The sequence below is a fragment of the Sphingobium cupriresistens genome (genome assembly GCF_004152865.1).
GTDB lineage: Bacteria > Pseudomonadota > Alphaproteobacteria > Sphingomonadales > Sphingomonadaceae > Sphingobium > Sphingobium cupriresistens.
The window spans coordinates 1-56,571 of the sequence record NZ_SEOO01000009.1; the positions used below are offsets into that span (position 1 = coordinate 1).

Genomic DNA, 56,571 nt, shown 5'->3' on the forward strand with positions numbered 1-56,571 from the left:
CCATCAACCCACTCCCTATGATGGAGCGAACTGTCCTCTTCTATGATTTCCATCGTCAATACCGAATGCCACGTTCCCAAAACGTTCTCCGACTTGGCCAAAATCGCAGCTTGGGGCCGACTGGGCCTCATAGGCTGCGATCGGCTTGTTGCTGTGCCAGATGTCGAACCGCGCGCCCGCCTCCGCGATGCGGATGGTGCGCGCGACATCGCTGCCGACGATCGCCGACCGCGCCATGTTAAGCAGGGTTTCGGCGCGCACATTGGCTTCGGCGATGCTGTTGTCCGGCTTCACCACCAGCGTCGCCACCGGCAGCGCCGTCATCTGTTCGCCCAGCGAAGGCCCGTCCTGCAGCATCCGAAGCGGCGGGACGGACGTCAATGTCACCGTCATGCCGCCTTGCGCAAGTCCGCAGCGTCCAGTCCGCTGGCGATGAGCGGCTCATAAAATCGGGCCAGCATGTCGAGCACGACCGCGGCGTCCGGCTGCTGGTTGACGGCGTTGCGGAACTCGGCCGATCCGGTCAATCCCTTTGTGTACCAGCCGATATGCTTGCGCGCCATATTGACGCCGGTATAGGTGTCATAATGTTCGAGCATAGCATGATAATGCCCTATGATCGCTTGATATTGTTCGGCAAGCGACGGGTCGGGAACGCGCGTCCCGTCGCTCAGCCAGGCCATGACCTGGCTGATGAGCCAGGGCCGGCCATAGGCGCCGCGCCCGATCATCACGCCATCCGCGCCGCTCTGTTCCAGCGCCGTGTCGGCATCCTCGACCGAACAGATGTCGCCATTGACGATCACCGGCAGCTTTACAGCCTCCTTGACCGAGCGGACGAAGGCCCAGTCAGCCGACCCCTTGTACATCTGGCAACGGGTGCGACCGTGGACGGTGATGAGCTGCGCGCCCAGATCCTCGGCGATACGGGCGAGTTCCGGCGCGTTCAGGCTGGCATGGTCCCAGCCCATCCGCATCTTGACCGTCACTGGCACGTCGACCGCTTCGACCGTCGCCTTGATGAGCGAGGCGGCAAGCGGCAGGTCGCGCATCAGCGCGCTGCCCGCGTCGCCATTCACGACCTTTTTCACCGGGCACCCCATGTTGATGTCGATAATGGCGGCGCCACGATCGGCATTGAGTTTGGCGGCGTCGGCCATTTCGGTCGGCGAGCAGCCGGCAAGCTGCATCGACACCGGGTCTTCCAGCGGATGCCAGGCAGCCTTTTGCAGCGACTGGCGCGTTTCGCGGATCATCGCCGCCGACGCGATCATCTCCGTCACGTTGAGGCCGCAACCATAGCGGCGGACCAGCGTGCGGAACGGCATGTCGGTCACGCCCGTCATGGGGGCGAGGACGACCGGCATGTCGATGGTGATCGGGCCGATGGAGATGGGGGAAAGCCTGCGCATGGTCTTACTTTTGATACTGCCTAAAAAACAGGCAGCCCTTAGCCGAAATTGCAGCGCGCGGCAAGGCGCGCCCCTTTCAGTCCGTCCCGCGACCCGCTATGCGACGCTGCATGACATCCAATAATAAGATCGTCGCGCTGATCGTCGCCGCGGGCCAGGGCAACCGGGCGGGAGGCGACACGCCCAAGCAATTCCGCCTGATCGCGGGCAAGGCCGTGCTGGCCCATGCCTATGATGCGCTGGCGGTCCATGGCGGGTTCGACGCGATCCATATCGTGCTGGGCGACGGCCAGGAAGGCATTGCGCGCGCCATATTAGGCGAACGAGCCGCATCGTTCGTGATCGGCGCGGACAGCCGGCGCGGATCGGTACGCGCGGGGCTGGAGGCCCTCGCGGCGCAGGGCGGTGCGGACGCCGTGCTGATCCATGACGCCGCCCGCCCCTTCGTGCCCGGCGCGGTCATCGACCGGCTGCTGGCGGCGCTGGACGGCGGCACCGGGGCCATCCCCACCCTGCCGGTCGCTGACACGCTGATACGCGACGCGAGCGGGACCATGGGCGATGGGGTGGACCGGGGCGGGCTGCATCGCGTGCAGACGCCCCAAGCCTTCCGCTTCGACGCCATCATGGCGGCGCATCGGGCGTGGGACATCGCGCGGGAGGCGACCGACGATGCACAGATTTTGAAAGGCTGGGGCCATGACGTCATATTGGTGCAAGGCGATGAAAGGCTTGAGAAATTGACCTATCCCCAGGATTTCGCCCGCGCCGACGCGCAACTGGCGACGCCGCGTTCGACGCGCGTCGGCATGGGCTATGACGTCCATCGCCTTGCGCCCGACGAAGAGCTTTGGCTGGGGGGCATATTGGTGCCGCACGATCGCGGATTGGCCGGGCATAGCGATGCCGATGTGGCGCTCCACGCGATCGTCGACGCGATGCTGGGGGCGCTGGCCGAGGGCGATATCGGCAGCCACTTTCCGCCGTCCGACCCGCAATGGCGCGGCGCGTCGTCGGACCGCTTCCTGGCCTATGCGCGCGATCGGGTGACGGCGCGGGACGGGCGGATCGAGCATATCGACCTGACCATCATCTGCGAAGCGCCCAAGATCGGCCCGCATCGCGACGCCATGCGCGCGCGGATCGCCGCGATATTGGCGGTGCCGGTCGACCGGGTCAGCGTGAAGGCGACGACGACCGAGCGGCTGGGCTTTGCCGGGCGGCGCGAAGGCATTGCCGCACAAGCGGTTGCCACCCTGTCCCTCCCCGCGCTATCCTGATCCCATGCCAGACACGATCCTGCCGGCCCAGTTGGTCGAACTTGCCGAAAAGGTCATCATCGCCAACCGTCGGGCCGGGCGCACGATCGCCGTGGCGGAAAGCTGCACTGGCGGGCTGGTGTCGGCCGCGCTGACGGAGATCGTCGGCTCCTCCGAAGTGTTCGAAGCCGGATTTATCACCTATTCCAATGACATGAAGGCGGAACTTCTGAAAGTTTCGCATGATGTGCTGGACACGTTCGGCGCGGTGTCGATCGCGACCGCCTGGGCGATGGCGCAGGGCGCGCTCAAGAAGAGCCACGCCCATGTCGCGGTCGCCATCACTGGTATCGCCGGACCAGGCGGCGGCAGCGAGCAGAAGCCGGTCGGCACCGTGGTCTTCGCCCGCGCCGAACGCGGCGCCGCGGCCGACAAGGTTGTCGCCGACATGCGCCATTTCGAGAATGATGGCCGGGGCGGCGTGCGACTTCAGGCGGCGCTATGCGCGCTGGAACTGCTGCTGCCCGATTCGCCCGCATAAAGTTGCGCAGCGCGGGTTTCGAACGCGCCGATCATCTTGCGCAGCGCCTTGTCGAAAAACTGGCCGGCCAGCATTTCGAACAGCCGGTTCTTGAATTCGAACTCGACCTCGAAATCGACCAGCACCCCGCCCTGCCCGTCGTCGCGGAAACGCCATTCATTGTGGAGATGTTTTAGCGGCCCGTCGAGATAATCGACCCGGACATGATCGGGCCGATGTTTGACGACGCGGGAGGTGAAGCTCTCCTTCACCCCCTTGAAGCCGACGATCATGTCGGCCACCATCTCCGTATCACTGTCGGACCGAACGCGGATCGCGCTGATCCAGGGCAGGAATTGCGGATAGGCGGCGACGTCCGACACCAGGTCGAACATCTGCGTCGGCGTATAGGGAAGGTGCCGCGTTTCTTCATGCTTGGGCATCTGGACGTCAGGCCTTCACCGCCGCCTTGGCCAGTTTGGCCTCCCGCGCGGCGCGCATTTCCGCGAAATCCTTGCCCGCATGATAGCTCGACCGGGTCAGCGGCGACGATGCGACCTGGAGGAAGCCCTTGGCCCGCGCGATGCCCGCATAGGCGGTGAACGCCGCCGGGGTGACGAAGTCGATCACCTTGGCATGTTTGGGCGTGGGTTGCAGATATTGGCCCATGGTCAGGAAATCGATGTCGGCCGACCGCATGTCGTCCATCACTTGATGCACCTCCAGCCGCTCCTCGCCCAGGCCCAGCATGATGCCGGACTTGGTGAAGATCGAAGGGTCGAGCTTCTTGACCGACTCCAACAGGCGCAGCGACGCATAATAACGCGCACCGGGGCGGATGGTGGGGTACAGGCGGGGCACGGTTTCCAGATTGTGATTATAGACGTCCGGCCGGGCGGCGACGATCATTGCGACGGCGCGCTCATGCTTGTTGCGGAAGTCGGGCGTCAGAATTTCGATAGTCGTGTCGGGCGTCGTGCGGCGCAGCGCCTCGATCACCTTGACGAATTGCGATGCGCCGCCGTCGGGCAGGTCGTCGCGGTCGACCGCGGTGATGACGATATGTTCCAGCCCCATTTCGGCGCAGGCGTCCGCCAGATTCTGCGGTTCGTTGACATCAACCTTCCGCGGCATCCCGGTCTTGACGTTGCAAAAGGCGCAGGCGCGGGTGCAGACATCGCCCAGGATCATCACCGTGGCGTGCTTCTTGGTCCAACATTCCCCGATATTGGGGCAGGCCGCTTCCTCGCACACGGTATTGAGGCCCTTGTCGCGCATCAGCTTGCGCGTTTCATGATAGGCCGGGCTGGTCGGCGCCTTGACGCGAATCCAGTCGGGCTTGCGGGCGCGTTCCGGGCTGGCGGGCTGACCGGGCATGGGGATCGGGCTGATGTCGTTCATGCGCCCCAGATAGCGATGCAAGGCCGCTCTTGCCAGTCCCCTATTTGTGCGGCACATCCCCGTCCATGACTGATTTTACCGACATGCTCGATGGCTATCGCCGTTTCCGCGACACCGGCTGGAACCAGCAGCGCGCGCGATGGGACGAATTGAACGAGGGCCAAGCGCCCAGGGTGATGGTGATCGCCTGTTCTGACAGCCGGGTCGACCCGGCGCAGATTTTCGACACCAGCCCCGGCGAGATTTTCGTGGTGCGCAACGTCGCCGCGCTGGTGCCGCCATTCGAAACGGCGCCGGGCCATCATGGCGTGTCCGCCGCGCTGGAATTCGCTGTCCAGGTGCTGAAAGTCGGCGAGATCGTCGTCATGGGCCATGGCAAATGCGGGGGGTGCAAGGCAGCCCTCAGCCAGGATCTGAAGGACGCGCCGCCGGGCGAAGGCGGCTTCATCCATAATTGGATCGAATTGCTGGACGACGCCCGCGACGTCGTGATCGGCCAATATGGCGAGCAGCGTGACCGGGACGTCGAACGGGCGATGGAGCAGGAAGCGGTGAAGGTCAGCCTGGCCAACCTGCGCACCTTCCCCTGCGTCCGATCGAAGGAGCGCAAGGGCGAATTGAAGCTGGTCGGCAGCTTTTTCGCCATCGCCGACGGCGTGCTGAATATCTTGGACGAGGATAGCGGCGCCTTCTCGCCCGCATGAAGGGAGCAGGCGGCATGGCTTTTTTACAGGAAGGCCGGGGCAATATCGCCCTGCTGATCGATGCGGACAATGCGTCGGCGGCCCATTTCGATTCGGTCATGACCGTTCTGGCGGAGTTGGGCACGGTCAATATCCGCCGCGCTTACGGCAATTGGAGCAAGACGACGCTCAAGACCTGGGCCGCCCTGTCGGTCGCGCACGCGATCGAGCCGCAACAGCAGTTCGACCTGACCAAGGGCAAGAACGCCACCGACATGAAGATGACGATCGACGCCATGGACCTCATGGCGTCGGGCCGGGTCGATGGGTTCGGCCTGATGTCCAGCGACAGCGATTTTACGCCGCTGGCCACCCGCATCCGACAGCAGGGCATTCCGGTCTATGGCTTTGGGTCGGCGAACGCGCCCGAAGGCTTCCGCCGCGCCTGCACAAGGTTCCTGAATGTCGCGGCGCTGAAGCCCGCCGAAGTGCCGGTGGTGGCCAAGGCTGCGGTCAAGGCCGTAGCCCCGGCCAAGGCTGCGCAGACCAAGACGACCACGCAGCAGGCGACGTCCGCCAAGGCCGCCGTTGCGCCCGCCGCGCCTGCGCCCGCCATCCCGGCCCCCAGCAAGGCGGTGGATGCCGAGGTCATTCGCCTGCTGATCGACGCCTATGACGAAGCGAAGCGCGACGAGCGCGGCTTCGTGGCGCTGGGGCCGGTCGGCCAGCGGGTGGGCAACCGCTCCAGCTTCGACGTGCGCAACTATGGTTTCAAGCGCCTGTCCGACCTGGTCGCGGCCATCCCCAATTTCATCACCGAAGTCCGTGAAGGCGGGCAGACCTGGATCAAGCGGGTCAAGTGATGCCGCAAGTGGCGCGTCACCTGATGATCCATGGCCGGGTCCAGGGCGTCTGGTATCGCGCCTGGACGGTCGAAACGGCGCGCGGGCTGGGGCTGGCAGGCTGGGTCCGCAACCGCACGGACGGCTGCGTCGAGGCGCTGGTGGAGGGCGAGGCGGCGGCGGTGGCGCGGTTTGTCGCACTGGCGCAGGATGGGCCAACGGCGGCGAAGGTGGCGCGGATTGATGTCGTCGAGGTGGGCGTTGAGGGGCTGAGCGGGTTCGAGAAGCGGGGGACGGTTTGAGGGGGACGGGTGGTGATTGGAGACCAGAAGCGGACCTTGTCCCCGCTCGCGGGAGGGGCATGTCTTGTTTCCACCCTGTTCGTCATTCCAGCGAAAGCGGGAAGCCATCTCCCCCGCTCGCAACAAGCTGGAAAGGCGGAAGATGGGTCCCCGCATTCGCGGGGATGACGGCATCGAAATAGTACTTCCGCAATCCACCCCTCCCCCTTGCCCTCCCCGTGCGGATAAGCCAGCGTTGGTTTGTCGTGCGCGGCACAGGGGGAATGGCCATGCGGGTTGGCATAGCAGGGATCATCGGCGCGGTCGTGCTGGCATCCGGCGCCATGGGTGCGCGGGCGGACTGGCGCTGGCCCAGCTTTCCGGCAGGAGTAAGCGCCCCTGCCCTGCCCGCCGGCATTGGCATGAGCGCGGCGAAGGTGGCGCTGGGCCGCCGCCTCTTCTACGATCGCGCGCTGTCGCATGACGGCAGCATGGCCTGCGCCGATTGCCACCAACAGGCGCGCGGCTTTACCGATGGCCTGCCCACCCATGTCGGCGTGACCGGCGACATGGGCGTGCGCAATGTACCGGGGCTGGCCAATGTCGCCTGGCGCAGCGGCCTGACCTGGACAGATGCGGGCATCACCACGCTGGAGGCGCAGGCGATGGTGCCGATGACCGGGACCAAGCCGATGGAAATGGGCATGGCCGGTCGCGATGGCGACCTGGCCGCGCGGCTGGACGCCGATCCCTGCTATCGCCGGATGTTCGCGCAGGCCTTTCCCGGCGTGAAGGGCGGCACGGATTTCGCCAGGGTGACGGCGGCGCTGGGCGCGTTCCAGCGCACCATGATCTCGTTCGGCAGCGCCTATGATCGCGGCGCCCTGCCCCCGCTGGCCGCAAAGGGCGCAGCGCAGTTCAAGGCGTCAGGCTGCGCTTCCTGCCATAGCGGCCCGGACCTGACTGATGGCAAGGTCCATTATGTCGGCACCGCGGCGCCGCGCGAATCGGACGATCCAGCCTATGGCGGCAAACCACCGCCGCCCGGCTTCGAGCCGCCGCCCGAACAGTTCCGCACCCCGTCGCTGCGCAATGTCGCGGTCACCGGGCCATGGTTGCACGATGGCAAGGCCGACAGCATCGACGGCGCGATTCGCCGCCATGCCGCCGCGCATCTGACCGGAATCGACATGCCCGCGATGCTGGCGTTTCTCGATGCGCTGACCGATCGGGATTTTCTGAAGGATCCGGCGCTGGGGCCACCGCCTGCTGGTTGCCCGGTTCCCGCCTAATTCGCCTTAGCGCAACTTGCTCCTACCTGCGCGAGAGCAGGCCGAGATTAGGTGCATGAAAACAAAAAAGGGCCGGTCCGAAGACCAGCCCGTAAAGTTTTAGGAGAGGATGCCTGAAAGGCCCGCTCTCTATGAAATGTTAGCGCCACCAATCGCAAGTGCGAACGGCGGCGCCCCGGTTGCAAATATTGCAATCATATGACCGTCGCGACCCCTGGCGGCATATGTTCAACGCGTCAGCTTCTTGTACGCCAGCGCGGTTGGCCGATCGGCGGCGTCGCCCAGGCGCCGCCGCTTGTCTTCTTCATAAGCTTCGAAATTGCCTTCGAACCATTCGACATGGCTGTTGCCTTCGAAGGCCAGGATGTGCGTGGCCAGACGGTCGAGGAAGAAGCGGTCATGGCTGATGACCACGGCGCAACCGGCGAAATTCTCGATCGCTTCTTCCAGCGCGCCCAGCGTTTCGACGTCCAGATCGTTGGTCGGCTCGTCGAGCAGCAGCACGTTGCCGCCCTTTTTCAGCATTTTGGCGATGTGGACGCGATTGCGTTCACCGCCCGACAGCTTGCCTACATTCTTCTGCTGGTCCTGCCCCTTGAAGTTGAAGGCGCCGACATAGGCCCGCGTTGACATGTCGTGGCCGTTGACCTTCACATAATCGAGACCGTCGGACACTTCTTCCCAGACATTCTTCGACCCGTCGAGATGATCGCGGCTCTGGTCGACAAAGCCCAAACGCACAGTCGAACCGATGTCGATTTCACCGGAATCAGGAGTTTCCTGGCCCGTTATCAGCTTGAAAAGGGTCGATTTGCCAGCGCCGTTCGGACCGATCACGCCGACGATGCCACCCGGCGGCAGCAGGAAGGACAGATCCTCGAACAGCAGCTTGTCGCCGAATGCCTTGCTGATATTCTTGAACTCGATCACCTTGCCGCCCAGACGCTCCGGCACCTGGATGACGATCTGCGCTTTGCCAGGCGAACGGTTATTCTGGCCGGCAACCAGTTCCTCGAACTTCTTGATACGCGCCTTGGACTTGGTCTGGCGGCCCTTGGTCCCCTGACGAATCCATTCCAGTTCGTCGTTGATCGCCTTCTGGCGGCCCGTGGCTTCCCGGTCCTCCTGCTCCAGACGCTTGGCCTTCTTCTCCAGATAGGTGGAATAATTGCCTTCGTAAGGGAAATATTTTCCGCGATCGAGTTCCAGAATCCAGCCCACGACATTGTCGAGGAAATAGCGGTCATGGGTAATCATCAGGACGGAACCGGCATATTCCTTCAGGTGATTTTCCAGCCAGGTCACGCTTTCGGCGTCTAGATGGTTGGTCGGTTCGTCGAGCAGCAATATGTCAGGCTTCTGGATCAGCAGGCGGGTGAGCGCGATGCGGCGTTTTTCACCGCCCGACAGACTTTCGACCGACCAGTCCGACGGCGGGCAGCGCAGCGCTTCCATCGCCAGTTCAAGCTGGCTGTCGAGCGACCAGCCGTCGACCGCGTCGATCTGCTCCTGCAATGTGCCCATTTCCTCCATCAGGGCGTCGAAATCGACGTCCTCCGGCGGATCGCCCATGATGGTGCTGATTTCATTGAAACGATCCAGCTTGTCCGCCGTCTCGCGCGCGCCGTCCTTCACGTTTTCGAGCACCGTCTTTTTCGGGTCGAGCTGCGGCTCCTGCGGCAGATAGCCGACGCTGATATTTTCGCCCGGCCAGGCTTCGCCGGAAAAGTCGGTGTCGATACCAGCCATGATCTTGATGAGCGTGGATTTACCCGCGCCGTTCGGGCCGACGATGCCGATCTTGGACCCGCGGTAGAATTGCAGGTTGATATTGCTCAACACCGGCTTGGCCGCGCCGGGGAAGGTCTTCGTCATGCTCTTCATGACATAGGCATATTGCGAGGAGGCGGACATGTTCGGGCAGCTCCAACGGTAGGATAAGAGGATTTGGCGCGGAGTTAGCGGAGGCGGGACGCATTGGCAAATGGGTGATGGCCCGCTACGCTTCCACCCATGCAGAAAATCCGATCGGGCACGCTCGCCGCCCTCCTCCTTGGCAGCATCTTCACCCCCGCCCTGTCCCACGCCGCCCCGGCGGACAGCGCCGCGATTCGCGATGCGGCGCTGAAGGACGATGTCGCCTTCGCCTTTGCCGAAGGGCTGACGACCGAAGTCGGTCCCCGCCCCGCCGGCACGCCACAGGAAGCGCGCGCGCGCGATTGGGCAGTGGCGAAATTGAAGGCGCTGGGCTTTTCCAACGTACGGGCCGAAGCCTATACCATGCCCGTCTGGGTGCGCGGCCATGATGAGGCGCGCATCCTCTTCCCCTTTCCGCAAAATCTGGTGCTGGCCGCGCTGGGCAACAGCGGATCGACCACGGACGAGGGGATAGAAGGTGAAGTCGTCTATTTCCCCACCATCGCCGATCTGGAAGCTGCGCCCGCCGCCAGGGTGAAGGGCAAGATCGCCTTCGTCAGCCACGGAATGGAAGCGACGCAGGACGGCTCCTCCTACGGCTATTTCGGCGCAGCGCGGCGGCAGGGACCAAGCATCGCATCGAAAAAGGGCGCGATCGCCATACTGATCCGGTCGATCGGCACCGATCATCATCGTGTGCCGCATACCGGCGTGCAGATGTGGGCCGACGGCGTGACGCCGATCCCGGCCGCCGCGCTGACCGTGCCGGACGCCGAACAACTCGCCCGCGTGATCGCGCGCGGCCAGCCGGTGAAGGTGCATCTGACGCTGACGTCCAAAATGTTGAAGGACCAGCCATCGGGCAATGTCATCGCCGAAATCCCCGGCAGCGATCCGGCAGCCGGGGTCGTCGTGGCCGCTTGTCACCTCGACAGTTGGGACCAGGGAACCGGCGCGATAGATGACGCCACCGGATGCGGCATCGCGGCGGCATCCGCCTTGCAGGTGGCAAAGGCGGGCCAGCCCCGGCGAACCATCCGCGTCCTGATGGCGGGCGCCGAAGAAGTCGGCGGCGATGGCGCCCGCGCCTATTTCAAGGCGCACGGGACCGAAAAACACGCCCTCGCCATCGAATCGGATTTCGGCGCGGACCGGGTGTGGCGCGTGGATTTCAAATTGCCGCAAGGACATGAAGCGCTGGCCAGGCGGATAGCCGCCGCACTCGCGCCGCTGGGCGTGGGGGCCAGCGGGCAGGAGGCGGGCGGCGGGGCCGATATCGCACCGCTGGTAAAGGCTGGGGTGCCGGTTATCGACCTGCAACAGGACGGTACGCGCTATTTCGACCTGCACCACACGCCCGACGATACGCTGGACAAGGTCGATCCGGTTCAGTTGCAGCAGAATGTCGCAGCCTGGGCGCTGACGCTGGAGGCCATCGCCAATGCAACAGAATCCATGGGCGTTAACTGAACTTTTATAGTAGACAACGCTCTGTCGCGTGATTCCTTCGTTTCACCGGCGCAGAAAAGCATTGATTTGTGCATCGCACACGTTAATGCGGGTCGCTCGCGTAGGGTCACATGTAAAGTGCCTGACGCGGCAAAATGCTATGGGAGCCGTACACAATGAAGAAGATCGCTGCTGTTTTCGCTTCGGCCAGCCTGATGGCCCTCGCCGCTTGCGGTGAGAAGCCGGCCAACGAGACCGCGAACGCTTCGAACGCCGTCGTCGAAAACGTTGTTGAGAACGCGATGAACGCTTCGGACAACGCCATGAACGCCGCGAATGTGGCTGAAAACGCCGCTAACGCTGTGAACGCTGCGAACGCGATGTAATCTTCGCATTTGCGAGATTCTCGAAGGGCGGGCCTTAATGGTCCGCCCTTTTTGTTTGTGCCGATGCGATCTGGAACGAGCGCCTGACGGAACATCCATGGCTCTCCGCCGCTTTTATGGCCGACGACAAGGGAGAGATCGACATGGGCAAGGGCATATTGTTGTGGCTGCTGGGCGTGCCAATTCCCATCATTCTGCTTTTGTGGCTTTTCTTCCACTGACGGGGCGATGGCGATTGACGGGACGCGCATTCCCCCGCTAAGGCCGCCGCTCGTCGGGGAGTAGCGCAGTCTGGTAGCGCGCCTGCTTTGGGAGCAGGATGTCGCAGGTTCGAATCCTGTCTCCCCGACCACTCACTTAAAATATGCGCAGGACCATGATCCACGCGGGCAGCGCCGCCAGCGCCAGAAAGGCGCCAAGAGGCACGCGCGCGGTGCGGCTTTTCGCCCGTCCGCTGACCAGCATCACCGCCAGCCCCAGCATCGATGCGATCAGCAGGATGAAAGGCAGCGCCTGCCAGCCGAACCAGGCGCCCAGCGCGCCCAGCAGCTTGGCGTCGCCCAGCCCCAGCCCATCACGCCCCCGCAACGCGCGATAGCCCAGCGATATGGCCAGTAATGCGCCATAGCCGATCACCGCGCCAATGATACGGTCAATCAGGATGACGTCGGTGGCCCACAGACCGATGGTGAGGCCAAGGAACGCCAGGGGCAGCGTCAGCGCGTCAGGCAACCAGAAGTGCCGCCAGTCGAGGATCGCCAGCGTCAGCAGCGTCCAGCCGAGCAGCGCCCAGCCGATCCCGCCTATGTCCGGCATCCCGCCGATCGCCAGCGCGCCGATGATCGCGCATCCCGCCTCCACCCGCCCATGCAGCGGATCGATGCGGGCGCCACAGGTGCGACAGCGGCCGCGCTGGACCATCGCGCTGAACAGAGGGATCAGGTCGCGCGCCGCCAGCGTCCGGCTGCAGCCGTCGCAGGCCGATCGCCCGCGCGCCACGCCGCGCCCCTGCGGCCAGCGCAGGATCAGCGTGGCGAGGAAACTGCCCAGGATCGCGCCGACCAGCGCGCCGGCCAGCGCCGTGACCGGCTGAATCACAGGGTCCCTTCGACCTTGAGCAGCTGAGCGTTGCCCACGCCCGCGAAACCGGCCTGGCCCAAAGTCGCGGACAGCGCCGGGTCGGCGGTTTCGATCCGCATTTCGGCCGTATAGCGGCCCGATCGCCAGATGCGCAGGCTGATCTTCTCCATGCCCGACTGGCTGACCAGCGGCAGCAGCAGCGCGTCGCCATCACAAACGACGACGCCCGACAGCCCCTGCGTCAGATTGAGGCCGGGGAATTGCCCCGCCATGCGCGCGCGCACGCGCCCTTTGGCATGGCCGCAGCGATCGCCCGCATAATAGGCGCTGACATCCTCCAGCATCAGGCTGCCGACCGGCAGCGGCGCGAAAGTGCGGCCGAGCGGCACCGCGCCGGTGACGTCATCCACGCCGATCCGGCCGAAGCCGACCGTCAAGGCGCCCTGGACATCATCCGCCAGCCCCTTTGTCCGGCCAATGTCGAATCGCGCCCGACCCGCAAGCAGGGAAACCGGCGACAGTCCGGCACGCACGCTGCCGAGCGGCATATTGCCCAGCATCAACTGGTCGATCCGCCCGCTCCATACCGTGCCGCGCACTTCCCGTGCGGCGACGCCCAGCCGCTCCAGCCCGGCCAGGCCCAGCGCGACCCGCATCGGCAGGAACAGCAGCAGGCCCAACGCCAGCATTATCAGCAGGATGATCCGCATCCGGCGAGACAGGGACAGGCCCATCATTGTCCGTCTCCCCGCACCAGCACGGCCTGCACCGAGACGCTGCCCGCGGTGGGCGATGGCCGCGCGGTCATCGTTTCCACCCGGACCCCCTGCGCCTCCATCGCGGCGAGCCAGGAAAAGAGCGCGACTGGACGCACCGATGCTATGGCGATGTCGATCCGGTCGCCGCCCTGCGCCTGCGCCCGTTCCAGCGTCAGCCCGGCCTCGCCCGCGCTCTGGCCGACAAACTGATCGACCGGGGTGACCGGCCCCGTGGCGGCGGCGTTGCGTGGCAACGCCTTGAGTTGCTTCACCGCAGCGCGCACCGCCGCGTTGCGATCGGTCGCTTCATTGAGCGTATCGCGCGCGCTGCGTTGCGCCCGGTCCAGCGGCATGGCGATGCCAAACCACAGGATCACGACCGCCAACAGCGCGAACATGACGCCCAGCATCCATTGTTCGCGGGGCGATCGTTCCGACCAATATGCGCCTAATCCTTCCATCATGACCGCACCGTGATATCTGCCAGCGTCCGCCCGCCCGGTTCCTGGGACGGGGTCGCCGTGATCGTGAAACCGGCCGCCTGCAACGCCAGCAGCACGATGTTGATGTCGTCTGCCTTGGCCGCGGCCAGGGTCGCGCGGACCATGCCGTCGGGATCGCGCGATAGGCTGGTCAGGGCGACGCCCGGCGCATCCTGCATGGCCGCCAGCAATCCGGCCACTGGCGCGGTGAAGGCGCGTCCGCCCGCGCCCCGCGCGGCGAGCTTGCCCTCCATTTCCGTCAGCGCCTGCACCGCGTCGGTGGCACCGGGCGTCACCTGCTGCGCCAGCGCCAGGCTTTCGCGGTCCAGCCGGCTCGCTTCCATATGCTGCTTGGCGATGCCGATCAGGGCGATGGCGAGGCTCACGAACAGGATCAGCCCGCTCCACAGCGCGATGCGGCCGATCATGCGACGGTCCAGCGCGCGGCGGACGCGCTTGGCGAAATCACCCTGCCGCAGATCGAGCGGCGGCGCGTCCAGAGCGGCGATCGCCCGCCCTTCGATCAACCCCGGCGACACGTCGATGATCGGCGCGTCGGCGATCAGTGCCGGCAACGCCATATCGCCGGTGAGCGCCATGTCGATGCCGCGCAATACCGCCTCGCCCGCGATCAGGCCGCGGGTGAAACCGCTCTCCGGCTCCGGCAGCAGCAAAGGGGCCGGCACGATGATGTCCGGGTCCAGCCCATGATGTTGCGCCCAAAGCAGCCAGTGCTGCATATCGGCGCGGCTCGCCACCGCGACGATATGCGGGCGGGCGGGGTCTTCATTGACGTCGGTCGCAGCGAACAACTGGTCGGACGGGACAAGCCCACCGGCGAGTGCCGCCAGCCGTGCCGCCGCGCGCCCCTGCCGCACCGGCAGGTCGGGATAGTCCGTCCAATACAACGTCACCAGCGCGGCTGGCGGCGCCAGCATGACCCGCGCCTGATCGGGCAGCGCGGCGATGCCGCAGGCTGCCAGCCAGTTCGCGCCCACGCCTGACTGGACCAGCGCGCCGTCCACCACCCGCATCCAGTGCGGCTCCGCCTCGGCCGCTTCGGCCAGGAAGACGATCAGAGCGTCGCGGCTGTTCATGCCCCCGCCCCCCAGCTGCGCCGCACCACGACGGCGGGGCTTTCCCGCGCGTCGATCAGCGCCCGCTCCACCACCTGCGTTCCCCCGACATCCACCGACACGTCCACTCCGAAAAATCCCGTCGTCAATTTCACCTGTTCCTGCACCTCGGTCATCGGCGACAGCCCGGCGAGCGAGGGCAAGGCCCAGAATTGCACCGTGCTGCCGTAGCCGTCCGCTGGCCGCTGCGCCAGCAGTTGCCGCGCCTGGCCGACGCTCAATTGTCCCGGTATCAGCATGGCGAACAACGGGGCCTGGTCGGGCAGCAGCGTATTGATGTTGATCGGCGACAGGGTGGTGACAGGCAAGGCGCAAATCCAGGGCCGGGCCAGATCATAGATTGCCGGGCTGATGCCGGCGACTGCGCGCAATTCGCTGGCATCCACCATCATGCGGTTGGCTGCGCGATAGGGCCGCTCCATCCGCGCATAGCTCTCATCCTCCGCGCCGCCGGGCTGGGGAGCGCTGTCGGTGTCGATCCAGTCGGCCAGGGAAGCCGCGGCACCCTGCGCCTGCCGCGCATCCACGCCCAGCGCCTGCAACAGGCCCTGAAACTGGCTGACGCCGATCGGGCGGACTTTCAGGTTCGCCTCATTCTCGCCATTGACGACGCTGTTGAGGTTGAAGCAATTGCCCGCATCCGTCACCCGCGCTGTGGCGATGCCGCCGGGCACCGGGATGTTTTGCGGCGTGCCCATCCATCCGCCCGCCAGCGTGATCTTCGCCGGGTTGGAAGCGGTCAGGTCGGCGATGCGCAGCCGCGCTATCTCGGTCGCGGCATCGGCATAGGCGCGCCCCTGATCGACCGCGCCGCCATTGCCGGTCATCCGCGTCGCGAGCGCGACCCGCTCCAGCGCGGTCGCCGCGACCACGGCCATGACCGCCACCAGCAGCAGCACGGTCAGCAACGCGGCGCCCCGTTCATTTGGGCGGGGGTCAGGCACCGGGTGCGACCTCCAGCTTTTCGACCGGACCGGGCGCGACCTGAAAGCGCAGCATGACCGGCGGTTCGCCTGTGCGCGTCACCGTCATTTCGACCGCGCGGGGCAACAGGTCGGGCTGGGTCGGGGTCCAATCTTCCCGCCACTTGCCCTCCGCATCGCGGAAACGCAGCAATACCGCCTCGACATGCTCCAGCAACGCGGCCGGATCATCGCCCGCCGCGCCGTCGAGCTGGGCGTAAGTGCGTCGTTCCAGCCGCCCCTGCCGCACCCAATATTCGACCTTCTGCAAGGATGGCCGGGGCAACTCGCCCAGATTGTCCCAGCCGCCGCGCACGAACTGCATCACCGGCTGGCTCTCGCCCTCGTCATGCGCCCAGAAGGCGGGGGCCAGCGTCCCCGCCTCCGTCCGGGTGATGCGCGGCACCGCCTGGCCCAGGTCGCCCGCCAGCGCCCCGCCCGCCCGCTGCACCGCCGCGCTATCATCCAGCCGCGCCTTGATCTGCGCCTGCGCCGATACGCTGTTGCCCAACAGCAGCACGCCCGCCCCCGCCAGCAGGGCAAAAATCATCAGGGCGACGAGCAGCTCGATCAGCGTGAAGCCGTGTTCGGCGGAACGCCCGGAAGGCGTGAAGCCCTGTTCGGCGGAACGCCCCGGAAACGTGAAGCCGTCCTCACGCTCGAACGGAGGTTGGAAGCGCGCCATCACTCGACCGTCCGCACGAAGCTAAGCACCACCGGCGATGCGCCCGGCTGGCCATCGATGGTCAGGTCTACCTGCAACAGCCGCGCGTCGTCGGTCGGCTTGACGGTCCGGCTCCAGTGCCAGCGCCGCCCGCCATTGTCGACGTCGCCAGCCTCCTCGCCCACCGAAGGCGGAATCGGATCGGTCTGCACGTCGACCATCAGGTTGCGCGCGACGATCTGGCCCAGCGCCTTGCTGTCGAGATCGGCGGCGGTGCGCAGCGTCACGCCCTGCAACCGCACCAGCGCCAGCGCGGCTAGGCTGAACACCGCCAGCGCGACCAGCATTTCGAGGAGCGTAAAGCCCTCGTCATTATGTCTTCCATCACCCACCGACCAGAACCTTCCCCGCCATGTCGACCATCACCGACACCCGCTCGCCTTCGCGCGCCAGGGTGACAGTCAAAGGATCGGTCGGCAGGCCGGTGCCGTCGAAGGCGATCTGCTGGCGGCCATCCTTGCCGACCAGGGCGCGGGTGCCGCCTTTCCAGTTGGCGGTGACGAAGGGCTTGTCCTCAATGCCCACCCATTGCCCCGCCTCGCGGCGCTGGAAACCATAGCCGGATGCCGACACCCACAGGCCCATCGGACGCGCAGTGACGACCGCTTCGTCGCGCGCGGCGGCAACGCGCGCGGCAAAGCGGTCGGCATCCTCGATCACGCGCCCGCGCGGATCGGGGATGGCGAGCACGACGGCCGCCGAAATGAAGCCGATGATCGTCAGCACGACCATCAGCTCCAGCAGGGTGAAACCGCTCTCTTCAGAGTTCGCTGGAATAGATGTCCGCATTTTCGCTCTCGCCGCCCGGCTGGCCATCCGCGCCCAGCGAGCTGATGTCGAACGCGCCCTTGCGGCCCGGCACGGTGTAGACATAGGCGCGGCCCCACGGATCGTCGGGCAGCTTCTTGATATAGCCGCCGCGGCGATAGCGCTGCGGCTGCGCCAGCGAGGCGGGGGGGGTGAGCAAGGCTTGCAACCCGTCCGATCCCGCCGGGTAGGTCAGGTTATCGAGCCGATATTGCTCCAGCGCCTGTTCGATGGTGGCGATGTCGGCCTTCGCCTTTTCGACGCGAGCCGTATCGGTCGCAGGGATGACATTGATCGCCACGATCGTCGCCAGAAGGCCGATGATGACGATGACGACCATCAGTTCGACCAGCGTGAAGCCGGCTTCACCGGACGTCTCGTCTCCGTTCGCCCTGAGCTTGTCGAAGGGCTTTTCTTTTGTCTTGAAGCCAGAGAGGGCTTCGACAAGCTCAGCCCGAACGGATTTTAGATTGAACATATTCAACTCCTTCAAGCCCCGGTGAGGCTTTGCAGCTGCAGGATCGGCAGCAGGATGGACAGGATGATGACGGCGACGATGCCCCCCATCAGTATGATGATAATCGGCTCCAGCATAGCAAGCGCGGTTGATGTGAAGGCGTCGAATTCGCGTTCCAGATAATCGGCGGCCCGCTCCAGCATGGTGTCGAGCCGCCCGGCGCTCTCGCCGCTCGCCGCCAGATAGACCAGCAGCGGGGGAAACACACCCGCCCGGCGCAGCGCCGCGGACAGGCTGCCGCCGCCGCGGATCGCCTCGACAATCTCGTCCGACGCCTTGCGCAGCACGCGATTATGGACCGTGTTGGCGGTCAGCGTCAGCCCCTCCATCAGCGGCAGTCGGCTGGCGACCATGGTGGACAGCGTCCGCGCCATGCGCGCGGCGTGCAGATCGCGGATCAGCTTGCCCAACACGGGCAATCCCAGCATCATAGCGTCGAAGCGATAGCGAAAGCCGTCATTCTTCATCGCGCGCCAGAAACCGACGCCCGCCAGCAGCACGAGGATGAGCAACAGCCACCAATAAGCGGCCAGGAAAGCGGAAATGGCCATCACGATCCGGGTCAGCAGCGGCAATTCCTGCCCCACCGTATCGAACTGTTCGACCACCTTGGGCACAACGAAGATCATCAGCGCAGCGACCACGAACACGGCGAAGATGGCCAGCACGCTGGGGTAGGCAATGGCGGTCAGCACCTTGGACCGCATCACCGCCTGCCGCTCCATCAGGTCCGACAGCCGCTCCATGATGGTGGGCAGGCTGCCGGAACTTTCACCCGCGGAGATCATCGCGCGATACAGCGGCGGGAAGCTTTTCGGCTCCGCGCCTACCGCATCGGCCAGCCGCCGCCCTTCCATCACCCCGCCATGGACCTTGCCCACGATGGCGCGGACATGGTCCTGCTCGCTCTGACGACCGATGGTGCGCAGCGATTCCTCCAGCGGGCTGACCTGCGTCAGCGTCGCCAACTGGCGCGTGAACAGCGTCAGTTCCTTGGGGCTGAGGCGCGGGCTGCGCAGCGACAGGTTCGCCCGCTTGCGCGCCGTTTCCACTGCGCCCGGCTCGATCCGCACGATGAACATCTTGCGCGCGTCCAGCTTGGCGCGCGCATCCTCGATCGTTCCGGCCTTGATGCTGCCGCTGCGCTCCCGGCCCGCCGGGTCGATCGCGCTATAGTCGAAATCAGCCATCGGCGATGGTTTCCGCCTCGATCGCGTCGCGACGCGACACGCGGATCGCTTCCTCCGCCGTGGTCTGGCCGTCGCGCACCAGCGCGCGCGCCGCCGACCCCAGATTGGGGGCGTTAAGGAAGGCATGGCGCGCGATCAGCGATTCATCGCCCCCGTCGTTGATCAGACGCCGGATGGTGTCGTCCACCCGGATCGCCTCGAACACGCCGATCCGGCCCTTATAACCGCTGCCGCCGCACTCGTCGCAGCCCTTCGCCCGATAGATGATCGTGCCGGGGTCGAAACCCAGTAGCGCGCTGGCCGATTTATCCGCCTGCACCGGCTCGCGGCAATGCTGGCACAGCCGCCGCACTAGCCGCTGGGCGATGACCGCGCGCAAGGTGGAGGCGAGCAGGAACGGCTCGACCCGCATGTCGCGCATCCGGGTGATTGCGCCCACCGCGTCATTGGTATGGACGGTCGACAGGACGAGGTGCCCCGTCAGCGACGCCTGCACGGCGATTTCCGCCGTTTCCCGGTCGCGGATTTCGCCGACCATGACGACGTCGGGATCTTGCCGCAGGATCGCGCGCAGGCCCGCCGCGAAGGTCAGGCCGACCTTGGCGTTCACCTGGGTCTGGCCCACGCCCTCCATCGCATATTCGACCGGGTCTTCGACGGTCAGGATATTGCGCGATCCGTCGTTGAGTTGGCGCAAGCCGGCATAAAGCGTCGTCGTCTTGCCCGACCCGGTCGGCCCGGTGACCAGGATGATGCCGTTGGGTTCGCTCAATCCTTCGCGGAAGATGCGGTCCGGCACGCCGTTCATGCCCAGCAGGTCGAGCGTGATCCCGGCATTTTCCTTGTCCAGGATACGCAGCACGACCCGCTCGCCTGCCCGGCTGGGCAGGGTGGAGACGCGCACGTCGAGCAGCTTGCCGCCCAGCGTCAGGCCGATACGCCCGTCCTGCGGCACGCGCCGCTCGGCAATGTCGAGCCGCGCCATCACCTTGATCCGGCTGACCACCACCGGCGCGACATGGGGCGGCATCCGCAGCGTCTCACGCAACACGCCGTCCACGCGCATCCGCACGATCAGGCCGGTTTCATAAGGCTCGATATGGATGTCCGACACGCCCTGCCGCGCCGCTTCGGCGATGATACCGTTAATCAGGCGGATGGCGGGCGCATCATCGGCGCTGTCAAGCAGGTCGTCGGCGGTCGGGATGTCGGCGGCCAATATGTCCAGCTCGTCGGCGCCCACTTCCAGCGATCCGGCCATGGCCGCCGCGCTGCCTTCCATCGCATAATGGTTGGACAAATGCCGGTCGAACTCGGCCGGTTCGACGAAGATGACGTCGAAGCTGCGCGCCAGATGCCGCCGCACTTCGAGCAATATGCGCGGATCGCTGCCTTCGCGCACCGCGATGGTCAGCCGCTCACCCTCGATCGGCAGCATGACCACGCCATGCTTGCGCGCGAAGACATAAGGTATGTCGATGGGGCGCGGCGGCTGCGCGAGCGGGCTGATATCGGTGTGCGTCTGTTCGCTCACTTGCGCCCTCCGCTTGCCGGTATTTCGACCGGTCGCACCACGCCGCTCGACTGGCGGACGGTGGGTTCGATGACCTGCGCGCCCGCCACCGGCTCCACAACCGCATCACCCGGCTGCGCGGCTGCGACCGGCGGGGTCGCGCCCATATAGTCGCGCACCAGTTCGTCGATCGTTGGTTCGACGTCGGGATTGCGCTGCAACTGCATGTTGCGGACATAACCGTAACGCTGCTGCGTCAGCCGCTGCGCATCCTCCTTCGACCGCAGGATGGTCGGCCGGATGAAGACCATCAAATTGGTCTTGGTCCGGCTCTTGCTGCGCGACTTGAACAATTCGCCCAACCCCGGAATATCGGACAGCAGCGGGATGCGCTCGATCGTTTTGCGTTCATTATCGTCCAGCAGGCCGCCCAGCGCCAGTATCTCGCCATCGTCTACCGTCACGGTCGTTTCGATCTCGCGCTTGTTGATGATGAGGTCGCTGCTGGAGTTGCTGACCGGCCCGGCCACGCTCGACACTTCCTGCTTCAGGAACAGCTTGATCGCGCCGCCGGTGTTGATCTGCGGCTTCACCTCCAGCTTGATGCCGACATCCTGACGCTGGACGGTGCGGAACTGATTGTCGAAATTCTGGCTCAGCGCCTCGCCGGTGGTAACGGGCACCTGCTGCCCGACCAGGATAGACGCCTTCTGGTTGTCCAGCGTCATCACGGACGGTGTGGAAAGCAGGTTGCTTTCGGTGTCGGACTTCACCGCATTGATGATCGCGCCGAAAATGCCGTTCTTGCCGATGCTGCCGCCCAGCCCCGCAATCGCGCCGGTTGCGCTGGTCAGGCTGCTGATCGCCGCTTCCTGCAAGCTGCTGGCCAAGTCGCCGCTATTTTGCACCTCCGTCGTAGTGCGCGTGCCATCAGCCGCCACCACGGTCGTCGTCGTCGTGCCCAGTTGCGTCGCCCCATAAGCGCCTGCCAGCGTTAGCAAATTGGGCGAAGCGTTGGAATAGTTGCTCGCGGCAAAGCCGGTCGACGTGCTGCCGAGCAGAAATTGCACGCCCAGCTTCTTGGCCGCCGCATCGCTGATCTCCACGATGATCGCCTCCACCAGCACCTGTTCGCGACGGGTGTCGACCTGGCGGATGGTTTCGCCCAACATTCGTTGCACGTCGCTGTTGGCGGCCACGATGATCGCGTTTGCGCCTTCGTAACGGGTGACGATCGCCGGGCCGCGGGTGGAGATGCCGCCGCCGCTGGACGATGACGACGAGGATGCCGCCGCGACCGGCGCCGCCGCCTGAGATGCGGGGGCCGCGCTGCTGGCCGCTGGGGTAGAGGCCGTGACCGGCTGGCTGGTCGACTGGCCGACCAGTTGCTGCAACACCGGCAGCAATTTTTCCGCATCGGCATGTTCCAGCCAATACACGCGGATTTCGGTGCCGCTGGCCGCCTGCTGGTCCAGCTGGCGCGCCATGGCGGCGAGCCTTGTGACGGTATTGGCGTCGCCCCGGATGGCCACGGCATTGCTGCTGTCGATCGGCACCACGGTCGCGGCCGATGGCGCGGCATTCTCGCCTCCGCCCGTCGCCACCAGCGCCTGGAGCGAGGTCGCGATTTCGCGCGCGCCGGCATTTTTCAGCATCACCATCTGCGTCGCGGACGTGTCGCGGTCGATGCGGGCGATCACCTGGCGGATGCGCGATATATTATCGGCATAGTCGGCCACCACCACGCTGTTGCCCGCGCGGTTGGCGGTGACGGAGCCTTCCTTGCTGACCAGCGGGCGCAGGGTCTCCAGCGCGCTCGCCGCGTCGATGGAGCGCAGGCGGAACACCTCCGTCACGAAGCTGTTGCGGTTGGCTCCGCGGCCCACGGCGCTGGGCTGGCCCGCCGCGCCATCGGCCGGCTGGATGCGATAGGCGCCGCCGGGCGCCGGCACCGCGACCAGTCCATTGGCGCGCAGGGTGGACAGAACGATCTCGAAATATTCGGATCGCGACAGCGGCCGGTCGGTCACGACCGACACCTTCCCCTGCACCTTGTTGTCGATGATGAAGGTGCGCCCGGTCACCCGCGCTGCATCCTGAATGAAGGCGCGGATGTCGGCGTCGCGGACGTTGAGCGTCTGTTGCGCCATCGACGGCGTTGCGATCGGTGCGGCCAGAGCGAGCGCCGTAGCGGCAGAGAGGAGGAATTTGCGGGTCATTGGCCTTGCACTATGATGTTGACCGATGCCACGGCGGCGCCGCGCTCCACGGTGAGGGAAAGGCGCGCGCCGGGCGCGATCTGGTTCTGGAGAGCCTGAAGGTCGCCGGCCGATCCGATCGGCTGACCGTTGATCTGGCTGATGATGTCGCCGGGGCGAAAGCCTGCGCCCGCGAAGGTCGGCCCCTTGGCCATGACGGCGACGCCGGTGACGCGGCCATTCTGCATTCGCGGGGCAAAGCCGATGTCGCGCTTCAGACCTTCCACGGTCGGGCCTGCGCCGGGCGCGGCGGGTGGCGGCGGGGCGGCGCTCTGCCAGCCTGCGCCCTGCGTCGGGGCGGGCGCTGCTTCGGGTGCGGGGGTCGATTGATCGATGAAAATCTGTTCTGCCGCGCCCCCCCGGTCGATCGTCACATGGTCGAACGTCACGGCCTTCAGGACCACGCCCGGCATGATTTCGTCGCCAATGGCGAAGCTGTTCTGTACGCCGTCGGGTGCGGCGATGATGGCCGATCCAAGTCCCGACCCCTCATTAACCCGCACGCCATAGAGAGTCAGCGCGAGCGAGGTGACGACACCATCGCCCGCCTGTTGCGGGGCGCCAGTGCGGAAAAAGGGATCGAAGCTGGCGAACAGCGCCTGTCGCGCGCTGGGGGAGAGGATTTGCGCCTGCCGCCCTTCCCAGGGGCCAAAGCTGCCGACCGGCACGACGATCGCCCAGACCAGTCGCACCAGTTGCAACGCCAGCAGGACGAGCAACGCCCGTTCGAACAGCGCAAGCCAGTCGAACCCTCGCGCCGACCCTGCCCCGCTCCAAGCGAAGCGACGCGCCCCTTTTATGCTATCGCCAAATGGCACCCGCATGACGTCGAATAACCCCCATCACTGTGCCAGCCTGCTAGGCAAATGTCTTTACTGTCAGATGACAATCATGTGACGCTAATATGACATATCCCATCTGATGCCATGCCTCTTGCTTTTCCTCCATTGAAAGTTAGCTACGGCGCCGTCTGCCGATAGATGCATCTTTATCAGGATATGCCATGCCGGACCTGACCGCCACGCCCCCTGCCCCCACGGCCGCCGACGCCGATCCCGCCTGGATCGCCGCCCATCCGCGCATCCAGCGGGTCCCCAATCGCGCATTGACGCTGTTCATCCAGCGTCGTTTCCTGAACGCGGAAGAATGCGTTGCATTGATTGAGCGGATCGACGCCAAACGCCGCCCGTCCACCATCGCGGACGCCAATGGCGACGGCTATTTCCGCACTAGCGAAACCTGCGATCTGGACCATGGCGATCCCTTCGTCGCTGCGATCAATGCGCGACTGGACGCCTTTGCCGGGATAGCGACGCTCCATGGCGAACCGATCCAGGGCCAACGCTATGATGTGGGCCAGGAATTCAAGGCGCATACCGACTATTTCGATCCCAAGGGTTCCGATTATGCGACATATTGTTCTGTGGCGGGCAATCGCACCTGGACGCTGATGATCTATCTGAACGAACCGGCGGCCGGCGGGGCGACCCGCTTCACGCAGATCGGCAAGACCGTCCAGCCTGAAACCGGCAAGTTGCTCGCCTGGAACAACCGCGATCTATCGGGCGCGCCGAACCCCGCCAGCCTCCACCATGGCATGAAGGTGCGGTCGGGGGTTAAGCATGTCATTACGAAATGGTATCGGGAACGCCCCTGGGGCTAAACCCAGTCAGGTCCAGAAGCGACGCGCATCGACAAGGGCCTCGTGCGCCTGCGCTGCTGCGGTCAGCAGGTCGCCCTTCTCAACCTTGCCCGCTGCGACATCGACCGGCAGTCCGTAGCGGACCAGGATCGCGGGCGTCGTGGCCAAATCATTGAGCGTTCCCAGCATATCCTGCATGGCTTCCAGCTTGCCCAGAAACGCCTTTTTCCGTCGGATGCGCTTTCTTTTGCCGCCGAACAGTCCAGCAAAGAATTCAGCGCCATAGCGCAGCTTCTTCGCATCTTTGCGCACCGCATGACGCGCCTCGTCGTTCAACTGCGCCAGATGCTTGCCGCCCTTGGCGATCCGCTTGCGAAGCTTGCGCAAGCGAGTCACGGCGAAAGGGACCGCCGACCGATCCGCTTTCATTTTGAGACCCGCGCCCAGCGCCGTCCACTCCACAAGATCGATCAACAGCGTCCGCACCCGCGCGGACTCCAGCCATTGCAGGACACGCTGATGCGCTGTCGCCTGCGCCGCCTCCAACCGCGCGCGCGCCGAATCGTCGACGACCCGCGGTATCAGCACATCCAGGTCGCGCGCTTCGCCCAACACAGCCGCCAGCCAGCGCAACTCCCCCTGGAAGCGGGAGGCGTCCGCCGCCCGCAAGACCGGCTTGAACAATTTCAGCGCCGATCGCAGACGCCGGATCGCGACTCGCGCCTGGTGCAGCGCCTCCGGCGTGTAGTGGTCCAGCAGCAACGCTTCGTTCAGCCGATAGTGACGCAGGCAGGATGCGGCGATCCGCAGGAAAGTTTGGCGCACGCTCATGGACGGATCAAGCGCCACCTTTTCCGCCTTGATCGCCGCCGGCAGCGCCTCGGTCAGGCGATAGCCGCGCTCGGCCTTGCTCAATACGCCCGGTCGCAGAGCGATGTCCGCGTCGATCCGCCGCGCCAGCGCGAACAGCGCCGCCGGGTCGCCCGCCTTCAATTCCAGTTCGATCTCGCAAATCGCCTGTTCCCGCCCGGCCGCCAGCACCGCACCGCGATCCAGCACCAGTTCGATCGTCGCGCCATCCCGCGTCACGGTCCAGGTCCGGCGCTGCACATCGACGGTGAACAACCGATCCACTTCCGCCACCGCCGCTCCCAGCAGCGCAGCGACCGGGGTGCGGTCGTCCAGCACCGGCGCGTCGCCCCGCACCGGCGTTTCCCACTCGTCGCGCGCGAACAGCCCCGCGCCATCGCGGCCATCTGCCTTGACCGTCTGGACCCGCCGCCGCCCCGACTGGCGGATGCGCAGGCTCATGCCCCCCTTGCCAAGCTGATGGTCGGGCGTGTCGAAATAGATGGCGTGCAGCGCTGCCGTCTGGCTCTCCGCCGGCAGCGACGGCCATCGCGCGAACATCTCCGCCGCTTCGAGCGACAGGTCCAGCTTCAGTTCGACTTCCGGTTGCAAGTCCATCTCCTGCCAACGGCCATCCCGCCGAGCGCCTTAGCATGAATGGCCTTAACCATGGAAATGGCGAAGGCGTCTTTAAACTGTCATTTTATCGACGCCTATCTGTCATAGAAGCGGCATCAGCCTGTCATCTGTCGCGCCTAACTGCCCGTTCTGAGGGCGACAGGGGGCGTTGTCCGATTCGAAATTCCCCTGCGCTCCGCACTTCAACAATCCCGGCAACAGGCCGGAGCGGAGACGACATGGCCAAGATTAACCGTATCCAAACGATCCTGATGGCGAGCTGCGCCTGTGTGGGCCTGAGCGCCTGCGGCGCGGACGACATCGCTTCGCCGGGCGAAGGCACCATCGTCATTCCGGCGCCCACGCCGACCCCCACGCCGACTCCGACGCCTACGCCGACCCCCACGCCGACCGCCGTGACCCCGGCCGCTGAATGTCCGACAATCACCGGCGCCAACCAACTGACCAACCTCGGCACCATTTCGGATGGCACCAATACGTGGCGCAATTGCGGCTTCCCTGCCCGCTTCACCAGCTCGACCGCGATCGCCAAGACGACCGGCGTGATCTATTCGCTGCCCGGCCGCGTCGACGTTGGCACGGACAAGGGCGCCGCCAGCACCGGCACCGACGTCACGCTGACGATCGATCCAGGCGTGGTCGTCTTCGCCGGCACCGGCAGCGCTTTCCTGGCCGTCAACCGCGGCAACAAGATCAACGCGGTCGGCACCGCCGCCCAGCCGGTCATCTTCACCAGCCGTGAAAATGTCCTGGGCACCAACACCGACCAGTCGTCGGGCCAGTGGGGCGGTATCGTGCTGCTCGGCCGGGCCAAGATCACGGATTGCCAGGCGCCAGCTGCCGCAGCAGGCACCACCGCCTGCGAACGCGATACCGAAGGCACCAGCAACGCCCTGTACGGCGGCGCCACCGACACCGATAGTTCGGGTCGCCTTAGCTATGTCCAGATTCGTTATTCGGGCTTTGTCCTCGCCGACGGCAAGGAATTGCAGGGCCTGACCCCCGCTGGCGTCGGCACCGGCACCGTGATCGACCATATCCAGGTCCACAACAGCTCGGACGATGGCATCGAAGCCTTCGGCGGCAGCGCCAACATGAAATATCTGGTGCTGACCGGTAACGAAGACGATAATCTGGATACCGACGTTGGCTTCCGCGGCACCGCCCAGTTCGTGATCTCCGCTCAGCGCGAAGGCAACAATATCGGCGACACCTTCCTCGAAACCGACTCGAACGGTTCGGCCACCAACAGCAACGCCAGCGAGGACGCCTTGCCCCGCCAGTATCTGAAGGTCGCCAACTTCACGCATATCCAGCGTTCGAACACCGGCGACGATGGTGCATCGATGCTGCTGCGCGGCGGCGCCGACCTGGCGCTGGTCAACGGCATCATCGTCAGCCCCAACCAGAGCTGCCTGCGCATCAACGGCGCTGCGGCCGTCCGCGACGCCGACACGGCGCTCGAAGACGCCGGCAAGCCGCGCTACCTGTCGGTGGTGATGCAGTGCAACAGCACGCCTTATAAGGGCACCGGCACCGGCGTCGACGCCGCGCTGGTCCAGTCGATCTTCGAAGCCGGTGCGAACAGCACGATCAGCTACACGCCGTCGCTGACCAGCCTGTTCATCAACGGCGCGACCGAAACCGCCCGCACCGCGATCGACCCCAAGACCATCGACGCCGCCTTCACCACCACCAACTATATCGGTGCGGTCAAGGACAGCAGCGACACCTGGTATGCCGGCTGGACCTGCAATTCGGTGACCGCCAGCTTCGGCAGCACCGGCGCAAACTGCACCGCCATTCCGACGACCTGATCGGACCCACGACCTCAACAGGGGCGGGGGAGCGTGCAACCGCGCTTCCCCGCCTTCTTTGCACTGAATTTTCCCAAGGGGGATATATAGCATGTCGAAGCCGCTCAGCCTGGCGCGCCTGCTCCTGATTTCCACCGCGCTGGTCGCTCCCATGGCGATGGCGCAGACCGATGCCGGCCAAGCCGGCGCACCGACCACCGGCGACGCCGGCCTGTCGAGCACGCCCAGCGCCGCCGACGAAGCCGATGCGCAATCGGGCAATGTCGACGTATCGGTTCCTGGTTCCGACATCATCGTGACCGGCCGCCGCAACAGCAATATTTCGCAGTCCGCGCCGCAGGTGGTGAACGTCCTGTCCGCGGCCGACATCAAGCGCACGGGCGAAGGCGACATCGCCGGCTCGCTCCAGCGCGTGACCGGCCTGTCGGTCGCATCGGGTGGTTATGTCTATGTTCGCGGCCTGGGCGATCGCTATTCGCTCGCCCTGCTCAACGGTTCGCCGCTCCCCAGCCCCGAACCCTTGAAGCGCGTGGTCCCGCTCGACCTGTTCCCCACCAGCGTCATTGCATCGACGCTGGTGCAGAAAAGCTTTTCGGCCAATTTCCCCGGTGAATTTGGCGGCGGCGTCATCAACCTGACGACCAAGGCGATCCCGACCGAATCCTATCTGGAATTCGGCGTCGGCAGCTCGGCCAACACCGAAACGTCGGGCCAGCTGGGCTACACCTATTATGGCAGCAAGTCCGACTGGACCGGCTTCGACGACAGTTCGCGCGACGTGCCGCCGCTGCTCAAAAACGCTTTTGGCGGCGGTGTGCCGTTCGCCAATATCGACCGCGTCGATCAGCAGGCGATCGCGATGCAGTTCCTCAATAGCAAGACCTCGGTCGTGCAGCGGACGAACAGCCTGCCATTCAACTTCTCCGGCACGCTCAACGGCGGCACCGCGTTCGACATCGGCGATGCGCGCGTGGGCGTCATCGCCACGGCGGGCTATAGCAATAAATGGCGCACCCGCGACAATTTGCAGCAGGCGTCGCTGACCGTGTCGGAAGGCGCGGGTAAAAGCGCCAACCAGGTCGTCACCGACAATCAGGTGACGGTCAACGGCCTGCTGGGCTTTGGCGCCGAATGGGGCGACCAGAAGGTGCGCTGGACCAACCTCTACATTCGCGACACGTTGAAGCGCGCCTCGCTCGCAATCGGCCAGAATGACGGCCAGATCCAGGGCGCCGACTATCTGACGCAGCAGACCGCTTGGTATGAGCGGCAGTTGATCGACACGCAATTCACCGGCGAGTTCAAGTTCAGCGATGCGCTCAGCCTCGACCTGCGCGGCTCCTACGCCAATTCGCAGCGCGAAGCGCCCTATGAGCGCGAATTCGTCTATGTCCGCTCCAACCGCGATCTCGACATCGATCCGGTCGGCGACCGCTTCATCAACGCGCTCAACCGCCAGCGCGGCGACGCATCGGTGACGTTCAGCGATCTCAACGAAAATCTGTGGTTCGGCGGCGCGGACCTCAGCTACAAGATCGCGCCCAAATTCGTGATCACCGGCGGTTACGCCTATACCGACACGAAGCGCACCTCGTCGCGCTACGAACTGCATTTCGACGCGGTCAATCTGCCGATCCCAGTGCAGCAGTTGCGCCCCGACTATCTGCTGTCGGATGCGACGATCCAGCTATACGATCTGGGCCTGCTCGACTTCTCCGGCAATTATCCGGTCTATGACGCCGCGATGCGCGTCCATGCCGGCTATGGCCAGGTGAAGGCGGAACTTTTCCCCGGCTTCAGCATCGACGCCGGCGTCCGTTATGAAAGCGGCCGCCAGTCGGTGACAGGCGTGGACGTCTATGCAACCGGCGTGACCCCGTTCAACCAGATCAAGAACGACTATTGGCTGCCTGCCGTCACGCTGACCTTCGATGCGGGCGGTGGCCTGCAATTCCGCGCGTCCGGCTCCAAGACGCTGGCCCGTCCGCAGTTCCGCGAACTGATCGCCCAGCCGTTCATCGACACCGATTCCAACCGCTTCTATCGCGGCAACCCCTTCCTGCAGGACAGCGAACTGTGGAATGCTGAAATCCGCGCGGAATGGTATATGGGGCGTGACGAGCGGCTGACCGCATCGGGCTTCTACAAGAAGATCAAGAACCCGATCGAAACCTACACCACCATCAGCGACACCTATGCGGTGACGACCAGCTTCGCCAACGCGCCGGAAGCGACGCTCTACGGCGGCGAAGTGGAAGCGCAGAAATATATCCCGCTCGACGGGATGGACTCGGCCTTCTTCCAGAGCCGCCGGATCGCGCTGATCGCCAACTATACCTATACGCAGTCGAAACTGAAGGTCAGCGATGGCGACACCACCATCCCCTACACCTACACGACTGGCGATCTGCCCGCCGCGTCCGACTATTTCATCGACGGCGCGCCGTTGACGGGCCAGTCGGACCATCTGGTCAACCTCCAGATCGGTCTGGAGGACACCGACAAATTGTCGCAGCAGACTCTGTTGCTGACCTATGCCAGCGATCGCGTCACCAGCCGCGGTCCCAACCTGCAGCCGGACATCAAGGAACGGCCGGGCATCCAGCTCGACTTCGTGGCGCGGCAGGGCGTGAAGCTGCCCGGCGGCATCAACAGCGAATTCAAGTTCGAGGCCCGCAACATTCTGGGCCGCAAGTTCCAGGAGTTTCAGGAACAGGACGGCAACCGCGTCTATTATAACCGCTACAAGATCGGCACGACGCTCGCCGCCTCGCTCACCGTGGCTTTCTGATCGGACGATCCATCGCATGAAAAAGGCCGGCCGGGGGAACCCGGTCGGCCTTTTTCATGTCCGGCAAAGCGAAGGGGCGCCGCCCTGTCGGACGACGCCCCCGCTCCCTGCACCTTATGCTATGCGTTCAGCGCATGGCGTAGCTGGGGTTGAGGCGGGTAAGTGCGCGCATTGCGACCGTGCGCGAGGATTCTTCCGCGCCATTGGCCAGCAGCAGCGTCGTTTCCGGCGCGAAGCGGGCGGAGCGATAGGCTTCACGCGCCTGCGCCAGGCGGCCGACGCCGGCATAGGCATTGCCCAGGTTGATAAGCCGGGCCGGGTCATTCTCGCCATAGACCTGCATCGGCTCCAGCTTGCGCAGCGCCGCGTCATAGCGTCCCGCCGCCAGCGCACTGGCGGCCAGCCGGCCTTCGGGACCGGCGACGACCACCAAATCCTGCCCTTCGGCCGCCGCCTGCGCCATGTTCGGCGTCATCACCGCCAGCGCCAGACCCATGATTGCAGCGACCTTCTTCATCTCTCATGCCTCCAGAAAAAACTTCTCACTATAGCCAGAATTATTTCATTTAGATGACATAAGGACAAGGGTGCATCGGACCAGCAAAAACGATTTTGTTTTATGTTATTTCAGCATGTTATGATTTTTACGCGATACTGTCATAAAAGCGTAATCGAAAAAGATCGCAGATGGAAGGCGATTCGAATCATCCATGCCGCGCAATGGATCGCCACCAACAGACGCGCTTTGTCCCTCGCCGCGACATCATCTGCAGCGGCGCACGACCAACGGCACGCAAAAGCCGGCCGCATGTCTCTGACGATAAGGAATAGGTCCGGGAGGTTCTGTTGCCCGGCCCTCCCGGAGGCCGCTGAATTCCCTTCTGTTGCCCGGTGGGTTCAACCGCGCTATTTTAGGATAATATCAGGCCGTGAGGCCCTCAATTACGCTGCAATGGCGAGTGCTTCGTTATCGTTGGCACTTGTGAGTTTTGCACAGTTTAACGGCTTACACGGGCCGGGTGAAAATATCGCCTTTGAACACACGTCGATCCTAGTTCGGCCCCGTCAGGAAACCCAAAAGCTGTAAGCGATCGGGCCTTCTGGTGGAACCGCCGGGTACTGCCCCCGGGTCCGCTGCGTCTATTATACGACACAATTTATCACCATAGCCGGGCGAACCCGGCACCATCCATATGGCCCCAAACGGATGGTTTTTCAAGCCATGCACTTGCGGGATTCGCAGGGGGCGATACAGCGGCCCCATGTGCATCATGGCCATGGCCTGGGCGGCGCATCGGCGCTGGCGCCTCATCCTGATCGGCAATCGCGACGAATATCACGCGCGAGCCGCCGCCCCGCTTGATCGCTGGGACCACCGCGCCGGGCTGATCGCCGGACGCGACCTGCAATCGGGCGGCACCTGGGTTGGCGTGTCGGAGGCTGGCCGGGCGGCGATCGTCACCAATTTGCGCGGCTATGGCGGGCCACAGCCACACCTCGCCTCGCGCGGCGCGCTCGTGACGGACCTGCTGGCGGGCGACGGCCCCTATGCCGATGTCGCACAGGCGGCGCTCGACGATTTCAACCCGTTCAACCTGATCCTGGTCGAACCCGATCGCGCATATTTCCTCACCAACCGCCCACAGCCGCTGCGCACGCGACTCACGCCGGGCCTTTACGGCCTGTCCAACGGCGCGCTCGACGCGCCCTGGCCCAAGACGCTTGCGCTCAAGGCCGCCCTGCTCGCCTGGTTGACCGACAGCGCAGACGCGCCCGATCGCCTGTTCGACGCGCTTCGCCGGGAAAGCCTGCCCGACGTCGGCATCGCCCCCGCCATCCCGTCCGACGCCCCGGACGAAGCCGCCGCCTCGCCGATCTTCATCCGCAATCCGCTCTACGGCACGCGCTGCAGCACCGTGATCGCCATCGACCGCGACGGCCAGGGTCAGATCATGGAACGCCGCTTCGACCGCGACGGCGGCGATGCGGGTGACACCCGGCTCCACTTCCAATGGTAGGGCGCATCCCTACCTCCCCACTTCCCCCCGCGCGCATCCCGCGCTAAGGCTCTGCCCATGATCCTCGTCATCGACAATTATGACAGCTTCACCTGGAACCTGGTCCATTATCTGATGGAACTGGGGGCTGAGGTTCAAGTCGTCCGCAACGACGCCATTTCTGCAGGTCAGGCCCTGTCCAGCGGCGCGAAGGCGTTCCTGCTCTCGCCCGGCCCCTGCACCCCCAATGAGGCGGGCGTCAGCCTGGACCTCGTCGCCGCGTGCGCCGACGCCGGCGCGCCTTTGCTGGGCGTGTGCCTGGGCCACCAATCGATCGGGCAGCATTTCGGCGGGAAGGTTGTGCGCGGCGGGCTGATGCACGGCAAGACGTCGCCTGTCACCCATGACGGCACCGGGCTGTTTGCAGGCCTGCCCTCGCCCTTCACCGCCACACGCTATCATTCGCTGATCGTGGAGGATATTCCGGACAGCCTGGTGGTGAACGCGACCAGCGAGGACGGATCGGTCATGGGCTTCCGCCATGCGACCCTGCCGATCCATTCGGTGCAATTCCATCCCGAAAGCATCGCCACCGAACATGGCCATGACATGCTGGCCAATTTCATGACGATTGCGGGCATCCCGGTGCGGGAGCGTGAAACGGCCTGATCGGGCCCTTTCGCCCGATCGCTTTTCGAATATTGCGGCAATAGGAAAGTAAATTTCCACGCCGGTAGGAAAAGTGCGCCAACAAGCGCCAGCGCCCCCTCGACTCTCCCGCCCGCCGCCGACTAAGGCAGGGTCTATGACCCGCCTGCCCGATCCTTCCGCGCCGCTCGGCTTCGACGCCGCAGCCCAGGCCTTCGACCTGCTGTTCGACGCCGATCTGCCCGAAGCGGACATCGCCGCCTTTCTCGTCACCATGGCGCGCCGCGGCGAAACCGCGGTGGAGATCGCCGCCGCCGCCCGCGCCATGCGCGCGCGCATGAAGACGGTCAGCGCGCCCGATGGCGCGATCGACGTCTGCGGCACCGGGGGCGACGGGCATCATACGCTCAATGTCTCCACAGCTGTCTCGCTCGTTGTCGCAGCATCGGGCGTGCCGGTCGCCAAACATGGCAATCGCGCCGCCTCTTCCAAGGCCGGCGCGGCCGACACGCTGGAGGCGCTGGGCCTGAACCTGGACCGGGCCGCCGCCACCGCCGAAGCGACGCTGGCCGACCTCGGCATCTGCTTCCTCTTCGCCCAGAATTACCATCCCGCGCTCAAACGGCTCGGCCCGATCCGCAAGGCGATCGGCGAACGCACCATCTTCAATCTGATGGGACCGCTCGCCAATCCGGCGAAGGTCCGTCGCCAACTCGTCGGCATCGCCCGCCCGGCCTATGTCCCCATCTATGCGCAGGCGCTCGCCGACCTGGGCGTCGACCACGCCATGATCATTTCGGGCGACGAAGGACTGGACGAACTCTCGCTCGCCGGGGGCAACGACATGGCGGAGGTGAAGGGCCATGACATCGTCGCCATGCACCGGCTGACCGCCGCCGACCTCGGCCTCTCCACTCAGCCGGTCGAGGCGATCCGCGGCGGCGACGCCGCCCATAACGCCGCGGCGCTGCGCGCCCTGCTGCAAGGCGAACCGGGCGCCTATCGCGACGCCGTGCTGCTGAACGCCGCCGCCGCCCTTGTCGTCGCCGACGCCGTCCCCAATCTGCGCGAAGGGGTGGAAGAAGCCGCCGAAACCATCGACCGCGGCCTTGCCAACGCGCTCCTCAATTGCTGGATTGCCTATACATGACCAACAAGCTGATCGAAATCTGCGATTTCAAGCGCGAGGATGTAGCGCGCCGCCGGGCCGCGACCACCGTGTCGGCGCTTCATGCCCGCGCGAGCGAACAGACGCCGCCGCGCGGTTTCCGCCAGGCGCTGGACGCTGCCGCGCGATCGGGCTTCGGCCTGATCGCGGAGATCAAGAAGGCCAGCCCGTCCAAAGGGCTGATCCGCGCCGACTTCGATCCGCCCGCCCATGCGCGGGCCTATGCGGCCGGTGGCGCCGCCTGCCTCTCCGTCCTGACCGACGAACCCTATTTTCAGGGTCATGACGATTATCTGATGGCCGCCCGGTCGGCCTGCGCAATCCCGGTGCTGCGTAAGGATTTCCTGGTCGATCCCTGGCAGGTGCTGGAAAGCCGCTCACTCGGCGCGGACGCCATCCTTATCATCGTCGCCGCGCTGGACGATGGCCAGATGCAGGAGATAGAGGAAGCCGCGCTCGGCCTTGGCATGGACGCCCTGATCGAAGTGCATGACGAGGCCGAACTGGACCGCGCGCTGAAGCTCCGCTCGCGCCTGATCGGCGTCAACAACCGCGACCTGCGCGATTTCTCCGTCGATTTCGCACGCACCTACGAACTGGTGGGCAAGGCGCCCGAAGGCTGCACCTTCGTCGCTGAAAGCGGCCTGACTGGTCATGCCGATCTGGTCGCGATGGCCGACCATGGCGTGCGCTGCTTCCTGGTCGGTGAAACGCTGATGCGTCAGGCCGATGTGGAGGCGGCGACCCACAATCTGCTGACGGGCGCATGAGCGGCCTCACCCATCTGGACGAAGACGGCGCGGCCCGGATGGTCGATGTCGGGGCCAAGGCGGTCACGGCGCGCGAAGCCATCGCCTCCGGCCGGATCGCCATGAGCGCGACCGCCGCCAGAGCCATCGCCGACGGTCTGGTCAAGAAGGGCGACGTGTTGGCCGTGGCGCGAGTGGCTGGCATCATGGCGGCCAAGCGCACCGCCGACCTCATCCCGCTCTGCCACCCGATCGCGCTCAGCGCCGTGACGGTCGATTTCGCGTTGGACGATAGCGGCGCCACGGTCACCGCCACCGCGCGCACCGCCGGCCAGACCGGCGTGGAGATGGAGGCGCTGACCGCGGCCTCTGTCGCGCTGCTGACCGTCTATGACATGGCCAAGGCGCTGGACAAGTCGATGATCATCGGCGGCGTCTGCCTGATCGCCAAAACCGGCGGCAAGTCGGGCGACTGGCGGCGCACGCCATGAGCCTGCTGCCGGTCGCTGAGGCGCAGGCGCGCCTGTTCGCTCTCGCCCCGCGACTGGCGACCGAAACCGTGCCGATCACCGCCGCCGCCGGACGCTGGCTGGCGCAGGATCTGGCGGCGCTGCGCGACCAGCCCTGGGCCGATCTGTCGGCGATGGACGGCTATGCCGTGCGCGCCGCCGAAGCACCCGGCCCCTGGCGCGTCACCAGCGAGAGCGCGGCCGGCGCGGCGGACCTTGCAGCCCTGGCGCCGGGCGAAGCGAGCCGCATCTTCACCGGCGCGCCGCTACCGCCGGGCGCCGACACCATATTGATCCAGGAAAATGCGACCCGCGACGGCGACTGGCTGACCGCCAGCGCCGATCCGCTACCCCCAGGTCGTCATGTCCGCACCGCCGCCTCCGACTTTGCGCAGGACGCCCTGCTGCTGGAGGCTGGCGGTCGCCTCGGCCCGGCTCAGGTCGCGCTCGCCGTGCTGGGTGGCCATGGCGTCGTGCCGGTCGGCGGTCGGCCGACGGTCGCGCTGCTGTCCACCGGCAATGAACTGGTGCCGCCCGGCGCCCCGACGCCGCCGGGTTTCCTGCCTTCCTCCAACGCGCCGATGCTTGCCGCCCTGCTCGCCGCCCTGCCCTGCGACGTCATCGACCTCGGCATCGTGCGGGACGACCTCGATGCGATGGTGGCCGCGATCGAACGGGCGCGCACGGCCGACATCATCGTGTCGACCGGCGGCGCCTCCGTCGGCGACCATGATTTGGTCCGTCCCGCTTTTGTGAAAGCAGGCGGCGCGCTCGATTTTTGGAAGATCAAAATGCGGCCGGGCAAGCCGCTGATGGCGGGGCGAATCGCCGATACGCTGTTCCTGGGCCTGCCGGGCAATCCCGTCTCCGCCTTCGTCACGGCCACGCTGTTCCTGTTGCCGCTGGTCCGTCATCTGGGCGGCGCACGCGATCCGCTGCCACCGACAAGCGACGCGCCGCTCGCCTCACCGCTGCCCGCCACCGGCGATCGTGACGATTATCTGCGCGCCTGGCGCGGACCGGGCGGCATCGTGTCGGTCACGTCACAGGACAGCGCGGCCACCGCCGCCATGGCGAAGGCCGACTGCCTGATCCTGCGCCCCGCCGGATCGCCGCCGGCGGCTCCCGGCGATCGGGTCTTGATTCTGCCGCTGCCCTGACATGTTCGGTGCTTGACTAACCTTCATCTGTTTCCTATGCGTTCCTCATACGTTCCACGGAGGATCGCAATGTTGACGCCCAAGCAGCAGGAATTGCTAAGCTTCATTCAGACCCGCTTGGACGAAGGCGGCGTGTCGCCTTCTTTCGAGGAAATGAAGGATGCGCTGGACCTGCGGTCCAAATCCGGCATTCACCGCCTCATCAACGCGCTGGAGGAGCGCGGCTTCATCCGTCGCCTGCCCAATCGCGCCCGCGCGCTGGAAGTGCTCAAGCTCCCCGATGCGATGCATCGCGCGCCCGCGCCAGTGATCGCGCTCAAGCCCAAGGTCGCGCCGCCCGCCCAGCCGCCGATGATCCCCACCGCCGCCAATGACGTGATCGAAATCCCGCTGCACGGCCGGATCGCGGCCGGTGTGCCGATCGAGGCGATGGAAGGGCAGGCGATGCTCTCCGTGCCCGCCGCGCTGCTCGGCGCGGGCGATCATTATGCGCTGGAAGTGTCGGGCGATTCGATGATGGAAGCCGGCATCCTCGACGGCGACTTCGCGTTGATCCAGCGCACCGACGTCGCCCGCGAAGGCCAGATCGTCGTCGCGCTGATCGACGAGGCGGAAGCGACGCTGAAATATTTCCGCCGCGAAGGCAGCCGCGTCCGGCTCGATCCGGCCAACCCGGCCTATGAGCCGCAGATATACGATCCGCGCCAGGTCCGCATCCAGGGCAAGCTCGCGGGGCTGCTGCGCCGCTACAATTGAGGCCTGTGTGATTGGGCCTTAAATGATTCAGGCTGTTCCCTCCACGTCCGGCGGGTCTGGCGGGCGACCCAGGGATGCGCGTCGCCCGCCCGATGGACGGTGTGAACTTCGCCCTTCGCCAGGATCATGGACAGCCCGCCGGTACGCGCGAGCGACCGGCGGTCGACCTTCATCCAGCGCGGTCGGCACCAGCGCGGCAGGCCCCGATCGCTGACGACGATGTCCGCCGCCGCGCAATCGCCGGCGAAACTCGACCGATCGATCAGCACATTGCTGCGAGTAAAGAGCAGCCGCCAGTCGCGGCCCTTGCCATCCTTCATCCTCATGGCGCACATATCCTGCGAGCAGCGCGTCTCCGGCAGCGCCGCGATCGCCGCCAGTTCGCCGTCATAACCTGCACTTTCCGACAGCACGTCCCGCACATAATCCCCCGCCCGATCGCGCAATATCGCCATGCCCTTTCCCGTCCGCACGGCGACATGCCGCCCGTCGCCGGTAATCAGGATATCGGGCGGCGCGGCGGTAAAGGTGACCGCCACGCCGATCAGCACCGGCGCAAGTCCCAGCCATCGCCATCCCGTCCGCCATAACAGGCACCAGAGCAGTCCGACGATGGTGATGCCGAACAGCCCCATACCCATGGTCGGCGCGAGCAATGTGGCCATAGGACTCGCCGCCACGCCATGAGCCAGCAGCAGCAACAGGTTCAGCGCCTGCTGCGTCAACCACCAGAACGGCGCGCCCAACCCTACGACATCCAGCACGAGCGCCAGCGCCTCCAGCGGCATGACGACGAAAGTGGTGAGCGGGATCGCGATCAGATTGGCGAAGGCGCCGAGCAGGCCCGCCTTGTGAAAATGGAACAGCGCGATCGGCATCAGCACCAGTTCGACGGCGATCCCGGTCGCCAGCGTGACAACCAGAAAGCGACCCGTCTTGCGAATCACGCCCTCGTCCCTGACGGCGGCAAAGGCGCGAAAGCGCGGATGTTCGGCCAGCGCCACCAGCGCCGTCACCGCCGCGAAACTCATCTGGAAACTCGGCCCGACCAGCGCTTCGGGCCACAGCAGCAGCACGACCAGCGCCCCGGTCGCCACCAGTCGCAATGTCACCGCATCCCGACCCATCGCCAGTCCGCCCAGCACCAGCAAGGCCGCGACGCAGGATCGCACCGTGGGCACCTCCGCCCCGGTTAGCAGCGTATAGCCGATCCCCGCCAGCGCCCCGCCCGCCGCCGCGATCAGCATCAGCGGCCAGCCAAGCGCCGCCCGCTGGCTCAAGGCCATCACGCGCATCAGCAGGAAAATGACCGCCCCGATCAGCGCCGTCACATGCAAGCCGCTGATCGACAGAAGATGCGCCAGCCCGCTGCGCCGCATCGCTTCCGCATCCGCTTCGGGGATCGCGCCCTGATCCCCGGTCGCCAGAGCGGCAGCGATTCCTTCGGCGGGACCATCCACTTGCTCCAATATATGGCCGAACAACCGCGCCCGCAGCGGTGGCGCGGCGGTGGAGGGGATCACTATCTCTATGGGCTTCAACGCCTTGCCGGTGGCCCCGATCCCCTGAAAATAGGCGCGCGCCGCAAAATCATAGCCGCCCGGCACACTCGGCGGCGCCGGCGGCATCAAGCGCACGCGAAACCGCAGACGCGCGCCCTCGCCCAGCCCCGTCGGCACATCGGCATCGGCGATATTCACCCGCACAACGGCCGGCAGATTGGGCGCGTGAACCGGGCGTAGCATGACGCGCACCATCGCCTGTGCCGGAACGGGACGCACCGCCGTCACATCGCCGATTACCTGCACGAAGGTCGCCCGGCCCAGTGGCGGCTGGCCCCACAGCATCGCCTTCCCCCAGACCAGCAGGCATCCCATGCACGCCAGGATGCCGCCCGCGACGCATATCCGGCGCAACCGCCCTCCGACCGGCAGCATCGCCCCCATGCAGGCCATCGCCAGCGCGCCGCAGCAAAAGGCCAGCCAGTCCATGGCGTGAGGCAGGATGAACCAGCCCGCAATCCCGCTGCCCAGCCCGATCGGCGCCCATAATCCGATCTGTTCGCGCTCACACTCCAGCCAGCTTTCGAGTCGCTCCAGCGCCGCACGCGCCCATGCCGCCGGCCTCGCACCAAGGGAGGTTTGTCGTGGCTCAAAAGCCATGCTAGGGGGCGCAGCATCCATGGGTCAGCTAGGCGAATGTCAGGGAATATGACGGCAAGTGCAACGGGAATGAACAAGCCGGTGGTGACCCGTTTCGCCCCGTCCCCCACCGGGTTCCTGCATATCGGCGGCGCCCGCACCGCGCTGTTCAACTGGCTGTTCGCGCGCCATCATGGCGGCAAGTTCCTGTTGCGGATCGAGGACACCGATCGCGCCCGTTCGACCGATGCGGCCGTCGCCGCGATCTTCGATGGGCTGGAATGGCTGGGCCTGGGCGGTGACGAGCCTGCCGTCTTCCAGTTCGCGCGCACCCCGCGCCATGCGGAGGTCGCCAACCAGTTGCTGGAAACAGGCCACGCCTATCGCTGCTATGCGACGCCGGAAGAGCTGTCCGAACTGCGTGAACAGCAGCGCGCCGCCAAGCAGCCGATGCGCTATGATGGCCGCTGGCGCGACCGCATGCCGGAAGATGCGCCCGCTGGCGCGCCCTTCGTCATCCGCATCAAGGCGCCGCGCGAAGGCGAGACGGTAATCGAGGATGCGGTGCAGGGCCGCGTCGTCGTGCAGAATGCCGAGCTGGACGACATGATCCTGCTGCGGTCCGATGGCACGCCCACCTATATGCTGGCCGTCGTGGTCGACGATCATGACATGGGCGTCACCCATGTCATTCGTGGCGACGATCATCTCAACAACGCCTTCCGCCAGCTCAGCATCATCAAGGCGATGCAGTGGGAGGAGCCGATCTACGCGCATATCCCGCTGATCCACGGACCGGATGGCGCGAAATTGTCCAAGCGCCACGGCGCATTGGGCGTAGACGCTTATCGCGACGAGATGGGGATGCTGCCCGAAGCGGTGCTGAACTATCTGCTGCGTCTGGGCTGGGGCCATGGCGATGAAGAGATCATCTCGATCGCCCGCGCCATTGACCTGTTCGATATCGGCGGCGTCGGCCGGTCGCCTTCGCGCTTCGACATCAAGAAGCTGGAAAATCTGAACGGACATTATCTGCGCGAGGCCGACGATGCGCGTTTGGCGGGATTGGTTGCGCCTCATGTGAAGCAGCGGCTTGATATCGCTTTGACGGATGCCAATCTTTCGATTTTAACCCAGGCGATGGCTTCGCTGAAGCCGCGCGCCAAAAACCTTAATGAAATTGCGGAGGGCGCAGAATTTCTATTCAAAAATTGCCCGCTCGATTTTGACGAGAAGGCATCCGCTCTGCTAGACGACTCCGCGCGCGCGCTGCTGAAGAAGACAGCCGACGCTCTCCAGCCCGTCCAGTCCTGGACGGTCGAAGCGATCGAAGACGTGATACGCCGCGTGGCAGAGGATGCCGGTCTGGGGCTGGGCAAGGTAGCGCAGCCGCTGCGCGCGGCGCTGACCGGCCGCACGGTCTCGCCGGGGATTTTCGATGTCCTCTTCCTTTTGGGGAAAGAGGAGAGCTTGGAACGACTGAACGATGTTGGGCACGCATCGGCCGGTTGATGGCACTCAAGGAGAACAATATGTCGGATAATAATGCCACTTTGACCGTCGGGGGAGACACGAAGGACTATGCCGTCATGGACGGCACGGTCGGCCCGCAGGTCATCGACGTGCGCAAGCTCTACGCCAATACCGGCATGTTCACCTATGATCCGGGCTTCACCTCCACCGCCAGCTGCGAATCCGGGCTGACCTATATCGACGGCGACGCGGGCATCCTGCTTCATCGCGGCTATCCGATCGGACAGCTGGCCGAAGAATCCAGCTTCATGGAAGTCTGCTACCTGCTGCTGAACGGCGAATTGCCGTCGCAGAAGGAACTGGAAGACTTCACCACCACCATCACGCGCCATACCATGGTGCATGAGCAGCTGTCGGCCTTTTTCCGCGGTTTCCGCCGCGACGCGCATCCGATGGCGATCATGGTGGGAGTCGTCGGCGCCCTGTCGGCCTTCTATCATGACTCGACCGACATCAACGACCCGGAACAGCGCCGCATTGCGAGCCATCGCCTGATCGCCAAGATGCCCACGATCGCTGCCATGGCCTATAAATATTCGGTGGGTCAGCCCTTCGTCTATCCGCGCAACGACCTCAGCTACACCGCCAATTTCTTGCGCATGACCTTCTCGGTCCCGGCGGAGGATTATGTTCCCGATCCAGTGATCGTGGACGCGATGGACAAGATCTTCATCCTCCATGCTGACCATGAGCAGAACGCCTCGACCTCGACCGTGCGTCTGGCCGGTTCGTCGGGCGCCAACCCGTTCGCCTGCATCGCGGCCGGCATCGCCTGCCTGTGGGGTCCGGCGCATGGCGGCGCGAACGAAGCCGCGCTCAACATGCTGCGCGAAATCGGCACCGTCGATCGTATCCCGGAATATATCGCCCGCGCCAAGAACAAGGACGATCCGTTCCGCCTGATGGGCTTTGGCCATCGCGTCTATAAAAATTACGATCCGCGCGCGACCGTGATGCAGAAGACCGCGAAGGACGTGCTGGAGAAACTGGGCGTCAACGATCCCGTCTTCGACGTCGCCAAGGAACTGGAGCAGATCGCGCTCAACGATCCCTATTTCGTCGAGAAGAAGCTCTACCCGAACGTGGACTTCTATTCAGGCGTGATCCTGTCGGCGATCGGCTTCCCGACCGAAATGTTCACCGTGCTCTTCGCCCTCGCCCGCACCGTCGGCTGGGTGGCCCAATGGAACGAAATGATTTCGGACCCAGCGCAGAAGATCGGCCGCCCGCGCCAGCTCTACACTGGCCCGACCCAGCGCGACTATGTCGGCGTCGACAAGCGCTGATTGGCATCGAACCAACGCTATGATGAAGAACGGCGCCCGATGGGCGCCGTTTTTTATGGCAACAAAGGGTCGTTGGATCGCGTCAGGCGACCGGAAGCGATAATATGAAGCGTGCGCCTTCACCCGGTGCGCCGCCGATGCGGATATCACCGTTCATCGCGCGGGCGAGGCGGCGGGAAATATACAGGCCAAGCCCGCTGCCCCCGGCGTCGTCGCGCCCCAGCCGCTCGAATTTTTCGAAAATGCGCTCGCGATCGGCTGGCGCGACACCAGCGCCCTGGTCGATCACAGCGATGCGCGCCTGGCCGCTTTCCCATTCGGTCGCGATGCGCACCTGCGTACCTTCCGGGGCATAGCGTACGGCGTTACCGATCAGATTGACCAATATTTGGAGTATCCGGCGAAATTCCCCGATCGCCAGCAGGCGGGCGTCCGGCGCCGGTGCAACGATGGTGATCCGTCGGTCCAGCGCTTTGACCGCCAGCAGTCCCGCCGCGCGGCGTCCCAGATCGGCCAGATCGACCTCTTCGGCGACGACGCTGAAATCCGGGCGATCGATCGCCTGCAAATCGGCCAGATCGTCGACCAGCGCCATCAAATGCCGGCCTGCCGCCGCTATGTCGGTGGCATAGCCCGCATAGTCGGGGCGCAGCGGCCCTTCCAGTTGCGCGCTGATCGTGTCGGCGTTCGCGATGATCCGGCCCAGCGGCTGGCGCAGCGAGCGATCGAGCCGACGCCCAAACTCGACCGGATACAGCGTCAGCGGCGCTTCGTCCGCCAAAGGCGCGGCGACCGCCAGTTCCAGCGGGAAGGCGGTGCCACGATAGCCGGTCAATTGGCCGGCATGGTCGAACATCGGAAAGGCCGACAGGCGGAAATGGCGCGCGACATCGCTCGCCAGCACCGCCTGTTGATCGCGAAAGGCGCGCCGCTGGGCAAAGCCGCGCAGCATCGCCATGTCGCCGTCGCCGTCCGCCTGCAACTGGAAATAGGCGGAAAAGCGCGTCCCCGGCACGGGCGGACTGACCGGCAGCGTGCCGCTGTCGCCATTGCCCGCCAGCACCATCTCGAACCGCAACTGGGTGTCGATCTGCCAGGTCCAGCCATCGGCCAGCGCCGCAATATCGGCTTCCCGCCGGCCATCGTCTGGCGGTAGCGGTGCGGCGGACCGTTCGCGCCAGTCGACGACCGACAGGCTGACGCCCTTGTCGCTCTCCGGCTTGGCTCGCACCCACATATCGATGTCGCCGCGCTGCGCCGCCGCGACCACCGGCCGCGACACCAGAACGCCCAGTCGCGCCGCCAGCCGCGCGATCGCCACCAATTGCGGCACGGCGAAAGGTGCGCCCAGATCAGCGCCCGCTTCCCGTTGCAGCGCCAGCAGCGGCGCGTCCGCGCTCAGCAGGCGGCCGTCAGCTGACAAGGCGGCGCGCAATATGGCGGGATGCGACGGCATGTTCATGCGCCTGCGACCGCCCGCAAATGATCGAGCTTGGCGCGGAACGCGGCCGATGTCCGTAGCGCGGCGATCGCGCTGTCGGCCTGTGCTTCGTTCAACGCCTGATAGCGATCCGCCTCCGCCACGATCGCCGCATCGGACAGCGAAGGCCGCACCGGCCGCAACGACAGCAACAAATGCCGGAAATCGGCGCCCGATCCGCCCAGCGCCCGGCATAGGATCGCGACCTGCGACAGCGGTCCCATCACCAGCATCTCGATCACTTGGCCGCTTTCCAACCGGAGTTGCCGCGCTGTGACCGCCGCGAACAGCAGGAAACGCCGCCGTTCCAGCAAGCGGCCTAACAGGTCCGGCGCGTCGGCCTTCTCGCCCATGCGACGCACCAGTCGATCCGCCTGAACGATCGGACAGGCCGCTTCGTCATGGTCGGCCAGCAAAGCCCAGCCCGACCGGTCGAAGGCGGCCAGCAGCCGATCGTCGGCATCGACCATGGTCCGTTGCGCAACGACGGTCAGGCAGGCGGCGACCAACCACAACAGTTCGGCGAAATATTCGGCGGGCAGATCGGGCTTCATCGGCGTGTCTTCCCCGCCCATGGCAAGCCAGCGCCCTTCGGCCAGCGCCAGCCCCGACAAACCGTCGCCCAGCAAGGTATCATCGATCGATGTCGCTGCGGCCCCATCGACCTCGTTCAGTTGCTCGACATCCGCCTGGCCGAACTGGCGTAGCATCACCGTCACGCCAGCCCGCATCTGCATATGCGCCAGAAGGCCGGGGCCAAGCAGGCTGGGATGCGCCCGCACCATCGCCCAAGCGACCGGCGCCGGCCAATGATCCAGCGCTGCGGCGACATCGGGCGCATGTTCCAACGACAGGCGCAGGGCCATTTCGATCGCGGTGATGCATCCGCCGATATGGCGGCGCGTTTCGGCGATCAGGGCGTCGTGGCGCGCCTGCCCTTCGTCGGGAAAGAAAAACGCCAGGTCGATGGCGTGGGCGACCGGCACGGCGGACATGCCGGCCATGACCCGCGCCATTGGCCAGTTGCCCGCCATGGCCGTGCCGGTAAGGGACGAATAGGCGCTCATGCCGGTCAGCATAATCGCACGTCCTTAAAATGCACTAAACCGTGCCGGGGAAAATCGTTCAATTGCGCTTTCGCAGCAAGATGGTGCCGACCGACGCGATCGCCAGCAAAATGGCGACGCGAAAGCCCTGCGCCATCATCCCGACAAAGCCGGTCAGGATCAGCAGCAGCAGTGCCGTGCCGGGCGTGAAGATCATCCACGGCCGGGCCGCAGCCGTCCGGCCCCAGCGATCGGCCACCATCAGGATGCCGAGCAGAAGCGCGAGGTCAGCCGCCAATGTCGTGCTGCCGGCAAAGACCATCGCTGCCAGCACCAGCACCGGCGCGCAGAAGGCGAACCAGCCCGTCAACGGTGCCCGCAACGCGAGATCGCCCAGCCGATCGCTGATTTCCGACAGCAGAAGCGCGCCCAACAACAGGCAGAATCCGGTGAGCGGCCAACCCAGTTCGATCGGCACCAGCGCCACCGCGCCCAGCGCAATCGCGGCGATCCGCACCTGAAGTGCTGGCACCTGCATCCGCATGAGTGGCGGGCTGACGATGCGGGCCAGCGGCGCCAGCAGATAATGTTCGATGCCTCCGCGCGCATGGGCGCGGGACGATCCAGCCGCGGTTACGGCCTGCGCCACCAGGTCGGCCTGCGCCTGGCTTTCGACCAGCGCCACGCGCCCTTCCAGCAGATCGTCCTGCGGCACGGTGACCCGCCTGGCGCCCCTTTGCACGCCGGTCCGCACCAAAGTCAGCGCCAAATCCCAGTCGCCGATCATGTCGAGCGTACCGAACAACAGGTCCGGGCTGATCCGCGCCAGGCCCGCCCAGCGCTGGCCCGCGTCGATCCGTTCGAACGGCGCGCTGGCGCGGCTGTCGTCCGTCACCAGCATGGCATTGCCCTGAGCCGCGCCGATGCCGTCATAATGCGCCTGTGCGACGATCGCGCCGTCCGCCACCAGCAGCACGTCGCTGTCGCGCGGCGCATCCCGCACCATCGACACCATGTCGCGCACCAGCGCCACCGCGATGCCGTCCGCGCTCAGACGATCGACCGCTTGCGACAAGGCGGGCGTGATGGTGCTGACCAAAATCATGATTCGGTCGGCGCCCGCCTGCGCCGCCTGCCGCGCCTGATATTCCACCAGCGTCTGGCCAGCGAAATACAAGCTCGCGCGCAAACCCGCAGGCGAATCGCCCGATGCGCGACTGGCGCTCAGAATAGCGGCGAAACTCATGGCGTTTACGTTTGTCGACCCGATTGTTGTGCGACGACCTTTTCGCAAGGCGGAGCGTTTCGCGCAAGCAACGCTTTTAGCGTCGGCCGATCAACTGTGATCGAGTCCCGCCAGCGCCGCTTGGAGACGACGAAGCACGCGCGGATCGCCAGGCGCAGCGGCGGCCGCCTCGTCGGCCAGCGCGATCAAGGTCGTCAGCCCGAAGCTGGCCGCCAGTCCCTTGAGCCGCCAGGCGGCCAATTCCCAATTGGCGTCGCACCGCGCCCGGCCAAGCAGGTCGATCTGCCGCGCGGCGCTTTCCAGAAAAGCGACGCGCAGGTCTGCGATCAGTGCGCTGTCTTCGCCGACGGCGGCGGCCAATGCGGCATGAAGGGCGCCAGGATCATAGGACATGGCGACAGACGCTATCTGGCTTGCGTTAAGTTTTGGTAACAGGGCATTTGCGCGGGCGGAAAAGATGCTAGGATGATGACATGACAGGGGGCAGCACCATCGTCGAGTTCTGGCGAGACGAACACATCGCGACCGGCAACGAGTCGCAGGCGGACGATATTTTGCTATTGAAACAGGCGGTTCTCGATATTGACGAGGATGACGCGACGGAAGGAGTCGGAGACCACCGGATAAAGCGCATCCGCTGGGGCCTGTTGGTTCTGGCCATCGCCTGGATCGGCTTTGCCGGCTGGGCGATCGCGACGTCCGGCGATCTGGCTGCCGGCCCGTTCGCCTGGGCCAACGCCATCGTCACGCTCGCCATCCCCCTCATCCTGCTGGGCGTCGGCTATATGCTGCTGGTCCGCAACAGCCGCGCCGAATCGCGCCGCTATCTTGATACCGCGCGCGCGCTGCGTACCGAGGCCGACCTGCTGGAACTGCGGCTGGGCCGCATCGGCAGCCAGTTGGAAACCGCGCGACAGGCGATGCAGGACCAGGCGGAATTGCTCGACAGCTATGGCGCCGCCGCCAGCAGCAATATGGAAGCGTCCGCTGAACTGATTGCAGCACGCTCCCAAGCGACCGCCGAACGGGCGGAAACCGCCGAGCGCGCGGCCGTCTCGCTGGTCGCTCGCATGGACATGCTGATCGGCTCGATCCCCGAACTGGAGGACCGCACCAGCCGCATGACTGCGCAGATGATGGACAATGGCCATGCGCTGGCCGAGCGGATCGACACGCTGGAGGCCCGCCTCCATTCTCTCGCTGAACTGTCCGACGATGCGCGTGCGCGCACGCTTTCTGCGACCAAGAGCCTGTCCAGCCAATTGACCCAGTTGCAGGAGACGACCCGAACGGCGGCTGAAGAAGTCACCGGCATGGCCGAGATTGCCGCCGGCCGAATCGACGCCACGGCGCAGAGCGCACGCCAGGCGATGGATCGCAGCCGCCAGGATTTGGAAATCCAGGCCGCAGCGTTGGCGACGCTGATCGAAGCGGCGCAGGCCGGTGTCGCGGAAACCAGCGCGCAGGTTCGCCGGACGCTGACCGATGATCTCGATAGCGCGGAACATGATCTGCGCCGGCGCATGGAGAGCGCTTTAGTCGGCATGAAGGACAGCATGGCATCTACCGACGAGGCGCTGTCCCGTCGCGCGGAGGCCTTGGAAACGCTGGTCGCCGCGGCCCGAAACGGCATGAGCGGGGCGAGCGAAGAGGCGCTCGCCCTGTTTGAACGCGACATTGAGTCGATGGAGACGGACCTGCGCCGTCGCTTGGACGATGCGTTGCGACAGGCTCAGGAAACGCTGGCCATCACCGATGGCGGCCTGACCAGCCAGACAGCGACCCTCGACGCCTTGATCACCCGCTCGCGCGACAGCCTGACCGCAATCGGCGATGATACCGTGACCGGCCTCAGCGACTCGATCGGCGACGTCGAAAGTCGCCTGCATCAGATCAACGACATGATCGAGGGCCAGCGCAGCCTGATGTCGAGCCTGCACAACAGTCTGCATGACACCATCGCCTCGACCGAAGGCCGTTTCGCCGCCCTGGAGGACAGCGCTCTGGCGCGCGGCGAACGCCTGACCGGCGCACTTGTCCGCATGACGGAGGAAACGATGCGGATCGACAAGGCGCTATCGGCTGGCGGCATGACAGCCGAAAAGCTGATCGGATGCGCCGAGACGCTTCTGGTCGCGCTCGATTCGAGCGTTCGGGAACTTGACGAAACCTATCCCGCCGCGCTCGAACGATTCGACGCGCGGCTGGAACAGAGCCGCGCCTTGCTGGGCAGCACCGCGCCCGAAATGGAGCGGCTGGAGGCGATTTCCGAGGCGCTGGTAGGCCGCACCGCAGAAGCCGAAGAGATGCTGCGCGGCCAGGGCAGCCGTCTGACCGAATGGCTGGAAAGCACGCAGGGCGGACTGGAAGCCAATCGCGGATTGGTGGAGCGCCTGCGCAAGACGCTCGACGCCGCGCATCAGGACGCGACGCGCATTACCGAAGGCGCTGGCCCCTTGCTGGTGACGGCCCTGCTGCGGGTCAAGGACACGGCCGATCAGGCGTCTGAACGCGCCCGCCAGGCGCTGGGCCGCGCCATTCCCGATGCGGCGCAACAACTGGCGCAGGCCAGCGATGAAGCGCTGCAGGCCGTGATCGGCCAGAAGGTGACGGCGCAGATCGAACAAGTCGCGCGGGTCGCGGAGGAAGCGGTCAAGGCCGCGCATCAGGCGTCTGAACGCCTCACCCGCCAACTGCTGACGATCGCCGACACCAGCGCCAGCGTCGAACAGCGGATCGAGGAAGCGGAACGCGCGTCGGAAAGCCGCGATCGCGACCATTTCGCGCGGCGCTCGGCCTTGCTGATCGAATCGCTCAACAGCACGGCGATCGACGTCGCCAAGATATTGTCCAACGACGTCACCGATTCGGCCTGGTCCGCCTATCTGAAGGGCGATCGCGGTGTGTTCACCCGCCGCGCGGTCAAGCTGCTGGATGTCGGCGAATCACGCGAAATCGCGCTTCATTATGATAATGACGCGGAGTTCCGCGATCATGTGAACCGCTATATCCATGATTTCGAGGCAATGCTGCGGATCATCCTGTCGGCGCGTGACGGCAACGCGCTGGGCGTCGCGGTGCTATCATCCGACATGGGCAAGCTTTATGTCGCGCTCGCCCAGGCGATCGAGCGACTGCGGCAATGATTCTCGCCGTTCAGCCGATCACTTTGCGGAAATAGACGACTCGTTCGGTTTCGATGAAGCCGGCTGCATGGTGGAAAGCATGGCTGGCCAGATGGGCGATGTCCGAGTCCGACGCCATTTCCGTGCAGCCCATGGCCAGCCCCCAGCCCTCGACGGCGTCGATCAGGGCTTTCGCTATGCCTTCGTGCCGCATCGCAGGCGTCACATAAAGACCTTCGACAAAAACGACCGGACTGGTGTCGCAACCGTTTACATAATCGCGGCGCAGCGATGCCTCGACAAAGGCGATCGCGTCACCCCGATCGTCAAGAGCGACGAAGGCAACAAGATCGCCTCCGTTCGCCATCATATCGGCAATGTGGTCATGATGATCGGCCACGGACGCATCGGGCCAGAGCGCGGCGCGCATCCGCGCCCAAGATGGTGCATGAACGGCGGCAACGCGCGCGATCCGCGCCGCCGGCCCGCTCATTGCGCGGCGCTGTAGCCGGGCAGCATGTCCAGCGTCACCCAGCCCTGCACATAATTGGCGTAATAGAGGCCGAACAGGATCGTCGCCAATATGGTCGCGCGCAGCATGACCAGACCGGGCCGGAAATTGCTGGGCGCGCTGTCCGCCTGCCCCTTCAGCAGCACTTCGCCGGTTTCATCGGGCGTGCGGATGCCGAAGGGGAGCATGATGAAGGCGCTGATCACCCACATCAGGAAATAGATAGCGAAGATGGCGTATAGGTTCATGGCCTGTAATTAGGCCCGAACCAGCAGCACGTCCACTATCGGCTTCTTGCCGGTCCAGCGCGTCGCGGTGCGGCGCACGGCCAGGCGGACGCGCTCGCGCAGCGCCTCTTCCTCCATCGAACCCTTGGGCACGGCGGCGGCGGCTTCATCGGCCGCTTCGGCCAGGAATGCCGCCTTGTCTTCCTCCACCGGCACGCCTTGCGTGCGCAATGCCGGCTGGCCGATCAGCTTGCCCTTGCGGTCGATCGCCACCGCGACACTGATCTGCCCATGCAGGCCGAGCTTGCGCCGTTCATTGATCGTCGCGCCGTCGGCGGGCAGGATGACGTCGCCGTCCAACACCAGACGGCCAGTGTCCTGCTGGCCGATGATCGTCGGTGCGCCGGGCGCCAGGCGCAGCACATCGCCGTTCGACTGCACCACCGCATGGCGGATGCCGCTGGTGATGCCGAGCCGGGCCTGTTCCGCCATGTGGCGGCGCTCGCCATGGACCGGCAGCAGGATTTCGGGACGGATCCAGCGATACATGGCTTCGAGTTCGGGGCGACCGGGGTGGCCGGACACATGGACTTCGGCCTGACGGTCGGTAACCATCAGGATATTCTTCTGCGCCAGCGCATTCTGGATGCGGCCGATGGCGATCTCGTTGCCGGGAATCTGCTTGGACGAGAAGATGACCGTGTCGCCCTCCGCCAGCTTTATAGGATGACTGTCGAACGCGATGCGGGCCAGCGCCGCACGCACCTCACCCTGGCCGCCGGTGGCGATGATCATCACCTCGCTGCGGGGCAGGTGCATGACATCGTCCCAATCGACGGTCGGCGGGAAATCCTTGAGATAACCGGCCGCCTTGGCCGTGCTGATGATGCGGTCGAGCGAACGGCCCGCCACGCACACTTTGCGCCCCGTCGCCGCGGCGACTTCGCCCAACGTCTGAACGCGCGCAGCGTTGGAGGCGAAGGTCGTGACCAATACCCGTCCCTTGGCGTCTGCCACGGTCTTCATCAGCCCTTCGCGCACATCGCCTTCGGACCCACTGGCCTTGTCGTTGAACACGTTGGTGCTGTCGCATACCAGCGCCAACACGCCTTCGTCACCAATCGCGGTCAGTTCGGCCGGGGTCGATGGCTGGCCCAGCAGAGGTTGTTCATCCAGTTTCCAGTCGCCAGTGTGGAAAATGCGGCCATAAGGCGTGTCGATCAGCACCGCATTGCCTTCGGGAATCGAATGGGCGAGCGGGACGTAACGGAAGCCGAACGGGCCGAGATTGAAGCTGGCTTCATTCGGGATGACATGCAGCTTGACCTCCTTGGAGAGGCCTTCTTCCTCCAGCTTCAGGCGGATAAGGCCGGCCGTGAAGGGCGTGGCATAGAGCGGCACGCCCAAATCAGCGGCAAGATAAGGGATGGCGCCGATATGATCCTCATGCCCGTGCGTCAGGACGATGCCCAGCAGGTCGTCGCGCCGCTCCTCGATGAAGCTGAGATCGGGCAGCACCAGTTCGATGCCGGGATAGGACGGGTCGCCGAAAGTCATGCCGAGGTCGACCATGACCCACTTGCCCTGGCAGCCGTAGAGATTGACGTTCATGCCGATCTCGCCCGACCCGCCGAGGGCCAGGAAGATCAGTTCATCCTTGGGTGTCATTATGTCTTCAAACTCCGTTCGTGCATCAGCGCGAGGCCCTGAACCGTCAGGTCCGGCGCGATCGCATCGAAAATATCGCTATTGTCGTTGAAGAGGACCGCCAGGCCCCCCGTCGAAATCACTCTGGTCGGACGGCCGATCTCGGCCCTCATGCGGGCGACCAGCCCCTCCATCATCGCCACATAACCCCAAAATACGCCGATGTGCATCTGCGCTTCGGTCGTGCGGCCGATGACCGATCGATCCTGCGGCGGCGCGATCGCGATCTTGGGCAGTTTCGCCGCTGCCGCCACCAGCGCATCGAGCGACAGGTTGATCCCCGGCGCGATGATACCGCCCTTGTAAGCGCCACGATAATCCACCATGTCGAACGTCGTCGCCGTGCCGAAGTCGATCACGATCAAATCGCCTGCGTAGAGATGGTGGGCGGCGATGGCGTTTACAACCCGGTCGGCGCCAACAGACGCCGGCTCAGCGACGTCCAGTTCGATGCCCCATTCGACGCTACCCTGCCCGGCGATCAGCGCCGGGGTCTTGAAATATTTATCGGCCAGCACCTGAAGATTGTGCAGCGCGCGCGGCACCACCGTCGCGATGATCACCGCATCGACATCGGCGATGGCATAGCCCTCCAACTGCAACAGCTGGTTCAGCCAGACCGCATATTCGTCGGCGGTGCGCCGCGGATCGGTGGCGATGCGCCAGCGTGCCCGGATTTCGCGCCCGTCCAGCAGCGCGAAAACGACATTGGTGTTACCCGCGTCGATCGCGAGAAGCATGGCTCGTCCCTTAGTTGAGAATGATGTCGCCCGCGTGAATGGCATGGCTCTGCCCATTCGCCAAGCGCAGGATCAACATGCCGTGGCGGTCGAGCGTGTCGAAAGCGCCTTCGACCTCCCCGCCATCGGGCTGCACGACACGCATCGCCGTGCCGGTCGGGTGGGCATTGAGCAGCCAGTGGGTGCGGACGGGATCGATGCCCTGCGCGCGCCAGATGGACAACCAATGGCCAAATAGCTGGGTCAGCCGCTCATAGAGCGTGGACGCTTGCGCATCATTCGCGCCCTGTGCCGCCAGACTGGTGACCGGGCGGTCCAGCCCTTCGGGATGGCCGGTGACGTTGATGCCAATACCCACGACGATCGCATCCCCGGCCCGTTCCAGCAGGATGCCGGCGATCTTGGCGCCGTCGACCAATATATCATTGGGCCATTTGATCCGCGCCTGCCCGCGACATAGCGGGGCAATCAGCGCATGGACCGCATTGGCGGCCACCAACGCCAGCGTATGGGGCAACGGATCGCTGGGCCGCAACCTGACCAGCGTGGAGCAATAGAGATTGCCGTCCGGGCTTTCCCAGGCCCGGCCCAGGCGTCCCTTGCCCCCGGTCTGGCGACCGGCGCGCAGCCAGCTACCATCACCGCCCCCCTGCCCCGCCAACGCCAGCATGTCGGCGTTGGTGGAACCGGTTTCCTCGACGAAGCGCAGCAGCGTCAGAAGAGCGACGCTGCCGCGGCAGCGCTCGCCTGATCTAGAAGGGGGTTGAGCAGATAGCCCAGCACGATCACCACGGCGCAGGCCGTCAGGATGATATTTTCGACCGAGCCGCCCTTCGCCTCATAGGCGGCGGTCGGTTCGTCGAAATACATCGTCTTGATGATCTTGAGATAATAGAAGGCACCGATCACCGAAGCCGTGATGCCGAAGGCCGCCAGTGCGGTCAGGCCAGCCGCGACGGCGGCGTCGAATACCAGGAACTTCGCCCAGAAACCGAAGAGCGGCGGGATGCCGGCCATCGAGAACATGAAGATGGCGAGTGCGGCGGCCAGGCCCTTACGCGACTGCGACAGGCCCGCCAGACTGGCGATGGTTTCGATCGGCTTGCCGTCCGCATCGCGCATTTGCAGGATACAGGCGAAAGCGCCGATCGTCATCAGGACGTAAATGGCCATATAGCTCATCGTGCCCGCGACACCGGCAGGGGTGCCGGCCGCCAGGCCGATCAGCGCGAAACCGACATTGTTGATCGACGAATAGGCCATCAGCCGCTTGATGTTGGTCTGGCCGATCGCCGCGACGGCGCCGAAGAGGATCGAGGCGAGCGCGACGAAGATCACGATCTGCTGCCAGTCCAGACCTGCCGGCCCCAATGCTTCGATCGCGACGCGGACGGTCAGGCCCATCGCGGCGACCTTGGGCGCGCTGGCGAAGAAGGTCGTGACCGGGGTCGGCGCGCCTTCATAGACGTCGGGCGTCCACATATGGAACGGCACGGCGCTGATCTTGAAGGCAAGGCCCGCCAGCACGAACACCAGGCCAAACAACTCGCCCTTCGACACGCCGTCACCGAGCGCCACGGCGATGCCGTCGAACCCCGTGCTGCCGGTGAAGCCGTAAAGCAGCGAGATGCCGTAGAGCAGGATGCCGCTGGCGAGCGAACCCAGCACGAAATATTTGAGGCCCGCTTCCGAAGAGCGTTCATCCTGCCGCATGAAGCTGGCAAGGACATAAGAGGCGAGGCTGTTCATCTCCAGGCCGACATAGAGCGTCAGCATGTCGCCCGCCGACACCATCATGCCCATGCCGATGGCGGCGAACAGGATCAGGATCGGATATTCCGGGCGGGGGGCGCCGTCGGTCGAGAAGAAGCGCGGCGCGAGCAGGACGGCCGCCGCGGCCGCGCTGTAGATCAGCGCCTTGGCGAAGACCGAGAAGGCGTCGGCGCGGTACAAGCCGTCAAAGGCGTCCGGTCCATGGGCAAGCGAGCAGGACAGCGCCACGCCCGCGATCGCCAGCGTGATGACCGAGAGCCAGTTGACGACACGGGCCGAGCCGTCGCCGCCAAAGGCCGCGACCAGCATCAGCACAAGGCCGCCTGCAGTCAGGATGAGTTCGGGCAATACTGCCAGAAGGGAAGCGGAGTCGATCATCAGTGCGCCTCCCCGTGCGCAGGGGCTTCTTCATGGTGGCTCGCGCCCGCAGGCTTGGGCGCACCCATCTTGATCTTGGAATCTCCTGCGGGAGCCGCAGGGGCGAGACGCGCTTCGAGCGCGCGGATATCAGCCCGCATCGGCGCCAGGAAGCTTTCGGGATAGACGCCCATCCACAGCACGACCGCCGCGATCGGCGCCATCAGCCAGAACTCCCGGATCGACAGGTCGGGCATGGCGGCGGCATCGGCATTGACCTGCGGGCCGTAACAGATGCGGCGATACAGATAGAGCATATAGGCCGCGCCCAGAATGATCCCGGTGGTGCAGACCAGCGCGACCCAGCTCGACGCTTGATATACGCCCATCAGCGACAGGAATTCGCCGACGAAGTTGGAGGTGCCGGGCAGACCGACCGCCGCCATCGTGAAGAACAGGAACAGCACGGCATAGCGTGGCATATTGATGCTCAGGCCGCCATAGCGGTTGATCTCACGGGTATGCAGGCGGTCGTAAACGACGCCGACGCACAGGAACAGCGCGCCTGCGACCAGGCCATGGCCCAGCATGACCATCATCGCACCCTCGATGCCCGCCTGGTTGAAGGCGAACAGACCAATCGTGACGATCGCCATGTGCGCGACCGACGAATAGGCGATCAGCTTCTTCATGTCCGACTGCACCATCGCGACCAGCGAAGTGTAGACCACCGCGACCATCGACAGGCCCCAGACCAAAGGCGCAAGCTGCGCGGAGGCTTCGGGAAACATCGGCAGCGAGAAGCGGATGAAGCCGTAGCCGCCCATCTTGAGCAGAACGCCCGCCAGGATGACGGAGCCTGCCGTCGGCGCCTGAACATGCGCATCGGGCAGCCAGGTGTGGACCGGCCACATCGGCATCTTGACGGCGAAGCTGGCGAAGAAGGCCAGGAACAGCCAGGTTTGGACATGCGGATCGAAATTATAGGCCATCAGCGCCGGAATTTCGGTGGTGCCCGCCTCATGCACCATCCACATCATCGCGATCAGCATCAGCACCGAGCCGAGCAGCGTGTAGAGGAAGAATTTATACGAGGCGTAAATCCGGTCCGCGCCACCCCAGATGCCGATGATGAGGTACATCGGGATCAGGCCAGCTTCGAACATGATGTAGAAGAGGTAGAGATCCTGCGCCGTGAAGACGCCGATCATCAGCACCTCCATGAACAGGAAGGCCGCCATATATTCGCCGACCCGCTTGTTGATCGCGTTCCAGCTCGCGCCGATGCAGATCGGCATCAGGAACACGGTCAGCGCGATCAGCATCAGGGCGATGCCGTCGATGCCCAGGGCCCAGGCGAAGCGACCGAAGATCGGCGCATATTCCTGGAACTGCCACTGGAGGCCGCCCTGGTCGAAATTCAGCCACAAGACGATGCCCAGGACGAAATCGACCAGCGTCGCGATGAGCGCGATCCAGCGCGCGTTGTTGGCGCTCGCGAAAAGGCAGGCGATGGCCCCGGCCATCGGGACTGCCATCATCAGGGAAAGGATGGGGAAGCCGTCCATTATCGTGTCATCGCCCAGGTTGCGGCAGCGGCGAGGCCGATCAGCATCACCAGCGCGTAGGTGTAGAGATAGCCGGATTGCAGCCGACGGGTAATTTTGTTGCCCTGCACGACCAGCGCAGCCAGGCCGTTCGGCCCGAACCGGTCGATGAAGCCGACATCACCGAACTTCCAGAAGAAGCGACCGATCGCGAAAGCGGGCTTGACGAACAGGAAATTATACAGCTCGTCGAAATAC

The 56,571-nt window shown here is 65.2% G+C and carries 53 protein-coding genes, 1 tRNA gene, 1 other RNA gene and 1 pseudogene (1 of these 56 only partly in view); 22 read left to right on the plus strand and 34 right to left on the minus strand.

What is annotated here, in order from left to right:
• Positions 1–126: 126 nt before the first annotated feature.
• Positions 127–393: pseudogene (locus EWH12_RS07185) on the minus strand (two-component sensor histidine kinase); the annotation flags it as partial.
• Positions 390–1,412 carry a tRNA dihydrouridine synthase DusB gene (gene dusB / locus EWH12_RS07190; protein ID WP_129926154.1) on the minus strand — a complete coding sequence of 341 codons (1,023 nt, stop codon included), beginning with the start codon at positions 1,410–1,412 and terminating at the stop codon, positions 390–392. The pseudogene EWH12_RS07185 and the gene dusB, both read right to left, overlap by 4 nt.
• Positions 1,413–1,510: 98 nt before the next feature.
• On the opposite strand from dusB, the gene EWH12_RS07195 reads away from it, so the two are divergent.
• Positions 1,511–2,692, plus strand: a complete 1,182-nt coding sequence (locus EWH12_RS07195) for a bifunctional 2-C-methyl-D-erythritol 4-phosphate cytidylyltransferase/2-C-methyl-D-erythritol 2,4-cyclodiphosphate synthase (protein ID WP_129926155.1) — start codon at positions 1,511–1,513, stop codon at positions 2,690–2,692.
• Between the two features lie 4 nt (positions 2,693–2,696).
• Positions 2,697–3,212, plus strand: a complete 516-nt coding sequence (locus EWH12_RS07200) for a CinA family protein (protein ID WP_066602125.1) — start codon at positions 2,697–2,699, stop codon at positions 3,210–3,212.
• Here EWH12_RS07200 and EWH12_RS07205 read toward each other — a convergent pair.
• Together EWH12_RS07205 and lipA are read right to left on the minus strand one after the other, a co-directional pair.
• Complete coding sequence (locus tag EWH12_RS07205) at positions 3,161–3,634, minus strand: type II toxin-antitoxin system RatA family toxin (RefSeq protein WP_066602128.1); 474 nt, start codon at positions 3,632–3,634, stop codon at positions 3,161–3,163. The two genes, EWH12_RS07200 and EWH12_RS07205, sit on opposite strands and share 52 nt — an antisense overlap.
• A gap of 7 nt (positions 3,635–3,641) precedes the next feature.
• Positions 3,642–4,649 carry a lipoyl synthase gene (gene lipA, locus EWH12_RS07210; RefSeq protein WP_129926156.1) on the minus strand — a complete coding sequence of 336 codons (1,008 nt, stop codon included), beginning with the start codon at positions 4,647–4,649 and terminating at the stop codon, positions 3,642–3,644.
• An 8-nt stretch (positions 4,650–4,657) separates the two neighbouring features.
• Here lipA and EWH12_RS07215 point away from each other — a divergent pair, with 8 nt between their 5' ends.
• From EWH12_RS07215 to EWH12_RS07230, 4 genes are all read left to right on the plus strand, one after another.
• Positions 4,658–5,296, plus strand: a complete 639-nt coding sequence (locus EWH12_RS07215) for a carbonic anhydrase (protein WP_066602133.1) — start codon at positions 4,658–4,660, stop codon at positions 5,294–5,296.
• 14 nt (positions 5,297–5,310) lie between these two features.
• Positions 5,311–6,138, plus strand: coding sequence for an NYN domain-containing protein (locus tag EWH12_RS07220; protein ID WP_066605277.1), 828 nt, complete (start codon positions 5,311–5,313; stop codon positions 6,136–6,138).
• Positions 6,138–6,419: an acylphosphatase gene (locus tag EWH12_RS07225; protein WP_066602136.1), complete on the plus strand. Its 282-nt coding sequence runs from the start codon at positions 6,138–6,140 to the stop codon at positions 6,417–6,419. The genes EWH12_RS07220 and EWH12_RS07225 overlap by 1 nt, the downstream gene beginning before the upstream one ends.
• Positions 6,420–6,688: 269 nt before the next feature.
• Positions 6,689–7,690, plus strand: a complete 1,002-nt coding sequence (locus tag EWH12_RS07230; protein WP_129926157.1) for a cytochrome-c peroxidase — start codon at positions 6,689–6,691, stop codon at positions 7,688–7,690.
• 228 nt (positions 7,691–7,918) lie between these two features.
• Here EWH12_RS07230 and ettA read toward each other — a convergent pair whose 3' ends face one another.
• Positions 7,919–9,604: an energy-dependent translational throttle protein EttA gene (gene ettA / locus EWH12_RS07235; protein WP_129926158.1), complete on the minus strand. Its 1,686-nt coding sequence runs from the start codon at positions 9,602–9,604 to the stop codon at positions 7,919–7,921.
• A 99-nt stretch (positions 9,605–9,703) separates the two neighbouring features.
• Between ettA and EWH12_RS07240 the strand changes: the two genes are divergently transcribed.
• The 3 genes from EWH12_RS07240 (at position 9,704) to EWH12_RS07250 (ending at position 11,794) form a co-directional block, all read left to right on the plus strand.
• A complete protein-coding gene (locus tag EWH12_RS07240; protein WP_129926159.1) occupies positions 9,704–11,077 on the plus strand; it encodes a M20/M25/M40 family metallo-hydrolase in 1,374 nt (457 codons plus the stop codon).
• Between the two features lie 155 nt (positions 11,078–11,232).
• On the plus strand, positions 11,233–11,442 hold the full coding sequence (locus EWH12_RS07245) for a hypothetical protein (RefSeq protein ID WP_066605281.1): 210 nt from the start codon (positions 11,233–11,235) through the stop codon (positions 11,440–11,442).
• 275 nt (positions 11,443–11,717) lie between these two features.
• Positions 11,718–11,794 (plus strand) — tRNA-Pro (locus EWH12_RS07250).
• 5 nt (positions 11,795–11,799) lie between these two features.
• Here the strand turns inward: EWH12_RS07250 and EWH12_RS07255 are convergent.
• Genes EWH12_RS07255 through EWH12_RS07315 form a run of 13 tightly spaced genes read right to left on the minus strand, consistent with a single transcriptional unit; the run spans position 11,800 to position 23,693 of the window.
• On the minus strand, positions 11,800–12,540 hold the full coding sequence (locus EWH12_RS07255) for a prepilin peptidase (protein ID WP_129926160.1): 741 nt from the start codon (positions 12,538–12,540) through the stop codon (positions 11,800–11,802).
• A complete protein-coding gene (gspN, locus tag EWH12_RS07260; protein WP_129926161.1) occupies positions 12,537–13,259 on the minus strand; it encodes a type II secretion system protein N in 723 nt (240 codons plus the stop codon). The genes EWH12_RS07255 and gspN overlap by 4 nt, the downstream gene beginning before the upstream one ends.
• Positions 13,256–13,744 (minus strand): type II secretion system protein GspM, encoded by a 489-nt coding sequence (gspM, locus tag EWH12_RS07265; RefSeq protein WP_129926162.1) that lies wholly within the window; start codon positions 13,742–13,744, stop codon positions 13,256–13,258. The genes gspN and gspM overlap by 4 nt, the downstream gene beginning before the upstream one ends.
• A complete protein-coding gene (gspL, locus tag EWH12_RS07270) occupies positions 13,741–14,859 on the minus strand; it encodes a type II secretion system protein GspL (RefSeq protein WP_066602161.1) in 1,119 nt (372 codons plus the stop codon). The genes gspM and gspL overlap by 4 nt, the downstream gene beginning before the upstream one ends.
• Entirely contained in the window at positions 14,856–15,842 is a 987-nt protein-coding gene (gene gspK, locus EWH12_RS07275; RefSeq protein ID WP_066602163.1) for a type II secretion system minor pseudopilin GspK, read from the minus strand. Before gspK ends, gspL begins: the two co-directional genes overlap by 4 nt.
• Positions 15,835–16,545 carry a type II secretion system minor pseudopilin GspJ gene (gene gspJ / locus EWH12_RS07280; RefSeq protein WP_242495973.1) on the minus strand — a complete coding sequence of 237 codons (711 nt, stop codon included), beginning with the start codon at positions 16,543–16,545 and terminating at the stop codon, positions 15,835–15,837. The genes gspK and gspJ overlap by 8 nt, the downstream gene beginning before the upstream one ends.
• On the minus strand, positions 16,545–16,916 hold the full coding sequence (gspI, locus tag EWH12_RS07285; protein ID WP_129926163.1) for a type II secretion system minor pseudopilin GspI: 372 nt from the start codon (positions 16,914–16,916) through the stop codon (positions 16,545–16,547). The genes gspJ and gspI overlap by 1 nt, the downstream gene beginning before the upstream one ends.
• Positions 16,909–17,373: a GspH/FimT family pseudopilin gene (locus EWH12_RS07290; protein WP_066602168.1), complete on the minus strand. Its 465-nt coding sequence runs from the start codon at positions 17,371–17,373 to the stop codon at positions 16,909–16,911. The genes gspI and EWH12_RS07290 overlap by 8 nt, the downstream gene beginning before the upstream one ends.
• Positions 17,345–17,869, minus strand: a complete 525-nt coding sequence (gspG, locus tag EWH12_RS07295) for a type II secretion system major pseudopilin GspG (protein ID WP_129926164.1) — start codon at positions 17,867–17,869, stop codon at positions 17,345–17,347. Before gspG ends, EWH12_RS07290 begins: the two co-directional genes overlap by 29 nt.
• Before the next feature lie 11 nt (positions 17,870–17,880).
• Positions 17,881–19,098, minus strand: a complete 1,218-nt coding sequence (gspF, locus tag EWH12_RS07300) for a type II secretion system inner membrane protein GspF (protein ID WP_129926165.1) — start codon at positions 19,096–19,098, stop codon at positions 17,881–17,883.
• Complete coding sequence (gene gspE / locus EWH12_RS07305) at positions 19,091–20,632, minus strand: type II secretion system ATPase GspE (RefSeq protein WP_066602174.1); 1,542 nt, start codon at positions 20,630–20,632, stop codon at positions 19,091–19,093. Before gspE ends, gspF begins: the two co-directional genes overlap by 8 nt.
• Positions 20,629–22,830: a type II secretion system secretin GspD gene (gene gspD, locus EWH12_RS07310; RefSeq protein ID WP_066602175.1), complete on the minus strand. Its 2,202-nt coding sequence runs from the start codon at positions 22,828–22,830 to the stop codon at positions 20,629–20,631. The genes gspE and gspD overlap by 4 nt, the downstream gene beginning before the upstream one ends.
• Entirely contained in the window at positions 22,827–23,693 is an 867-nt protein-coding gene (locus tag EWH12_RS07315) for a type II secretion system protein N (protein WP_066602177.1), read from the minus strand. Before EWH12_RS07315 ends, gspD begins: the two co-directional genes overlap by 4 nt.
• Positions 23,694–23,872: 179 nt before the next feature.
• On the opposite strand from EWH12_RS07315, the gene EWH12_RS07320 reads away from it, so the two are divergent.
• A complete protein-coding gene (locus tag EWH12_RS07320) occupies positions 23,873–24,532 on the plus strand; it encodes a prolyl hydroxylase family protein (protein WP_129926166.1) in 660 nt (219 codons plus the stop codon).
• Positions 24,533–24,538: 6 nt separating this feature from the next.
• On the opposite strand, the gene EWH12_RS07325 is transcribed toward EWH12_RS07320, so the two are convergent.
• The gene (locus EWH12_RS07325) at positions 24,539–25,972 is read right to left on the minus strand and encodes a CYTH and CHAD domain-containing protein (protein ID WP_207212373.1); all 1,434 of its coding nucleotides are present in this window, start codon (positions 25,970–25,972) and stop codon (positions 24,539–24,541) included.
• 245 nt (positions 25,973–26,217) lie between these two features.
• Between EWH12_RS07325 and EWH12_RS07330 the strand changes: the two genes are divergently transcribed.
• Positions 26,218–27,816, plus strand: coding sequence for a hypothetical protein (locus tag EWH12_RS07330; RefSeq protein ID WP_066602183.1), 1,599 nt, complete (start codon positions 26,218–26,220; stop codon positions 27,814–27,816).
• Between the two features lie 91 nt (positions 27,817–27,907).
• Positions 27,908–30,607: a TonB-dependent receptor domain-containing protein gene (locus EWH12_RS07335; protein WP_129926168.1), complete on the plus strand. Its 2,700-nt coding sequence runs from the start codon at positions 27,908–27,910 to the stop codon at positions 30,605–30,607.
• A 127-nt stretch (positions 30,608–30,734) separates the two neighbouring features.
• Here the strand turns inward: EWH12_RS07335 and EWH12_RS07340 are convergent, their stop codons facing one another.
• Both EWH12_RS07340 and ssrA read right to left on the minus strand, forming a co-directional pair.
• On the minus strand, positions 30,735–31,124 hold the full coding sequence (locus tag EWH12_RS07340; RefSeq protein ID WP_129926169.1) for a tetratricopeptide repeat protein: 390 nt from the start codon (positions 31,122–31,124) through the stop codon (positions 30,735–30,737).
• Between the two features lie 353 nt (positions 31,125–31,477).
• Positions 31,478–31,830, minus strand: a transfer-messenger RNA (tmRNA) gene (ssrA, locus tag EWH12_RS07345).
• Positions 31,831–31,869: 39 nt separating this feature from the next.
• On the opposite strand from ssrA, the gene EWH12_RS07350 reads away from it, so the two are divergent.
• The 7 genes from EWH12_RS07350 (at position 31,870) to lexA (ending at position 37,594) form a co-directional block, all read left to right on the plus strand.
• Complete coding sequence (locus EWH12_RS07350; RefSeq protein ID WP_129926170.1) at positions 31,870–32,625, plus strand: NRDE family protein; 756 nt, start codon at positions 31,870–31,872, stop codon at positions 32,623–32,625.
• 57 nt (positions 32,626–32,682) lie between these two features.
• Positions 32,683–33,273, plus strand: a complete 591-nt coding sequence (locus EWH12_RS07355) for an anthranilate synthase component II (protein WP_129926171.1) — start codon at positions 32,683–32,685, stop codon at positions 33,271–33,273.
• 136 nt (positions 33,274–33,409) lie between these two features.
• The gene (gene trpD / locus EWH12_RS07360) at positions 33,410–34,402 is read left to right on the plus strand and encodes an anthranilate phosphoribosyltransferase (RefSeq protein WP_129926172.1); all 993 of its coding nucleotides are present in this window, start codon (positions 33,410–33,412) and stop codon (positions 34,400–34,402) included.
• A complete protein-coding gene (trpC, locus tag EWH12_RS07365) occupies positions 34,399–35,190 on the plus strand; it encodes an indole-3-glycerol phosphate synthase TrpC (RefSeq protein WP_129926173.1) in 792 nt (263 codons plus the stop codon). Before trpD ends, trpC begins: the two co-directional genes overlap by 4 nt.
• The gene (gene moaC / locus EWH12_RS07370) at positions 35,187–35,660 is read left to right on the plus strand and encodes a cyclic pyranopterin monophosphate synthase MoaC (RefSeq protein WP_129926174.1); all 474 of its coding nucleotides are present in this window, start codon (positions 35,187–35,189) and stop codon (positions 35,658–35,660) included. The genes trpC and moaC overlap by 4 nt, the downstream gene beginning before the upstream one ends.
• Positions 35,657–36,838 (plus strand): molybdopterin molybdotransferase MoeA, encoded by a 1,182-nt coding sequence (locus EWH12_RS07375; RefSeq protein ID WP_129926175.1) that lies wholly within the window; start codon positions 35,657–35,659, stop codon positions 36,836–36,838. The genes moaC and EWH12_RS07375 overlap by 4 nt, the downstream gene beginning before the upstream one ends.
• 69 nt (positions 36,839–36,907) lie before the next feature.
• On the plus strand, positions 36,908–37,594 hold the full coding sequence (gene lexA / locus EWH12_RS07380) for a transcriptional repressor LexA (protein ID WP_129926176.1): 687 nt from the start codon (positions 36,908–36,910) through the stop codon (positions 37,592–37,594).
• Here the strand turns inward: lexA and EWH12_RS07385 are convergent.
• Positions 37,585–39,756 carry a ComEC/Rec2 family competence protein gene (locus EWH12_RS07385; protein WP_129926177.1) on the minus strand — a complete coding sequence of 724 codons (2,172 nt, stop codon included), beginning with the start codon at positions 39,754–39,756 and terminating at the stop codon, positions 37,585–37,587. The genes lexA and EWH12_RS07385 overlap by 10 nt on opposite strands.
• Positions 39,757–39,825: 69 nt before the next feature.
• Here EWH12_RS07385 and gltX point away from each other — a divergent pair, with 69 nt between their 5' ends.
• Both gltX and EWH12_RS07395 read left to right on the plus strand, forming a co-directional pair.
• Entirely contained in the window at positions 39,826–41,247 is a 1,422-nt protein-coding gene (gene gltX / locus EWH12_RS07390; RefSeq protein WP_066602209.1) for a glutamate--tRNA ligase, read from the plus strand.
• Between the two features lie 20 nt (positions 41,248–41,267).
• Positions 41,268–42,554: a citrate synthase gene (locus EWH12_RS07395; RefSeq protein WP_066605291.1), complete on the plus strand. Its 1,287-nt coding sequence runs from the start codon at positions 41,268–41,270 to the stop codon at positions 42,552–42,554.
• An 82-nt stretch (positions 42,555–42,636) separates the two neighbouring features.
• On the opposite strand, the gene EWH12_RS07400 is transcribed toward EWH12_RS07395, so the two are convergent.
• From EWH12_RS07400 to EWH12_RS07415, 4 genes are all read right to left on the minus strand, one after another.
• A complete protein-coding gene (locus EWH12_RS07400) occupies positions 42,637–44,016 on the minus strand; it encodes a sensor histidine kinase (RefSeq protein WP_129926178.1) in 1,380 nt (459 codons plus the stop codon).
• Entirely contained in the window at positions 44,013–45,113 is a 1,101-nt protein-coding gene (locus EWH12_RS07405; protein ID WP_242495974.1) for a hypothetical protein, read from the minus strand. Before EWH12_RS07405 ends, EWH12_RS07400 begins: the two co-directional genes overlap by 4 nt.
• 46 nt (positions 45,114–45,159) lie before the next feature.
• The gene (locus EWH12_RS07410; protein WP_129926179.1) at positions 45,160–46,326 is read right to left on the minus strand and encodes a hypothetical protein; all 1,167 of its coding nucleotides are present in this window, start codon (positions 46,324–46,326) and stop codon (positions 45,160–45,162) included.
• Between the two features lie 90 nt (positions 46,327–46,416).
• Positions 46,417–46,719 carry an Hpt domain-containing protein gene (locus tag EWH12_RS07415; RefSeq protein WP_129926180.1) on the minus strand — a complete coding sequence of 101 codons (303 nt, stop codon included), beginning with the start codon at positions 46,717–46,719 and terminating at the stop codon, positions 46,417–46,419.
• 80 nt (positions 46,720–46,799) lie between these two features.
• On the opposite strand from EWH12_RS07415, the gene EWH12_RS07420 reads away from it, so the two are divergent.
• Positions 46,800–49,472, plus strand: a complete 2,673-nt coding sequence (locus EWH12_RS07420) for a coiled-coil domain-containing protein (RefSeq protein ID WP_129926181.1) — start codon at positions 46,800–46,802, stop codon at positions 49,470–49,472.
• A gap of 10 nt (positions 49,473–49,482) precedes the next feature.
• On the opposite strand, the gene aac(6') is transcribed toward EWH12_RS07420, so the two are convergent.
• The 8 genes in view from aac(6') to nuoL are tightly spaced (at most 10 nt apart) and all read right to left on the minus strand, a layout consistent with a single transcriptional unit that may run on beyond the window.
• The gene (gene aac(6') / locus EWH12_RS07425; protein WP_129926182.1) at positions 49,483–49,944 is read right to left on the minus strand and encodes an aminoglycoside 6'-N-acetyltransferase; all 462 of its coding nucleotides are present in this window, start codon (positions 49,942–49,944) and stop codon (positions 49,483–49,485) included.
• Positions 49,941–50,210, minus strand: coding sequence for a DUF1467 family protein (locus EWH12_RS07430; protein WP_066602224.1), 270 nt, complete (start codon positions 50,208–50,210; stop codon positions 49,941–49,943). Before EWH12_RS07430 ends, aac(6') begins: the two co-directional genes overlap by 4 nt.
• A gap of 9 nt (positions 50,211–50,219) precedes the next feature.
• Complete coding sequence (locus EWH12_RS07435) at positions 50,220–51,857, minus strand: ribonuclease J (protein ID WP_066602227.1); 1,638 nt, start codon at positions 51,855–51,857, stop codon at positions 50,220–50,222.
• Positions 51,857–52,636, minus strand: a complete 780-nt coding sequence (locus EWH12_RS07440) for a type III pantothenate kinase (protein WP_129926183.1) — start codon at positions 52,634–52,636, stop codon at positions 51,857–51,859. The genes EWH12_RS07435 and EWH12_RS07440 overlap by 1 nt, the downstream gene beginning before the upstream one ends.
• A 10-nt stretch (positions 52,637–52,646) precedes the next feature.
• Positions 52,647–53,348, minus strand: coding sequence for a biotin--[acetyl-CoA-carboxylase] ligase (locus tag EWH12_RS07445; RefSeq protein WP_129926184.1), 702 nt, complete (start codon positions 53,346–53,348; stop codon positions 52,647–52,649).
• Positions 53,349–53,350: 2 nt separating this feature from the next.
• On the minus strand, positions 53,351–54,787 hold the full coding sequence (gene nuoN / locus EWH12_RS07450; RefSeq protein WP_129926185.1) for an NADH-quinone oxidoreductase subunit NuoN: 1,437 nt from the start codon (positions 54,785–54,787) through the stop codon (positions 53,351–53,353).
• Positions 54,787–56,334, minus strand: coding sequence for an NADH-quinone oxidoreductase subunit M (locus EWH12_RS07455; protein WP_066602238.1), 1,548 nt, complete (start codon positions 56,332–56,334; stop codon positions 54,787–54,789). Before EWH12_RS07455 ends, nuoN begins: the two co-directional genes overlap by 1 nt.
• Positions 56,334–56,571 carry the 3' portion of an NADH-quinone oxidoreductase subunit L gene (nuoL, locus tag EWH12_RS07460; RefSeq protein ID WP_129926186.1) on the minus strand. It continues 1,844 nt past the right edge of the window, so only the last 238 of its 2,082 coding nucleotides appear in the window; its start codon lies off the right edge, out of view — the gene reads right to left on this strand; its stop codon occupies positions 56,334–56,336. The genes EWH12_RS07455 and nuoL overlap by 1 nt, the downstream gene beginning before the upstream one ends.

Coding starts and splice junctions, on each gene's coding strand:
- dusB (WP_129926154.1), bottom strand. CDS start 1,412: ATGCGCAGGCTTTCCCCCATCTCCATCGGCCCGATCACCATCGACATG.
- EWH12_RS07195 (WP_129926155.1), top strand. CDS start 1,511: ATGCGACGCTGCATGACATCCAATAATAAGATCGTCGCGCTGATCGTC.
- EWH12_RS07200 (WP_066602125.1), top strand. CDS start 2,697: ATGCCAGACACGATCCTGCCGGCCCAGTTGGTCGAACTTGCCGAAAAG.
- EWH12_RS07205 (WP_066602128.1), bottom strand. CDS start 3,634: ATGCCCAAGCATGAAGAAACGCGGCACCTTCCCTATACGCCGACGCAG.
- lipA (WP_129926156.1), bottom strand. CDS start 4,649: ATGTGCCGCACAAATAGGGGACTGGCAAGAGCGGCCTTGCATCGCTAT.
- EWH12_RS07215 (WP_066602133.1), top strand. CDS start 4,658: ATGACTGATTTTACCGACATGCTCGATGGCTATCGCCGTTTCCGCGAC.
- EWH12_RS07220 (WP_066605277.1), top strand. CDS start 5,311: ATGGCTTTTTTACAGGAAGGCCGGGGCAATATCGCCCTGCTGATCGAT.
- EWH12_RS07225 (WP_066602136.1), top strand. CDS start 6,138: ATGCCGCAAGTGGCGCGTCACCTGATGATCCATGGCCGGGTCCAGGGC.
- EWH12_RS07230 (WP_129926157.1), top strand. CDS start 6,689: ATGCGGGTTGGCATAGCAGGGATCATCGGCGCGGTCGTGCTGGCATCC.
- ettA (WP_129926158.1), bottom strand. CDS start 9,604: ATGTCCGCCTCCTCGCAATATGCCTATGTCATGAAGAGCATGACGAAG.
- EWH12_RS07240 (WP_129926159.1), top strand. CDS start 9,704: ATGCAGAAAATCCGATCGGGCACGCTCGCCGCCCTCCTCCTTGGCAGC.
- EWH12_RS07245 (WP_066605281.1), top strand. CDS start 11,233: ATGAAGAAGATCGCTGCTGTTTTCGCTTCGGCCAGCCTGATGGCCCTC.
- gspN (WP_129926161.1), bottom strand. CDS start 13,259: ATGATGGGCCTGTCCCTGTCTCGCCGGATGCGGATCATCCTGCTGATA.
- gspM (WP_129926162.1), bottom strand. CDS start 13,744: ATGATGGAAGGATTAGGCGCATATTGGTCGGAACGATCGCCCCGCGAA.
- gspL (WP_066602161.1), bottom strand. CDS start 14,859: ATGAACAGCCGCGACGCTCTGATCGTCTTCCTGGCCGAAGCGGCCGAG.
- gspJ (WP_242495973.1), bottom strand. CDS start 16,545: ATGGCGCGCTTCCAACCTCCGTTCGAGCGTGAGGACGGCTTCACGTTT.
- EWH12_RS07290 (WP_066602168.1), bottom strand. CDS start 17,373: ATGCGGACATCTATTCCAGCGAACTCTGAAGAGAGCGGTTTCACCCTG.
- gspG (WP_129926164.1), bottom strand. CDS start 17,869: ATGTTCAATCTAAAATCCGTTCGGGCTGAGCTTGTCGAAGCCCTCTCT.
- gspF (WP_129926165.1), bottom strand. CDS start 19,098: ATGGCTGATTTCGACTATAGCGCGATCGACCCGGCGGGCCGGGAGCGC.
- gspD (WP_066602175.1), bottom strand. CDS start 22,830: ATGACCCGCAAATTCCTCCTCTCTGCCGCTACGGCGCTCGCTCTGGCC.
- EWH12_RS07315 (WP_066602177.1), bottom strand. CDS start 23,693: ATGCGGGTGCCATTTGGCGATAGCATAAAAGGGGCGCGTCGCTTCGCT.
- EWH12_RS07320 (WP_129926166.1), top strand. CDS start 23,873: ATGCCGGACCTGACCGCCACGCCCCCTGCCCCCACGGCCGCCGACGCC.
- EWH12_RS07330 (WP_066602183.1), top strand. CDS start 26,218: ATGGCCAAGATTAACCGTATCCAAACGATCCTGATGGCGAGCTGCGCC.
- EWH12_RS07335 (WP_129926168.1), top strand. CDS start 27,908: ATGTCGAAGCCGCTCAGCCTGGCGCGCCTGCTCCTGATTTCCACCGCG.
- EWH12_RS07340 (WP_129926169.1), bottom strand. CDS start 31,124: ATGAAGAAGGTCGCTGCAATCATGGGTCTGGCGCTGGCGGTGATGACG.
- EWH12_RS07350 (WP_129926170.1), top strand. CDS start 31,870: ATGTGCATCATGGCCATGGCCTGGGCGGCGCATCGGCGCTGGCGCCTC.
- EWH12_RS07355 (WP_129926171.1), top strand. CDS start 32,683: ATGATCCTCGTCATCGACAATTATGACAGCTTCACCTGGAACCTGGTC.
- trpD (WP_129926172.1), top strand. CDS start 33,410: ATGACCCGCCTGCCCGATCCTTCCGCGCCGCTCGGCTTCGACGCCGCA.
- trpC (WP_129926173.1), top strand. CDS start 34,399: ATGACCAACAAGCTGATCGAAATCTGCGATTTCAAGCGCGAGGATGTA.
- moaC (WP_129926174.1), top strand. CDS start 35,187: ATGAGCGGCCTCACCCATCTGGACGAAGACGGCGCGGCCCGGATGGTC.
- EWH12_RS07375 (WP_129926175.1), top strand. CDS start 35,657: ATGAGCCTGCTGCCGGTCGCTGAGGCGCAGGCGCGCCTGTTCGCTCTC.
- lexA (WP_129926176.1), top strand. CDS start 36,908: ATGTTGACGCCCAAGCAGCAGGAATTGCTAAGCTTCATTCAGACCCGC.
- EWH12_RS07385 (WP_129926177.1), bottom strand. CDS start 39,756: ATGGCTTTTGAGCCACGACAAACCTCCCTTGGTGCGAGGCCGGCGGCA.
- gltX (WP_066602209.1), top strand. CDS start 39,826: ATGAACAAGCCGGTGGTGACCCGTTTCGCCCCGTCCCCCACCGGGTTC.
- EWH12_RS07395 (WP_066605291.1), top strand. CDS start 41,268: ATGTCGGATAATAATGCCACTTTGACCGTCGGGGGAGACACGAAGGAC.
- EWH12_RS07400 (WP_129926178.1), bottom strand. CDS start 44,016: ATGAACATGCCGTCGCATCCCGCCATATTGCGCGCCGCCTTGTCAGCT.
- EWH12_RS07405 (WP_242495974.1), bottom strand. CDS start 45,113: ATGCTGACCGGCATGAGCGCCTATTCGTCCCTTACCGGCACGGCCATG.
- EWH12_RS07410 (WP_129926179.1), bottom strand. CDS start 46,326: ATGAGTTTCGCCGCTATTCTGAGCGCCAGTCGCGCATCGGGCGATTCG.
- EWH12_RS07415 (WP_129926180.1), bottom strand. CDS start 46,719: ATGTCCTATGATCCTGGCGCCCTTCATGCCGCATTGGCCGCCGCCGTC.
- EWH12_RS07420 (WP_129926181.1), top strand. CDS start 46,800: ATGACAGGGGGCAGCACCATCGTCGAGTTCTGGCGAGACGAACACATC.
- EWH12_RS07430 (WP_066602224.1), bottom strand. CDS start 50,210: ATGAACCTATACGCCATCTTCGCTATCTATTTCCTGATGTGGGTGATC.
- EWH12_RS07435 (WP_066602227.1), bottom strand. CDS start 51,857: ATGACACCCAAGGATGAACTGATCTTCCTGGCCCTCGGCGGGTCGGGC.
- EWH12_RS07440 (WP_129926183.1), bottom strand. CDS start 52,636: ATGCTTCTCGCGATCGACGCGGGTAACACCAATGTCGTTTTCGCGCTG.
- nuoN (WP_129926185.1), bottom strand. CDS start 54,787: ATGATCGACTCCGCTTCCCTTCTGGCAGTATTGCCCGAACTCATCCTG.
- EWH12_RS07455 (WP_066602238.1), bottom strand. CDS start 56,334: ATGGACGGCTTCCCCATCCTTTCCCTGATGATGGCAGTCCCGATGGCC.